Here is a 57,081-nt window from a genome sequence, read left to right on the forward strand (position 1 = left end):
CAGCGACTCCGGACACGAGGGCATGTCGGGCATGCCCGACAGCTCGTCCAGCACAGCCGCGAGTTCGTCCGAGGACGGCACAGCTCAGTTCAACGACGCCGACGTCGCCTTCGCGCAAGGCATGCTGCCGCACCACCAGCAGGCCGTGGAGATGGCGCAGTTGACCACCGACCGAGCGGGCGATCCTCGGGTGGCGGATCTTGCCGCGCGCATCGAGGCGGCCCAGGGCCCGGAGATCGAGACCCTCACGGGCTGGCTGGAGGAATGGGGCGCCGAGGCGCCCAGCTCCGGCGGGATGGACCACGCCAGCATGGGGCACGGCGACATGGGCGGGATGATGTCGGGCGAGGACATGGAGTCCCTGGTGAACGCCACCGGCGCCGACTTTGACCGGATGTTCCTGGAGATGATGGTGGAGCACCACACCGGCGCGGTGCAGATGGCCGAGACCGAGCTCACGGACGGCGAGAACACCGACGCCCTCGCGATGGCCGGGGACATCCGCGACACGCAGAACGCCGAGATCGCCGAGATGCAGCAGCTACTGGCCGAGCTCGGCGGCTGAGCACCGGAACCCGGCGGCGGCGCGACCTCACCGTCGCTCCGCCGCCGGGTGGCCGCCGCTCACCCCGCACCGCCCGGAGGATCTGCATGTCCCCGACCCGTTCCACCCGGCCCGCGGCCCGCGCCCGGGCCGTCGCCGCGTTCAGCACCGTGGCCGCGGTGGTGGCCGCGGTGCTGGCCGGCTGCTCCAGCGCCACCCCGGCGCCGGCCGCCGGCGCGTCCACGCCGGGCGCGCCGCTGCTCGAGCTCACCCACGTGCACGGAGCTGCCTACGACCCCGGCAGTGGCGCCCTGCTGCTGGCCACCCACCACGGCCTGCTCGAGGTCGCCGACGGGGACCTCACCGAGGTGGGCCCGGTGATCGACCTGATGGGCTTCACCGTCGCCGGCCCCGGCCGCTACCTCGCCTCGGGTCACCCCGGCCTGCACGTCGACTTGCCCCAGCCGGTCGGGCTGATCGAGACCACCGACGGCGGACAGACCTGGACGCCGGTGTCCCGGCAGGGGCAGTCGGACTTCCACGCCTTGACCTTCAGTGACGCCGGCGTCCTCGGCTACGACGGCACGCTGCTCGCCAGTCCCGACGGGCGAGCCTGGACGCCGCTGGCCATCCCCAGTGAGCCGCACACTCTGGCCGCCCCTCCCGACGGCGCCCTGGCGCTGGCCACCACCGCGGCCGGGCTGCTGCGCTCGACCGACGGCGGCGTCACCTGGACGCCGGCTGGCGACGCGCCGCTGCTGCAGACCGTCACCTGGGCCACCGCGACCACGGCGGTCGGTGTCGACCCGGCCGGCGTCGTGTGGACCTCCGCCGACGCCGGCGCCAGCTGGCAGCCGGGTGCCGATCTGGACTCCCCACCGCAGGCGGTCGCCGCCGCCCCGGATAGTGCGCGGATCGCCGTGGTGACCGCCGAGGCGGTCCTGGAGTCGGTCGACGGCGGACGTTCGTTCACCGACGTCCTGGCCGGCTGACCTGAGCAGCGCTCACCGTCCCGCCGCGGCCTTGTCGCAGTCGCGCGACTGGGCCGCGGCCGGCGGTCAGCCGAGGGAGCCGAGCAGTTCCCGGCAGGCGGTCTCGCACCGGCGGCACGCCTCGGCGCAGATCCGGCAGTGCTCGTGCATGGAGGCGTGCGACTCGCACTCGTCGCCGCAGGCCTTGCACGCCGCGGCGCACGCCTCGAGCACCGCGCGGGTGAGGTTGGCGTCGTAGCCGGTGTGCCGGGACAGCACCCGCCCGGTGGTGTCGCAGACGTCGGCACAGTCGAGGTTGGTGCGAATGCACTTGGTCAGCTCAGCGACCATGTCCTCGCTCAGGCACGCATCGGCACAGGCAGTGCAGGCCTGAGCGCACTCGAAGCACGCCTCCAGGCAGGCGATCAGCTTGTCCCGGTCTACTCCGCCGAGGTCCTTCGGGTAGGTGTCGAGCATCTGCGCGGCGACAGTCATGAGTCCTCCTCGGGCCGACGGCGCGGCGGCCGGTCACCGCCGACGAACTCCGCCGACAACGTCCGCATACCCGTACGGATGTACCTGACACCGCGTCGAGGGGTAGGAAGGCGTCATGAGCGAGTCGGGCCACGACCATCCGGTCGACCCGGCCCGGGTGGCCGCAGCACGGGCGCGGCTGCCCTCGGCGGCCGACGCGGAGCGGACGACTTCGCTGCTGGGCCTGCTCGCCGACCCGGTGCGCGCCCGGCTGCTGTACGCCCTCGACGTCGCCGAGGAGCTGTGCGTCGGGGACCTGGCGATGGCGCTGCAGGTCAGCGAGGACCAGGCCGGGTACGGCCTGCGGGTGCTACGCAGCGCAGGCCTGGTGTCCCGGCGCAAGGCCGGCCGCATCGCCTACTACCGACTGGCCGACGGATTCCCCGACCCGCTGCGCGAGCACTGCCTGCGGCGCCTCATCGAGCTCAGTCACACCCCGGCGGCCGACGACGACCTCTGAGCTCGCGGGTCAGCGCGTCGGGCGGAACCCGGTGAGGATGACGATGATCATGCGCTCGCGAGCGGCGTCGTCCGGCAGCCGACAGTGCGGCCAGGGCGTACTCGGCGAGTTCCTCGGCGGGTACGTCGCCGAGCAGCCGCCCGCTTCGGACACCGTCAGCCACCAGGTCGCCGACGAAGGCGCGCAGTCGGGGGCTCCCCTCAGAGCTGCGGTCGGATCCCCGGCTCTCGAGCCAGCGCGTCGGGCGCGAGCGACCCCTCGCCCCGGACCGCGGCCTCGGCCGGACCGTGCCGGCCGGCCGGGAGGACGGTCCTCCCGCGGGCGCCCTCGAGTTCGAGGGCCACCGCCGCGTAGAGGGCCAGCACCGCGAGGGCCAAGCCCACCCAGCCGGCCGTCGTCTTCCAGCTCGCAGACCCGGTGAGCTCGTAGGCGCCGGTGACCAGGAACCGGATGCCGGCCAGCGCCATGACGGCGGCCGGGACGAGCTTGGTCGCACCGGCGGACGCGGGGACGAACATCGAGATCCCCGCGACGATCAGGAGGACCCCGAGGCCCTTGCTGGCGGTGCCGGGCGGGGAGGTCACGGTGGTGAGGCCGACGACCGCCCACGTGCCGCTGAGGACCCCCATCCCCGTGGCGGCCACCGGGTCGCGCGCCAGGAAGCCGATGACCGCCGCGGTGAGCTGCAGCGGCACGGTCGCGACTAGCGCGGTGAGGGCGGCCACCCGGCCCTCGGTGGGCGGGATCCAGCCGAGCTGGACGGTCGCGAAGACGGTCGTGGCCAGTGCGAGGGCCAGGAAGCCGAGGGGCAGCGGTGTGGCCAGCGGTCGGAGGACGACGCGGGTCGCGGTCTGCGGAGTGGTCATCGTCAGCTCACCAGGGCCTGGGTCGCGGACTCCTTGAGCTTGGCGTTCGCCCAGCGCATCTGCCGCAGCGTGTCCGGATGACAGCGCTGGGCCAGTTCCAGCAGGTCCCGCTTCCGCGCGCCCTGGGCGGCCTGGGCGAGCAGCTCCCAGTCCAGTGACACCCCGGCCGCCTCGCGGTGGATGTGCCGGAGGTCAGCCAGCAACAGCAGGCCCGGCTCCGGCCGGCGCCCGAGCAGGTCCGACGTCGCCTGCTGGACCTTCTCCAGGATCCCGGGTTCCCCCTCCGGCTCGGGGTCGAGGTCCAGGCCGTAGTCGGCACCGATGCGGGCGAGCTCGGTGACGTGCCGCTGCGACCAGCCGGCGATGTCACGGGCGACGTAGAAGACCTCGTGGTCGGCCTTGTGCCGGTCCGAGACCGCCAGCAGGGCCCGCGCCAGGTGGTTCTCCGACCGGTGCAGCTCCTCGACCGCCAGGTGCAGCTTCACCGGGCACCTCCCGGCACCGGCTCCTCGAGCGCCTCGGCGGCGGCTCCGCCACGGGTCTCCGGTATGCCGGCGGACCCCACCGGCCGGGAGCCGGTCGTGGTGGGCGCCGGGGCGGGGCCGGTGGCCTCGGCGAGCCGGGTGACCGCGGCGGCGGCGGTCTTGAAGATCGGCTGCTTGGAGCAGGCGTCCCAGTCAGTGAGCGTCAGCTCGTTGGCCGCCCGGCCGCGGTCACCGGCGGGCTGGTGGCCGCCCGGCTCGTCCCAGTAGCCGTAGTGGAAGGGCAGGAACACCACCCCGGGCCGGATGCCGCTGATCCGCAGCCGGCCGCTGACCCGGCCACGAGGCGTGGCCACCTCGAGCAGGTCGCCCTCGGCCCATCCGCGGTCGCCGGCATCGGAGGCCGACATCTCCACCCACACCTCCGGCGCCGCGGCCTGCAACTGCGGCGCCCGGCCGGTCTTGGTGCGCGTGTGGAAGTGGTAGAGCGTGCGCCCGGTGATCAGCTGGAACGGGAACTCCTCGCTGGGCAGCTCGTGCGGCGGCAGGTACTCGGCGGCCTTCAGCACCGCCTTGCCGGTGGGGTTCAGCGCCCGGTACTCGGTGTCGTCCAGCGGCGCTCCGGTGACCAGGTCGCGGCCGTAGCTCTCGCAGTAGGACGGCTCGGCCCAGAACTGCCCGTCCACGTAGATGCGCTCGGTGCCCTCGGGGTGCTCGTCGTTGCACGGCCACTGGATCCCGCTGCCGCCGCGCAGCTTGTCGTAGGACAGGCCGGTGTAGTCGCACGGCCGCCCCCGCGAGCACTCCTTCCAGCCCTCGAAGGCGCCCTCGGGGTCGGTCCACTTGACCAGGGGGGCGCCGTCCTTGTCCTCCAATCCCAGCCGGTGGGCGAAGTCGACGAGGATGTCCAGGTCGGGACGCGCCTCGCCGGGCGGGTCGACGGCCTTCTCCGACAGGTGCACCGTGCGGTCGACGTTGGTGAACGTGCCGGTCTTCTCCCCCCACGTCGCCGCGGGCAGCACGACGTCGGCCAGCTGTGCCGTCTCGGACAGGAAGATGTCCTGCACGACCAGGAACAGCCCTTCCTGGCTCAGCAGCTCGCGCACCCGACGCAGCTCCGGCAGGGAGACCGCGGGGTTGGTGCAGGTGACGTAGAAGAACCGGATCGACCCCTCCTCGATGTAGCGCAACTGCTGCATGATGTGGGTCGGCGGCGAGTAGTGCGGGATGTCGAGCGGGTCGACGTTCCACACCCGGGCCAGGTCCTGGATGTGCTGGTCGTTGGACCAGTTGCGGAACGCGGGCAGGTCGCCGTCCGCGCCGGCCTCCCGGGTGTTCTGCGCGGTGGGCTGGCCGTTCATCTGCAGCAGGCCGCACCCGGGCCGGCCGAGCATGCCCCGCAACACGTGCACGTTGTTGACCTGGACGGCGGCCGCGGTGGCCTGGTGGGACTGATAGAAGCCCTGCAGGACGGTGGACACCAGGCGCTCGGCGGTGCCGATGAGCCGCGCGGCCTCGCGGATCTGCTCTACGGGGACGTCGCAGACCTCCGCGGCGACCTCGGGCGGGTAGTCGCCGACGCGCTTCGCCAGCTCCTCGAAGCCCACCGCGTGTGCCTCGACGTAGTCAGAGTCGACCCAGTCGTTGGCGACGATCTCGTGCAGCAGGGCGTTCATCAGCATCACGTTGGTGCCGGGCCTGGGCGCCAGGTGCACGGTCGCGGACCGGGCGACCGGCGTCTCCCGCGGGTCGACGCAGATGACCTTCGGCGGGTTCGGGCCGGCCAGCCGGTCCAGCACGCGGGTCCACAGCACCGTCTGCGTCTCGGCCATGTTGTGCCCGTACAGGCAGATCACGTCGGCCGAGTCGAGATCGGTGTAGGAGCCCGGCTGTCCGTCCGAGGCGAAGGTCTCCTTCAACGCGGCCGCGGCGGTGGCGGTGCACAGCCGGGTGTTGCCGTCGACGTGGTTGGTGCCGATGCCGCCGTGCGCGATCAGCCCCAGCGTGTAGTACTCCTCGAGGAACAGCTGCCCGGTCGTGTAGAACGCGATCGAGCTGGGCCCCTGCTCGTCGAGCAGCTCCCGGCAGCGGCCGGCGACGGCGTCCATCGCGGTGTCCCAGTCGCACTCGACCAGTGCGCCGTCCCGCCGGATCAGCGGGCGGGTGAGCCGGTCCGGGGAGTTGTTGGCCTGCCAGCCGAACAGGTCCTTCGGCCCCAGCCGGCCGTGGTTCACGCGGTCCACCGCCCGTCCGCGGACACCAACGATGCGGTCGTCCTTCACCGCGATGTCCAGGCCGTCGCCGTTGGAGTGCAGGATCGTCGCCGACTGCACCCAGCGGTCCACGTCGTCCTCGGTCAGCCCATCGGCCAGATAGGAGTCCACCCGCGTCGGCCAGGTCTCCCCCGGTCCGTACGGCGTCCGCGTCCCCCACGGCTCGGCGATCCGGTCGATCTTGGGCACGGCGGTCCTCCTGCCGGACGGGTTGGGTGCCCGCCGAGTCTCGCCGCCGGTCCGGCTTACCGCAGTCCGGAGTGGGCGTCCTCGGGCGCCGGTCGCCCCGCTGCGGGACGCTCGCAGCGTGCTGACCGAAGCCCCGGAGGGGTCCTCCCGGTGAGCTCCAGGAGACCCAGGCGACGCAGTGCGGTCCGTGCGATCACCGCGCGGCTGCGCGGGGCTCTCTGGCCGATCCCGGTTGTCGCGGTCGTGATCGCGGTCGGCGTCGGCATCGGGCTGCCGGCGGTGGACGGACTGCTCGAGAGCCGCGACTCAGGGCATCCCCTGACCTTCGTCTTCGGCGGCGGGCCGTCGGCGGCACGCGACCTGCTCGCCGCCATCGCCGGATCGCTCATCTCCGTGACCGGGCTGATCTTCTCGCTGACCGTCGTGGCCTTCCAGCTGGGCAGCAGCCAGTACTCACCCAGGCTGCTGCAGACCTTCGCCACCGACCGGGTCGTCCAGCTGACCCTGGCGCAACTGACGGCCACGTTCGTGTACGCGCTCACCGTGCTGCGAACCGTGCGCACCGAGAGCGCCACCGAAGGGGAGACCGCGTTCGTCCCGCGTCTGTCGATCACCGTGGCCTACGTGCTGACGCTCGGCAGCGTCCTGGCCGTGGTGCTCTTCCTCGGGCACCTGGCTCGCGCCCTCCGGGTCGAGACGATGCTCCGCGACGTCCACCAGGAGGCCGGGGCCACCCACAATCGGGAGCTGCCCGATGACCTCGAACACCCGGCGACGCCCGTCCGGCTGCCTCCTGGACCCGGGATCCCGGTCGCCTCCCCATCCAGCGGCTTCATCGTCGACGTGGACGAGGAACGCCTGGTGTCCGCTGCGGCGGGCTCCGACATCGTGGTCCTCCTGGCCGCCCGGATCGGGGACTCCGTGGTGGCCGGGACACCTCTCGCGCACGTCTGGGCCCGGGACGGCGTCCACCATCCCGACACAGCGGCGTTGCAGGAAGCCCTCGGCCGCTCGGTACGACTGGACTTCGAACGCTCCCCCGCTCGCGACATCGCCTACAGCCTGCGCAAGGTCGTCGACATCGCCGTCCGTGCGCTGTCGCCCGGCATCAACGACCCCACGACGGCCGTGCACGCCCTGTCCCATGCCTCGGCGCTGCTCGGTGACCTCATCTCCCGGCCGCTCGGACCCGACTGCCGTGCCGACGACGACGGGGTCGTGCGCCTGATCGTGCCGCAGTGGACCCCCGACGACCTGGTCGAGCTCGTCCTGGAGGAGCTCCTCCACTACGCCTCGGGTCAGCCGGCCGTCCTGCGCCGGATGGCCACCCTGCTGCGGGAGGTCGCGTGGCGTGCCCCGCGGGGCACCGTGGACCGCGCGCTGCACGACCGGCTCCGTTCCGTCGTCGACCTCGCCGCCGAGTCCACCCGGATCACGGCGTCGGAACGCCGCTCCTGGGAGGTGGCGCTCGAGTCGGCCGTCATCGGCGTGTGGCCCGCTGAACGTCCGGGTTGACCTGGACGCGGATGTGCTGCATGCCCAGCTGCAGCGGGTAGCCGCTCCGCATGCACAACGACATCCCGGTCGACGCGGACTGCCCCGAGCAGGAAGGGCTGGCCCGACGACTGGACAAGCCGATGGGCGTCCTCGGGCTCGTGTTCGTCCTCGTCGTCCTGGGCCAGTCGCTCGCCAGAGAGCCGTGGCTGGTCACCGTGCTGACCGTGGTGGGGTGGCTGTGCTGAAGCGTCTTCGTCGCTGAGTTCCTCCACCGCGCACTGCGCGCCCGTGACCGGCGTCGGTTCTGGGCCCGCAACTGGTGGCAGGTGCTGTTCCTCGCCCTGCCCTTCCTGCGATTCGCGCGAGCCCTGACCCTCCTCCGGGCCGCGAGGCTGGGCGGAGTCGTCTCCGCCGCCGTACGGGGATCGAGGTCGGCCGGCCGGCTGCTCTCCGGTCGTATCGGCTGGCTGGCCACCGTGACCGGAGTGGTGGTGCTCGCGGGCAGTCAGCTCCTGTACTTCGGTGGCGCCTACGAGGACTACGCGCCAGCCCTGCACGAGACCGCCCTCGCGACAGTGACGGGGCAGCCGCTGACCGCGCAGGGCGGACTCGCCCGCATCCTCGAGGTGGTCCTCGCCGTCTACTCGGTCGCGGTCTTCGCCACGCTCGCCGGGGCTCTGGGCGCCTACTTCCTCGACGACCGGCACCGGACCGGTGCCTCGCCGGAGGTGTTGGCCGCCACTGCATCCAACCGTCCAGCAGCGGGAACGGGCACGGCATGACGACGGACCTCGTACTCCTCGCCGGCGGGCTCCTGGGGCTCGGCGTCGCCGCCCTGTCCGAGCGCCTGCGGCGGCTGCCCGTCTCCGAGCCGCTGCTCGGCCTGCTCGCAGGCATCGTCCTGGGCCCGTCCGTCACCGGCCTGCTCGACGTGCGGCCCCTGACCGAGGACCACACCTGGCTGCACACCGCCACCCGGCTCCTGTTGGCCATCTCCGTGATGGCGGTGGCCCTGCGCTACCCACTGGGCGCGGTGCAGTCGCGGCTTCGTCCCGTGCTGATCCTCCTGGCCGTCGCCATGCCGCTCATGGCCCTCATCACCGCCGGCCTGTCGGCGTGGGTGCTCGGCGTGGGACTCGGCGCCGCGGCGCTGCTCGGCGCGGCGCTGTGCCCGACCGACCCGGTCCTCGCGTCCAGCGTCGTCACCGGAGGCCCGGCGGAGGAGGACCTGCCCGCCCGGGACCGGCAGGTCCTCTCGCTGGAGTCAGGCGCGAACGACGGCCTGGCGCTGCCCCTGGTGCTCGTCGCCGTCGCGATCGCCGGCCCTCTGACCGGCGCCGAGGCCGCGCTGGAGTCCCTCTGGCAGGTGGCCGGGGCGGTCGTCGTCGGGCTGGTCACCGGATGGCTCGGCGGGCGAGCGCTCAGGGCCGGCGAGGAACACGGCTCGACCGACCCCGGCCCCCTCGCCCTGTTCACCGCCGTCCTGGCCCTCACGGTGCTCGGGCTGTCCGGGCTGATCCACGTCGACGGCGTACTGGCGGTGTTCGTCTGCGGTCTGGCCTTCAACGGCGTGAGCACCGGCTCTGAACGGACCTCGGACGTGCCGATCGACGAGGCCGTCAACCGCTTCCTCGTCCTGCCGCTGTTCATCGGCGTCGGCGCTGCCCTGCCGTGGGCGGCCTGGGCCGACCTCGGCTGGCGTGGACTGCTCCTTACCGCGGCCGTGCTCCTACTCCGCCGGCTGCCCGTCCTCGTCGCGCTGCGCCGCCCGCTGCGGCTGGGCTGGCCGGACGCGCTCCACCTGGGCTGGTTCGGCCCGATCGGCGTCTCGGCGCTGTTCTACCTCGCGCTGGAGGCAAAGCGGCTCGGCGCCGACCCCACCGTGCTCGCCGCCGGCAGCCTCGTGGTGGTGGCCAGCGTCGTCGTCCACGGTGTGACCGCCGCGCCGGGCCGGGCCGCCTACCGGGCCGCCACCCGGCACGAGAGCCGCCCCGCCACGTCGGCCGCCCCCGGACGGTCCCACCGGCGGGGATGAGCCCCGACCTCATCGGGCGCGGGCGAGCTCCTGCCCGTGGTCCTCCGCGTACGCCGCGGCAATCGCCCTGGCCGGGCCACCGACGTGTAGGAAGTGCTCGTCCACCACGTGCAGGTAGTCCCCCACCGCGGTGTCCAGCAGCTCCCCGGCGTAGCGCGCGTCCACATGTGGCGTGCGCCGGGCGTGCTCGCTCAGGTGCAGCGCCACCCCCAGCATCGCCGGCAGGGAGGCCTCGGGATCCCCGTCCCGGAAGTAGTAGGTCTCGGCGTACTGGGTCAGGTCGACCCGCAGCTGCGCGAGCCCGACCGCCAGGTCCTCCAAGAGAGGCGCGGCCATCGCCGACTGGGGGTCGGCCACCAGCCCGAGGGTGTCGACCCGACGCAGCAACGACAGCCGCACCGCCAGCGCACGACGCCGGGTCAGCGCCGGGTACACCTGCAGCACCCACGAGACCGCGGCCGTGATCAGCCCGAAACCGACGAGCGCCTGCACCGGCACCGCGATCCGCAGCCAGTCCGCCGCCGGGACGATGTCACCGAAACCGAGCGTCGCCAGGGTGACCGTGGACAGGTAGACGGCGTCCAGGAACCCGGCCCGGGAGGCGGGGTCCAGGCTGCTGCCGAAGACGAACCCGCCCGGCAGGTGCGGCCAGTACACCAGCGCCCACCCCAGCAGGATCAGCAGCACCCAGGCCAGCACGACCACGACCATCGCCAGCGGCCCGACCAACGCTCCCAGCGCCCGGCGCCGATGCCCGACACGCCACACCGCCGCCATGAGCCGCCGGCTGAGCCCACCGCGGCCGGTGGGGTGCCAGATCGTGTGGAAGATGTCGCGCAGCGCCATGAACACCAGCACCGCGCCGACCGCGGTCACGACCCATCCCAGAACACCCGTCACCCGCCGAGCCTGCCAGGAGCCGGGAGCCAGGAGCGGCGCGGGTAGAGGGCCAGCATGTGGTTCGACTCCTGGTCTGACATCGTCCGGATCCTCGCCGTCGGGGCGGCGGCCTACCTCGCGCTCGTGGTCCTGCTCCGGGTGTCCGGCAAGCGGACGCTGGCCAAGCTGAACGCCTTCGACTGGGTGGTCAGCGTGGCCTTCGGCTCAACCCTGGCGACCATCCTGCTCAGCAGCGACGTCTCCTGGAGCGAGGGAGCTGTCGCCCTGGTCCTGCTCGCCGCCCTCCAGTTCGTCGTCGCGCGGACGACGACCTGGCTGCCGGGTGGCCGCAGCGTGGTCACCGCCCGTCCGACCCTCCTGCTGGAGGACGGCCGCCCCGTCCCCGAAGCGCTCGACCGGCAGCGGATCCCCATGAGCGAGCTGCGCCAGGCCATCCGCGCCACCGGCTCCGGCGACCTGTCCTCGGTGGCCGCCGTCGTCCTGGAGACCGACGGTTCCCTGAGCGTCATCTCCACCCAGCAGGCCGGGAACCGGTCGGCCCTCGAAGGCGTCACCGGAGCAACCGAGCGCAGGAGATGACCCAACGTGGGCGGCCGCCCCGGCAGGGGACACTCAACCGCCGCCCAGTCGGCGACGTCAGCGGTGCCCCACCGGGGCCGCCCGGAGCAAGACGGTTCATCTCCCCCTCGGCCGGGGGCACTGGACTCGGACGACTGACCATGCCCACGCTGGCCGGACGGTCGCCTACATGTACATCTCGCAGCAGCACAACCGGTGGCCGCGGACGTTGCCGCGCATCGCGGCGCGCCTCCGTCAGGTCCTCGACCTGCCCGAGCTCACCGTGAGCACGCGACGGGACTACCTGGCCATCTCCTGGATCGGTGGCCCGCCGGCCGAAGCGGTGTACGCCGAACTCCGGCAGCGGCTGAGGGGCGTCGTTGCCTACCGGGCGGTGCGGCTGTACCCGGTCGCCGTCTTCGGCGCCGCGCTGCTCACCGGCTGCCAGCTGCCCTTCCACGACCAGCACTTCCGGGCCACCTGGCAGATGCTGAGCCGTCGCGATCTGCGCGCCGAGCCGTTCGACGACCGTCTCACGGCCCAGGGAGCGGTGCTGGCCGGCATCGCCGGTGCGCCGCGCACCGCGGTGGTCGGCTGGGGACGGCGGCGGCGGGACTGGGACATGTGGGAGTCGCTGCAGCGGCTCGGCGACCCGAGCCTCCTCGAGACCATCTGCGCCCCCGCCGAGTCCTGACACCCGCCCCGCGTCGGAGAGGAAAGCGTCGCGGACGCGGGGGACACCAGCGATGCGCCCGCAGCCGGTCCCGACCCGCTCGCCTGCACCGCCTGCCGGATCCAGAACCGGCCATCCGAGCAGCCGATCGCCGTGCCGCCGCCCGACGAACCCTGGCTGACCTGAACGCAGAGAGCCCCCCGCCGCACCGGCGGGGGGCTCTCTGCCTACGCGAACGCCCTGGCGAGCGCCGCGGTCCGGCATTCGTGGGCAGGCGCCGTCAGCCCGCCGCCTCCTCCTCGACCCGCGACCAGCCCAGCAGCTGCGCCCGCTCCCCGAAGTAGACGACCTCGGCCACGTCGACGATGCCGGTCAGCGTGGTCGCCAACTCCACGCTGCTACCCACCGGCATCGTCCCCAGCGTGCTCCTGGTCGACGCGGTGACCCGGACGTCGCCGGCCGCGGTGGCGATACGCAGCCAGGAGTTGCGGTACGTGCCGCTGTAGCCGTCGCCGATCGCGGCGACCGTCCCCCGGACGCGCACCCGGGCGCGCTGGGTGGCGGCCGCGTGCAACCGCGCGCGAGACTTGATCATCGGCAGCTCTCGGGCGGACATGGACCTTCCTTCCAGATCCCGGGATGGCCCCGGCTGCCTGGCAAGGTGACGAGCCCTGCTGCGAGCGCAATCGGCTCCCCACGCTGCCGGGCCGGCCAGCTCATTGCAGTCACCACCGTCCGCGCCGACGGTGCGGGCAATGACCTCTACGCCCCCCGCCATGTGCATGCCCGTGCCAACCACCGACCCGGGCGAGCACCTCACCGTGGCCGATCAGTTCCTGACCCTGGTCGAACGGACCCGGACCGCTGTCCAGGGCGCGCTCGCTGCCGACGTCGCCGCACTCGCCCGCCGAGCCGAAACCGGGCTCGCCCAGCCCTCCGACGACGCCAACAGCGTCGACACAAGTGACGCCGCCGTCTCGCCGACCCAGCTGGAGCAGCTGGTCAGCGGCCTCCTCGGCGCCCGCAACGTCGCCTGGGCCCCGGTGAGGATCGTCGGCTGAGCCGAAGGAGATCTCCCATCCGCTGAACCTGCTGACCGACGAGTTCCCGTCCACCCGGGTTAGCGGCTGTCCCAGCACAGAGGCGATGCGAAGTCGATTGCGGCGTGAAGGACGGCGCGCACGGTGGTCCGCGGCCGGGGCTAGCCCGGGAGATCTCACGGAGGAACCAGTGAACCGCAGCACCGACCCGCTCATCACCGACCTGCTCGCCGGCAGGCTGCCCGACCGACCCTGTGACGCCATCGAGCTCCGGGTGAGCGCGCAGAGCGCGAAGGAGCTCAAGGACAACGTCGATGCCGCCAGCCCCAAGCTGGGCTTCCATCCGGCCGTCGCCTACCTCAAGACCCTCGACCTCGAGGCCCTCCTCCTGGACAAGTCGGCCACCGGGGAGCAGTTCCGCCGGCGCATCGGGCTGATCCCGATCCGGCGCGCCAACGCCCACCCGTACGCGCTAGAGCCGAACCGCCTGATGGGCTGGGCCCTGCCGCTCCCGGCGCACGCCACGGTCATCCTCATGCTGTTCGACAGCGCCGCCGACCCCACCGTGCACAACCCGGACGAGCCGCTGCCCGGCAACGCCGTCAGCGCGCTGCTGTCCCATGTGTGCCGCATCGACCAGATCCACCGGCTCTACGTCGCCGAATGGGACCGCTGGGTGCGGGCGCCGCACTTCGGCGCCGCCGTCCGGGCCGCCGCGCAGCTGGGCGGTGTCGACATCTTCGAGGGCGCTGAGCGCATCGACATCACCTCGACCGAGGGCACGATGTTCGCCGGCATGAAGGACGGGCACGCATCCGGCGAGCGCAACAACATCCGCAAGCGCACCACACGCGCCGTCCTCACCAAGCTGCTGGCGGACCGGATCGAGTGGCCCTACGCGAAGGTGCTGCTCTTCCCCGGGTACGACCTCGCCTACGACCGGCAGCGCGGGGACAACGGGAAGGTCCATCGCACTCGCTACCTGCAGTCGGCGACCGGGCAGCACGCCGACGGCTGGCAGGCCTGGGCCGAGGTCGTCGCCGACGGTGGCACCTTTCTCGCCGCCGGCCGGGAGCTCGCCGCCCACCAGGTGCCCGTCCGCGGCACCCGGCACGTCAACCCCGACGGCAGCGTCAAGACCTACGACCAGCTCACCGACGAGCAGCTCGAGCGGGCCTCCCGCACCCTCGCCGCGCACGTGCGGCTGCTGCGCACGCGCAAGTACGAGGTCAACAAGGGCGTGCCCATCCCCATCCGGCGCGACCAGGACTTCGAGGGCTTCGCCGTCGACCACGACGACCGCGGCCCCAAGCGGTACGGCGGGATCCACCGGATCGTCGACCTGCCGGGGCACTGCATCGACCTCACCGACGAGCAGTGGGACGCCTGGGAACGCCGCATCCACGGTCGCACGCCCCGCGACACCCGCACCGACGGGCCGCGCGCTCCGTTCGCCGACGTCCGCCAGCAGTGGTTCGTCACGGCCACCGGCGAGCGCCGCGAGGCCGGCGACCCGGACTGGACGCACAACCTGCGGATCGTCGCCAACGGCGACAGCTACGAGCTGTTCCGCCGCACCCGCGAGCAGGCCCACAACGACCGCGGCGAGCTGCGCGGGTGGATCAGCCGGGAGGGCGAGCACCTGTACTCGGCCCGCCGGTGCGACCTCGACGGCGCGTACGCCCGCGCCGGCATCGCCCGGGCCGTCGCGCACATCGGCGAGTTCGAGCCGGTCGTCGTCGACTCCCGGCCGCTGCCCGACCCGGTCGAGCAGGAGCGACTCCGCACCGAGCGGCTCGCCGAGCTGGAGGACCTCATCATCGCTGCCACCGACGACGTCGACGACGCCGAGCTGGTGCACGAGCGGGCGCGCACCACGACCTCGCCGCCGGCCCCGGCACCACCCTCAGCGAGGCACCCCCTCCCGCCGCGCCCGGTGCCCGGCCTCGGCCGCTGCTCACCATCGGAGAGGCCGCCTACCTGCAGGTCAGCACCTCCGCGCTGCGCGACTGGAGCAACGACGGCCTGGTCCCGTGCGAGCAGCGGCCGCGCCGGTACGACCGGCGCGTGCTCGACGGTCCTGACGTCCAGGCGCTGGTCCGGCGCTACCACGCCACCTACGGCCAGCGCACCGCCGACGACGACCGGCTCACGCTCCCCCAGGTCATCGAGCGCCTCGGCGTCCCGGAGCACTACGTGCGCGCGTTCCTCGTCGACACCGGCAGGCTGGCCGCCGGCCGCGGCGGCTCCCGCGGCAACACGCTGCTGTTCCAGGTGGCCGACGTCGACGCGGTTCCCGAGGAGTGGCGCGACCGGCACGCCGCCGACCTGATCGGCATCGGTGCCGCGGCGCAGCGCCTCGGGATGTCCGTCCCGCAGCTGCGCACTGCAGCGGCCGCCGGCCGCGTCCCGTCGCTACTCACCGACGGGGGCACGCGCCGCTTCCGCCCGATCGACCTCGCCCTGCTTCTGGCGGTCGCACGCGAGGCCGCCCACGCGACCGACGGGGACGCCGCGCGGCCATCCGAGGCGGCGTAGCCGCAGCTGCGGCCTCCCGCCGCTCCAGAAACGATGCCGGAGGCCGTCCCGAGTCACCTCGGGACGGCCTCCGCAGTGTTCAGCACGGCGTCAGAGGAAGTCGTGCAGCTCCTCGGGGACCGCCTCGAGCGCGGCACCGGTCACCAGGGTCAGCGCCTGCACCCAGGCCTCGAGAACGGCCCAGTCGTTGCCGTCGGCGCTCGCTCGCAGGGCCTCGGCGACCGAGCCGAGGACCTGGGCGGCCTCGCCCAGATCGTGCTTGCGGGACGGTCGGACGGTGGGTCTGTGGCGGCTCGCCCACACGGACGTGGCCGCCCGACCACACTGACGGTGCCGGACGCCGCTGTTGACCTGCAGGTTTCATGACCTCGACTTCTACGCTCTGTATCAACGTCAAGGGGCGGCGCTACGCGCCGCTCGCCGCCTCCGGCGGCACGAGGAGGCCGTGGCCCTGTCTGCCGTGAATCGGGCGGCCTACCGGGATCCGGAGCTGATGTCCCGGTCCGTGATGGCTACTCGGGGACGAGTGCACGGGCTGCGGGTGGCGGCACGGTGCGGCTGCGGCGCCGCCAGCGGCACCGTCCCCGCCGGCGGGTCGCCGGCCGGGCCCGTGGAGGCTCCCGTGTTCTTCATCCCCGTCGACACCCGCGGTGCGCATGTCATGGTCTGCGACGAGATCTGCCTCAGCGCCGTGCGCGACCACCTGCCCGTCGAGGAGACCCTGGCGCTCTTGACGACGCTGGTGTGCGCGACCTGCTACGCGTGTTCGCTGACCGTGGAGGGGACGCACTGCCCCTGCGCGAAGCTCGAGGTCAGCTGCTCGGCCCCGTCGTGGTTGCTCGGTCGGGAGGCCCCGGCCGCGCTGAACACGATCTACGAGGCCGTAGGCCCGACGGTGCTCACGGACACCGACTGGGACCAGCTGCTGGGCTGGGCGGAGCAGGTGTGGAGCGGTGGGCTGGTGGGCCTGATGTGGGTCCGTGAGCAGCAGCCGGAGACGGGCCGGTGAGCAGGGGGTTGTGACCGGGAAGCCGGCGCGGACGGTCCGCGCCGGTGGACGAGAGCCACCCCGCGGGACATGCGGGGGGCCGTCCCCTGCGCCGCGCGACCCCAGGGGGTCCCGTGTCACAACCCATCCACGCCACGACCGAGCCGGCCCGGCGCAGCGTCGACCCGGCACACCGCCGTCGGGACCTGCAACGGTTGCTCAGCTCATGGTGGACCGTCAGCGCGCGCCTGATCGCCGTCCAGGCGCACCGCGGTGCTGATGAAGCCGACGACCTGACAGATGCCATCCGGGCCATCGAGGAGGCGCTGGACTCGCGGCACCCGCTGATGTGGGAGGCCGTACAGACCGACCTGCTGCTGGCGATGCTCAACGCCGAGCACACCGGCGACAGGTCGACGTCATCATCCGGCTGCCTGGTCTGCCGCCGGCTGGCCGACGGCCTGCCGGACGGCGTCCGGCAGCTGATCGGCCTGGGGCACGCTCGATGACCGCCATCCCGGTGCAGCGGGGTCGTCGCATCGACCCCGTCACGGTGACCGACGACGCCGTGGAGATCTCGCACCTCCGAGTCACCCACCCCGAGACGGTCGCCATCGCCCGGCGCGAGCTCGCCGAGCACGGGTCGGCCGCGCTGGCCGACACCATCGCGGGCGCCGTCGTCGTCGGCATGGTGGCCACCGGGCTGCGGCGCGGCACCGGTGACACCACCGCCGCGATGCAGCGGGTCCTCGCCGGCTTCGACGAGGCGGTGCAGAACCGCGCCGCGGCCACCGTCGCCCAGCTCGACGGACTGCTCAGCCGGGTCGACACCACCGAGCAGGCCGCCCGCGAGGCGGTCGCGGCGACGCTGGCCCAGCTCCCCGCTCAGGTGGAGCGCGGGCTGAGCACGGCACTGGCCGGTGGCGCCGACGACGTCCGTGAGGCCGTCCGACAGGCCACCGTCACGGCACAGGCCGAGGCGGTCACCGCCCTCGAGCGGGTGGTGGCGCTGCACAGCGACCAGGTGCGCGCGGTGATCTCCACGGAGAACCCGAGCTCACCCATCGCTGCGCTCAAGAATGACCTGTCCGCTCAGGTGCAGGACGCCAGGCGTGAACTGACGGAGGGCATCGCCACGCTGCGCGCCCTGGTGCAGGCCCAGCAGGCCAGCCAGGCTGCAACGACCAGGACCTCCGCCGCCATCGGGAAGGACTGGGAGGACAGCACCGCGCTGGCCGTGGCCGGCTGGGCACAGGCGACGGGCGACCTGGTCGAACACGTCGGGACGCGGCCGGCTCCGGGCACCTCGCGTCGGATCGGCGACGTCCTGGTCAAGATCATGTCGGCCAGCCAGCCGGTGCTGATCATCGAGTGCAAGCACCGGCAGCGGCGGGCGAGCATGCGGGCCTTCCGCGAGGAGCTCGCCGAGGCCCGACGGGTCCGCGGCGCGCACGCGGCCCTGGCCGTCGTCCCGACCGCGGACGACGTGCCCGGGCCGGCCGACAGCGCATGGGCCCGGGTGGACACGTCCAGCTGGGTCGTGGCGGCCTCGGATCCCGGCGTCATGGCCCTGGTCCTCGGCGTCGTCCGAGAGCTCACCATCCTGGCCGCCGCACAGACCAGCGCGGACCCCGCCATCGACGTCGGCCGCGCCCGGACCGCCGTCGGGCACCTGCTCGACCTGCTGGCCCGCTTCGAGGACGTCAGCAAGCACGTGTCCACTGCGGAGAAGGCGCTGACCAACGTCCGGGCGACGGCCGACGGTCTGAAGGCAGCCCTGGCGGCCCAAATCCAGGACGCCCACCGCGCGCTCACCGACGGCGCGCAGCTGCAGTAGCACCACTGGGGGGAGGAGCACGACGCTCCTCCCCCCAGCTCATGTCCGTCAGTCGCCTGCGCAGCGGCCAGTCCAGCTCAGCTGAAGCGGAAGGTCGGGAAGTAGTCCCGCCGGTCGAAGTCGTACCCGGTTGTCGGCACCGGCACGGTGTTCCACTGGTGACCGAGCATGAGGGCCGCCGACGCCGGCGCGTTCATGAACAGGTGCACATGATCGGCGCGGCGGGCGGCGCAGCGCACCGCGTCCCGCGCGCTGCGCGCCCAGGCGGTCAGCCAGGCGTTGGACGGCACCGCCTTCCCCCCAGGGCCGGTGTCCGGCCCCAGGGTGAGCAGCGTCTTCACAGGCAGCTGCTGCTCCTTGACGTAGAGGTGGACGTCCTCGGTGGGGTCGTTGGACAAGGCGATCACGACCGCGAGGCCCTCGCCCTGGTCGATGGGCTCCTCGGCCAGGACGGCGGCGGTGATCCCGGGCGCCGGGTCGGCGTCGGTCGTCCAGATCTCCCCGCGCTGGTCGACGGCGAGGACCCACCTGCGGATGTCGGCGAGCTCGTAGCCGACCGCGAAGTGAGTGGACAGCCGCAGCGCGCCGGTGACCAGCACACGCCGGGTCCGGTACATCTCCAGCGAGGTGCGGGCCCGCTTGAGGTCGGCGGGGAAGGTGCTGGTCCACGCGGCCGGGTCAGCGGCCCGGTAGCGGCTCCGGTCGTCCTCGCCGGGGAACTGGTCGAGCCAGTCGATGGTCACGTGTGCCGTGTCCGGCGAGGTGGGACGGTCGATGGCGTGCACGGCGAGGATGACCTGCGCGAAGGAGGCCAGGAGGTTGTTCTCGTCGATGGCCTGGCGCAGCTGGTCGGGGGTCTGCGGGCCGCCGCCGGTCTTGACCAGCCCGCGGATGATCGCGATGCCGATCTCGACGGCCTCGTCGTCGTCGCGGAGTCCGGCGAGCTTCATCAGCGGCTTGGCGATCTCCCGGACGGACTCCTCGGCTCCTGCCTGTTCCCACCGCACGACGGTGAGGAACTCCAGCAGCTCGTCGACGTCGATGTCCAGGTGCGTCGCCCAGGCGTCCCGCGCCTTGCCGAGGTCGCTGCGCGAGGTCGCCTGGCGCACCTCGTCGACGCGGATGTGGCAGTCGAAGTTGTTGCGTGCCGGGCCGATCAGGGCGTGGCCGTTGTCGAAGGCGCGGTTGGTCAGCAGCGTCAGCTCGAACGGGCGTCCGCGCTCGGTCAGCTCCTTCCACGTGCGGTGGAAGTGCTGCAGGGGGCTCTGCCCCTTCTCGGTCGCCGGCGTGGTGAGCCACTTCTCGTCGATGGCGACGTCGCCGGCGTTGGAGCTCTTCACCTGGAAGTACCGGTCCGGGTGGGCGTCCGTGCGGCGGACGGCGACGTCGTCGAACTGGCCGGCGCCGGCGTCTTCGATGCTGACCGACGCGATGCCGGCGTCGTTGAGCGCGCGGCAGGCCTCCACCCAGGCCACCGCGTACTGGTAGTCGTCGCCGCGGACGGCGGCGCCGCGGGCGGGTGGCTTCACGCGCCGACTTCCTGGGGCGTGCCGGCCGGGCGGGTCAGCAGGCTGGTCAACGGGCTTCCTCCGGATGGGTCAGGGCCTCGGCGGCCTCCGCCTCGAGGCTGGCGGTGGTGTCGTCGGTGACGGTGGGGCTGGCGGAGAACAGCTGGACCGGGCTGACGGCGGGAACCGGCCACGGCTCCCGGACGGCGGTCAGCCCGTGGACCGCAACCGATCGGTCCGCGCGGTAGGCGAGGACGATCAGCGCGACCGGCGCGGTGGTCAGCCGGGCGGTGGCGGTCAGGGCCCGGATGTCGATGCGGCTCGGCGGGCAGTCGGCCGGATGGGTGTGCCACTCGCCGACGTAGCCGATCCCCGGCGTCTCGTTGATGCCGGCGGCGGCCATCTGGGCCTGGGCGCGCCGGCGGTGCCGGCGGTAGGTGTGTCGGCTGCTGCGGGGATCGGGCACCGTGAGCGCCCGGGTGACCACGACCAGATCCGGGGTGCGGAAGCCCAGCAGGATGCCGCCGGTCTCCTGCGGGAGGGCGGCCAGCCCGTCGGTGGTCGCTGCATCCAGCGCGGTGCCGGTGATGAGGATGCCGACGGGCGTCATCGCTGTACCGCCTCGGGGTGGAGCCGCCGTTCCTCGCCGGCGGGCACAGACTCCGGGTTCAACAGCAGGGCCACGGTGTGCCGGGCGACGATGGCGGCGGCCTCCCAGGCGGCTGCCGGCGGGGTGGTGCTCACCGGGCTGCCGCAGCCGGCCTCGTACACGGTGGGCGCCGGAGGGGGCAGATGCGGGGCCGGGAGGGTGATCTGCCCGTCGGGTTCGGGCGTGCGGTCGACGCGGACGGCGTAGCCGTCGGCGAGGACGTACACCGACAGCAGGTGCCCGGCTCCGGCGCGGGCGGCCGCGGTCAGCAGCGCGGTCGCGGTGGAGTCGGCGGTGGCATCGACGACGGCGTCGAAGGCGGCCAGCACCTCGATGGCGCGCAGCGGCGTGTCCACCTCGTCGACGGTGAACGTGACCTGGCCCAAGTGCGGGCGGGTGGCGTGCAGTGCCTCGGCGACCGCAGCGGCCTTCGGCCGGCCGACCGCGGCGTCCCCGAGCAGATGCCGGGTGGTGTTGCCAGGCAGCACCCGGTCCGCGTCGATGAGGTGCAGGTGCCCGACGCCCCCGCGGTGCAGCAGGTCAGCGACGACCGAGCCGATCGCGCCGACGCCGACGATGGCGACCTTCCGGGTCCCGAGCTGCTCGGCGCCGAGCCCGGCGCGGATCTGGCGGGTCGCCAGGTCGTCGGGGGCGGCGCGCATCGCCCGCAGCTGCACCTCGCCGTCGGGGTGGGCACTCAGCTCGAGGGCCAGCGCCGCGGGCAGGCCGCGTCGGGTGTAGGTCATCAGCACCCGGGTCAGGCCGTCCTGCTGAGCCAGGGTCAACCGCTGGGCGCGGTCGGCGCCGACGGCGGCGCGCAGGTCGTCCCAGTGCCGGATCGGGCCGGCGAGTTCCCCGGCGGCCAGGATGAGGACGGCGTCACCGCCCCACCGGTGGCGGCGCCGCCGGGAGCCGCTGCGGACCTGGCTGGCCGGGCGGCCCAGGCGCAGCACACCGTGGCGCTTGCCCTGCAGCCGCAGGACCTCCCCGTCCCGGTCGTGCAGGGGGCCGTAGAGGACCACCCGCTGGTCGACCGCCGGGTACAGGTACCGCTCGAGGTCCAGCGCCGGGGCGTCGTCCGGCCAGCCGGCCGCGTCAGCGGCCAGCCAGGCCCGGGCCTGCTCCAGCAGCACCGCCCCGTCAGCCCAGCGCAGCCGGGCGTGATCGGCCTCGTCGAACAGGCACATCGCCAGGTCCAGGTCGCGGTGCCAGCCGCGGCCGGGCTCGTAGTAGTCCTCACCGAACGTCCGACCGGTGACCATCTCGGCCCAGGCCTGCGAGCCGGGGTGGACCTTCGGCGGCGCGAACGGGAACGCGTCGGGGACCGCGATGCCGACGGCGGTCATGCGCACCGACCCGTCCTCGCCGCCGACCGGGCGGAAGGTCAGGACGCCGCACCAGCCCTCACCGGAGTCCACGGCGTCGTCGCAGCGCCGGAACCCCTCTCGGGCCAGCGCGTCGGCCATCTCCTCTCGGGCCTCGGCCGCGGCCAGGTGCAGCGACTCGCCTGCAGCGGCGCGGCGGTCGATCTGTGCGACGCCGTCCTGGTCGGGCTGGCTCACCCGAAGCGGCGGGTGGCCGGCACCAGCGGGTCCCCGGCGGTGACCGACGCGAACCGCTTTGCGGTGCCGTCGGCGTTGCAGGTCGCGGGCATCGGGAAGACGAAGTCGGTGTCGCCGACGTCGTCGACGGCCTTGCCGAGCAGGTCGCAGAAGGTCTTGGCGGCGGCGCACTTGTCGGTGCTGCGCAGCGCCTGCTCGGCCTGCGTGGCAGCGTCGAGGAACGCTGTGGCCAGAGCCGTCTTGTCCTCGTCGGACCCGCGGACTACGACCTTCTCACCGGGCAGGGTGGGGTCGTCGAGGCCCCAGCCGAGGACGAAGGCGTTGTAGAGGACGTTGCCGGTCTGGCGGAGGGCGGTGGCGTAGAAGTCGGCGCGGGTCGGGCCGGTGACCAGGCCGGTGTTGAAGGCGTGCAGCGCGGCGATCTCGACGGTCAGCCCGCCGGGCTTGCGGTTCTTCAGCAGGCTGCGGCGGGTCTGCCTGAGCAGCTTCACCGTCGGCACGTAGTACCCGTCGAAGTGGTCGGCGTCGTTCAGCTCGTTGGTCAGCTCGGTCAGCCGGTCGGGGTTGGTCGCCTGCCAGCCCTGCTGGTGGTCCTTCTCCTCGCGCTTGGGCAGCTGCCAGGCCTTGACGTCGTAGGGCGACGTCCACGGCCGGGCGGGCACGGCATCGACGTACAGGCCGTCGTACTCGGGGAAGCCCACCTGCAGGCTGCGGGCCTGCCGGTGCACCCGCACGTCGCCGTCGACGGTGGGGAACGCCTTGCGCAGCACGCGCTCGAACTGCGCGAGGACGGTGCCGGGGAGCACGTCGCCGCCCAGGTCGGTCAGCCGGCTGAAGACGTCGACGTCCTTCATCCGCCGGATGCTGACGTGGCGCTTGTAGCTGCCGATCAGGATGGGGTCGAAGCCCCAGTCGGCGATCGTCGGGTCGGCCGCGAGCGCGGCGCTGACCTCGGCGTGGGCCTTCGGCGCGTTGTCCTTGTCGGCCGTGGTCGGCTCGATGTTGCTCAAGGCGGCTTCGAACTGCGTGGTGAGCTCGGGCATGTCACTCCTGTGTTCCGGCCACCGGGGGCAGAGGTGGCTCTCTGCTTCCAGTTGACCACGCAGGGGTGACAGGAACGGGAGTCTCACGACCCCGGAGCCGTCACACAGGCGTCACACCGACCGTGCCGCGCGGTTCCGTCGGGTGCTGAGGTCACCGCAGCGGGCGGTCACCCGAGCAACGGGATCCGGCGTCCCCGCAGCGTCCTATCATGGTCATGACCTGCGAGAACGCCGGTCGCCGCCCTACCGCAGGAGACTCCGTGCGATCACCATGCGCTGGATCTGGTTGGTGCCCTCGTAGATCTGGGTGATCTTGGCGTCGCGCATCATGCGCTCGACCGGGAAGTCCTGCGTGTAGCCGGCGCCGCCGAAGAGCTGGACGGCGTCGGTGGTGACCTGCATGGCGACGTCCGAGGCGAAGGCCTTGGCCGAGGCCGAGACCCGGGTGACGTCGGGGCGGCCCTGCTCACCGGCGGCCGCGGCGACGTAGACGAGGTGCCGCGCCGCCTCGATCCTCATCTCCATGTCGGCGAGCATGAACTGCACGCCCTGGAACTCGCTGATCGCCCTGCCGAACTGGCGGCGCTCCCTGACGTAGGCCACCGAGGCGTCGAGCGCGCCCTGGGCGATGCCGACGGCCTGCGCGCCGATGGTCGGCCGGGTGAAGTCCAGCGTCCGCAGCGCGGTCTTGAAGCCGGTGCCGGGCTCGCCGATGATCCGGTCGGCCGGGATGGTGCAGTCGGTGAGGTAGAGCTCGCAGGTGGGCGACCCCTTGATGCCCATCTTGCGCTCCTTGGGGCCGACGGCGAAGCCGGGGTCGTCCCGGTGGACGGCGAAGGCGGAGATGCCGTTGGCGCCCTTCTCCGGATCGGTGACGGCCATGACCGTGTACCACTCGGAGACGCCGGAGTTGGTGATCCAGGCCTTGGTGCCGTTGAGCACCCAGCTGTCGCCGTCGAGCCGGGCGCGGGTCCTCATCGCGGCGGCGTCGGAGCCGGCCTCCCGCTCGGAGAGCCCGTAGCTGATCATCGCGTCGCCGGCGGCGATCGGCCGCAGCACCCGCTGCTTGAGGTCCTCGGACGCCGAGAGGATCACCGGCATCGAGCCGAGCTTGTTGACCGCGGGGATCAGCGAGGCGCTCGCGTCGACCCGGGCGACCTCCTCGATGACGATGCAGGTCGCGATCGCGTCCGCGCCCTCTCCCCCGTAGGCCTCGGGGATGTGGGTGGCGTGGAAGCCGGCGGCGGTGAGGGCCTTCTGCGCCTCGATCGGGTAGCGCGAGTCGGCGTCGACCTCGGCGGCGTACGGGGCGATCTCCTGCTCGGCGATGTCGCGGACCGCCTCGCGGATCGCCTCGTGCTCCTCGGTCAGGGTGTAGAGCCCCGCAGCGTTGTTACCCACGAGTACAGATCGTAGGACGCCCCGTCGTCAGGAGGAAGCAAGCCGCTCCTGCAGCGTGGCGTCCCGGGCGACGACGGACTCGGCCAGGTCGCTCTGGAACCGCTCGACGGCGGCCCGCAGGTCCGGGTCGGAGGCGGCGAGGATCCGCACGGCGAGCAGCCCGGCGTTGCGGCCGCCGCCGATGGAGACCGTCGCGACCGGCACGCCGGCGGGCATCTGCACGATCGACAGCAGGCTGTCCAGCCCGTCGAGGCGGTCCAGCGGCCGGGGGACGCCGATGACCGGCAGCGGCGTGGCCGCCGCGACCATCCCGGGCAGGTGCGCCGCTCCCCCGGCGCCGGCGATGACCACCCGCAGACCGCGGCCGGCGGCGCTCTCGGCGTACTCGAGCATCCGGCGCGGGGTGCGGTGCGCGGAGACGACGTGCGCCTCGTACGGGACGCCGAACTCGGTCAGCGCCGCCGCGGCGGGCTCCATCACCGGCCAGTCGGAGTCGCTGCCCATGACGATGCCGACGATCGGGTCCACGCGGGCTCCTCGCTGCTCGGTCGGGTCGGTGCGCTCTCGGGTCGGTGCGCTCTCGGGTCAGTGCTCGGTCGGGAAGGCGAACGCCGGGTCGACCTCGCCGTCGGCCAGGTAGCGGGCTGCAGCGGTGGCCCGGGCGCGCACCTCGCCGAGGTCGGTGCCCAGCGCCGTCACGTGGCCGAGCTTGCGTCCGGGGCGCTGCCCCTTGCCGTACCAGTGCAGCTTGACGTCGGGCCAGTGCGCCATGAGGTGGTGCACCCGCTCGTCGAGGCCGGGGCCGGTCCAGCCCTCCTCCGCGGCGCGCCCACCGAGCACGTTGGCCATCACCACGACCGGTGCGGCCATCGCCGTGGCACCCAGCGGGTAGTCGAGGACGGCACGCAGGTGCTGCTCGAACTGGCTGGTCCGCGAGCCCTCGATCGTCCAGTGCCCGGAGTTGTGCGGCCGCATGGCGAGCTCGTTGACCAGGACGCCGTCCGCCGTCTCGAACAGCTCGACGGCGAGCACCCCCACGACACCGACCCGGTCGGCCACCCGCACCGCGAGCTCCTGCGCGGCGGTCGCGGTGTCCTCGTCCAGCCCGGGCGCCGGGGCGAGCACCTCGGTGTTGATGCCGTCGCGCTGCACGGTCTCGACCACGGGCCAGACGGCGACCTGACCGAAGGGCGAGCGGGCGACCAGCGCGGACAGCTCCCTGACCATCGGGACCCGCTGCTCGGCCAGCAGGACGTCGTACCGGGCGAGGAGCTCCCGGGCGTCGTCCGGACCGTCGACGACGAACACCCCGCGCCCGTCGTAGCCGCCGCGCGGCGCCTTGAGGACCACCGGCCAGCCGTGCCGGTCGCCGAAGGCCGCGACCTCGTCGACGGAGCGGACCTCGGCCCAGGCCGGCTGCGGCTCGCCCGCAGCAGCTAGCGCGCGGCGCAGGACCAGCTTGTCCTGCGCGTGCACCAGCGCGTCGGGGCCGGGCGCGACCCGGTGACCGGCCGCCTCCAGCGCGCGCAGGTGCTCGGTGGGGACGTGCTCGTGGTCGAAGGTGACGACGGTGGCGCCCTCGGCGAGCGCGAGCAGGGCGTCGAGGTCCCGGTGGTCGCCGAGGCGGACGTCGGCGGCCACGAGGGCGGCCGACTCGTCCGGGCCGGTGGAGAGGACCCGCAGCGACTGGCCGAGCGCGACGGCCGCCTGGTGCGTCATCCGGGCCAGCTGGCCACCGCCGACCATGGCGACGACGGGCAGTCCGGTGCGCGGGTCGACGGAGGGGGCCACGGGTCCCCAGCCTAGGGCGTGTCCCCGGGGCACCCGCCGGGCTCAGCCCAGCGCGGCCAGCGAGCGGCCGATGCGGCCGCCCACGTCGGCGGCCACGGCCGGTGTCAGGTGGACGCCGTCCGGCGACGCGCCCGGGGGGAACGCGCCGCCGGCGTCGACCTCCGTCCACGGGTCGAGGTAGGTCCAGCCGCTGCGGCCGGCCAGGTCCGCGAGCGCGGCGTTGAAGCCGTTGCGCGCCGCGGGGAGGGGGTCGTAGGGCGCGATGGCGACCACCACCACGGTCGGCGCGCCGGCCGTCGCGACGACGCCCTCGATGTCGGCGGCCGACTCCTCCCACGGCAGCCCCTGGGCCAGGTCGTTGGTGCCGGCCATCACGACGAGCACGTCGGCGGTCCAGTCGGTGGCCTCGACCCCGGCCAGCATGTCCGCCGTCGTGGCCCCTGGCACGGCCCAGCCGGCCACGAGCTCCACGCCGCTCTCCTGCTCGGCGGCCGGCAGCCAGGAGGCATCCCCCTGGACCCGGTCCCCCACGAGCGGTTGCGACGGGTCGGTGGCGCCCGCGGTGATGGAGTCGCCGACCGCGACGAAGGTGCGCGGCGCGGCCGTGTCCGCCGTCGCGGGTGCCGGGCTGCCGGGCACCGCGGAGGTCGCGGTCCGGGGCGGCGCGTCGTCCGCCGCCGGGCCGCAGCCGGCGACGGAGGCCAGCACGACGGCGGCCACCGCCGTCCGCACGGGAGCCCGTCGAGGGAGGAGTCGAGCCACGGCACGAGTCTGGGCCACCAGGTCGTGATGTCCGAGGAGGCTGCTCGACGGCGCCGTCAGGCGCTGAGCGACCGCTGCGCCGGCACGGGGACGGCCGGCTCCTTCGGTGGGACGTCGGCGCTGCGCCCGGCCAGCAGGGCCGCCGTGGCCGGCGTCAGGGGCCGGCCACCCCGGACGGCGGGGATCGGCGTCCGTGCCGGCGCCACCTGCGCCGCAGCTGCGGCCGGCCCGCGCGCCGGGAGGAGCCGGCGGAGCCCCGTGCGAGCCGGCTCTTCGACGAACCGGTGGGCCAGGTGTGCGAGGACGAACGTGGAGAGGAGCAGCGGGGCGAGCAGCAGGGCCCACAGCGAGGTGCCGGCAGCGATCTTCGGCCACCACCCCATGAGGGTCCAGAACACCTCGAACACCGGGATGTGCACCAGGTAGAGGCCGAAGGAGATCCGGCCGCCGTGCACCACGGGCTCCCGGGACAGCAGGGCGCTCAGGCCGGTGCGGGAGAGGGCGAGCGCGCCGACGAGCAGCGGGAAGAAGAGGACGACGATCCCGCCGAACGCGGAGTGGTCGTCGTCGATCCCCCGCCAGTCGCCCCACCACAGGCCGATGGCGATGGCGCCGACGCCGGCCAGGGCCCAGGTGGCTGCGAGCTTCTCCACACGCGGCGTCCGGCGCACCCGCCGGACGACCAGGCAGGTCAGGGCGCCGGCCAGGAACGCCGCGCCGATGCGCAGCAGCCAGGACCAGGCGATCACCGGCCCGCCCTGGACGTAGGTGGTGTAGCTCAGCGGCACCATCAGCAGGACGGCGGTGGCGCCGAGCACCACCAGCGGCGCGTTGCGGACGCGCCAGAGCAGCAGCGCGACCAGCGGAAAGGCGACGTAGGCCAGCCACTCGGCGCTGATCGACCAGGCCGAGCCCATCCACGACTCGCCACCCGAGACGGGGTGCCACCACAGCTGGACCATCGTGAACTGGAGGAGGAAGTTCCCGGCGTCGAGCACCGGCTGCTGGACCTGGTAGGCGACGACGCCGTCGGTCACCCGGGTGGCCTTGAACAGCAGCCAGCCGCCGTAGACGACGGTGACCAGTGCGTACACCGGCCAGATCCGGCACACCCGGGCCCACAGGAACGTCCCCGCCTCGCGCACGCAGGGCTTGCTGCCGACGCGCTCGAGGTAGGTCAGCGTGATCACGAAGCCGCTGAGGACGAAGAACAGGTCCACGCCGGTGGCGCCGGCGCGGATGACCGGCCGGAGCGGCTCCCAGTAGCCGTCGTAGCCCAGGCCGGGGGTGAACTGGAAGTGGTAGACGACCACCCAGACGGCCGCGACCGCTCGCAGCCCGGTCAGCGCCCGGATCTCCCCCGAGCCGACCGACTGCTCACCGCCTGCTCGGATGGTCTGAGCTGCTCTGGACACGCGGATCTCCTCGCTGCGGTGGTCGATCACAGGGCGCTCATGTCCCGTGACAGAACGGTAGTGATCGACGCGGCCGTGTTGAGTCGACGACACGACAGAGATCCCGGGCCCGTACGGCCACTTCTGACGAAGTCGGCGTGGCCGGCCCGGCCGCTGGGCGCGCCACCTCGTGGGGAGGTCTGCCCGGCTGCCACGCCGGGGGCGCGGCCCGGCCGCGGCTCCCCGCAGGTCGGCCGGTGCCCGAACGCGTACCCTGGCGCCTCGTGACTGCCGTTACCGCACGTGTGCAGCGCCGCAGCCGCTCCCCCTGGGCCGTCGTCCGTCACCTGGGTGCGTTCGGCGTCGTCGGGGGGATCGGCTTCGTGATCGAGGTCGGGCTCTTCCAGCTGCTCTACGGGCACCTGGGCAGCGGCGCGGTCGCCGCGAAGGCGGTGGCGACGGTCGTGGCGATGACCGTCGCCTTCTTCGGCCACAGGCACTGGTCGTTCGCCCACCGGGCCCGCACCGGGTTCAAGCGCGAGTACCCCATGTTCCTCGCGATCAACGGCCTGACGCTGCTGCTGGGCCTGGCGATCGTCGCCTTCGCCCGTTACGGCCTCGATCTGACCAGCGCGTGGGCGCTGCAGGGCGCCAACCTGATCTCCATCGCCGTGGGCACCGTCGTGCGCTACCTGATGTACCGGCAGTGGGTGTTCCCGGCCGCCGAGCGCTCCGCCTGATCCCCGCGCGATCCCGCTGACGCGCCCGTCGGGACCAGCGTCCGGGCATCAGCCACGCACGCCGGCGGCCTGCCCCTCCCCGACAGCGAGGCGGGCGCTCTCGGGCAGGTTCGGCGCCACCGCGGTCCGCGGCTGCAGCGGCGCGGCCGGGGACCAGGAACGACCGGAGGCGACGTGCCGCGGCGTCAGCAGTCGTGAGGTCGCGGGACCCTCGCCGGTCACCACCGGCTGCGACGGCTCGGCCGCCGGGGCCGTCTCGACGACGCGCCGACCGCCCCAGAGGCGGACCAGCCGACGCCGGACCGGTTCCTCGACACCGTGGTGGAGCCCGGCCGCGAGCACGAAGCAGAGGGCGACGAGGACGGGGGTGACGAGCGCACCGCCGGGCGACAGGGCGCCCGCACCGTCGGGGTCGCGGTTGATCACGGCCATGCCGATGTCCCGCACGACCCAGTGGACGAGGTACAGGCAGTAGGAGACCCGGCCGCCGTAGACCATGGCGTCCCGCGACAGGAACCGTGCCGGTCCGCCGTCGCCCAGCGCGAGGCCGGCGATGAGCATCGGCCAGACGGCGACCGCGACGGCCGCGTACTTGCCGAACTCCGGGCCCGTTGCGAGGTCCTGACCGGTGCGCCAGTTGGCCCAGAGCAGGACGACGCCCGTGGTCACCAGAGCAGCGGTGGTGAGCCGCCGGCCCCACCGTTCCGCCCCCTCGGCGCCCTCCAGCCGAGCGACGGCGCAGGAGGCGAGGATGCCGGCGACGAAGCTGCAGGCGATGCGCAGCACCCAGTTCATCTCGATGTCGTCGGTACCGTGCAGGAACGACGTCAGCGCGAGCGGGGACATCGCCGCCGTCGCGAGGACCAGCGCCAGCGCGGGGTGGACGCGCAGCATCGGGCGCAGCGCGAGCGCGAGCAGCGGGAACGCGAGGTAGGCGAGCCACTCGGCGCTGATCGACCAGCCTGGCGGGACGTAGCTGACGTCGACGAGCGAGGACTCGCCCCACATCTGTGTCATCGTCACCTGGCGCAGCAGGACCGAGATGTCCAGCGGCGGGTGCGGGCTGACGACGTGCGGGTCCAGCCCCAACCGCGGAGAGACCACCAGCCACGCGCAGGCGACCACCGTCACCGCCATCCACGCCGGCCACACCCGGGCGAAGCGGTTGGCCACGAACCGGCCCGCACCCGCCGTCGACCAGCGGCGGCCGCACTCGTCGAGGTAGCTGCGGGCGATGACGAAGCCGCTGAGCACGAAGAACAGCTCGACGCCGATCCACCCGGCGCTGACGACCGCGTGCACGACCGGCAGCTGGTCGACGTAGGGCATGAGCTCGCCCTCGAAGTGGAAGAGGACCACCCACGCCGCGGCGACGATCCGCAGCCCCGTGAGGGCCCGGATCTCGGACCGCGACCGCTGCACGGTGGGCGTGGAAGGGCGGCGGGTCGGGGATGCGCTCGACTCGGCGGACATCGACGTCTCCCGGGGGCTGCGGGCGGGGAGCGCTCCGTGGGACGGACCGTTCCTGCGGACTCCCCGGACGCTAGTCACCCTCCGCACACACTTCTTCACTCGAAAGCCACTGAATCTCGGCGGCGCTGAGGCAGGACCTGACAGTGGCCGGACACTCCCGTCACACCAGTCCCGGTGGCCCCGCCCGCCTCGGCCCGGGGCACCCCGGTCAGCCGGCCAGGCGGGACCCGTGCCGGCCGGCGACGACCTCCAGCCGGGTGGGGATGCGGATGCGCAGCTCCTCGAGGTGGCTGATGACGCCGACCGTCCGGCCACCCCGCCGCAGTTCGTCGAGCACGTTCATGACCGCGTCGAGGGCCAGCGCGTCGAGCGTGCCGAACCCCTCGTCGACGAACAACGTGTCCATCTGGATACCGCCGGCCTCGGCGGTGACGACGTCGGCGAGGCCGAGGGCCAGCGCCAGCGACGCCATGAAGCTCTCCCCGCCGGAGAGGGTCTTCGTGGGCCGCCGGGTACCGGTGTACTCGTCGAAGACGTCCAGGCCCAGCCCTCCCCGGGCGCCGTGCCGGGCCTGCGCGTCGCTGTGCAGGAACGTGTACCGGCCCCCGGACATCTCCTGCAGCCGCCGGCTGGCGACCTCGGCGACCTGCTCGAGGCGGGCGGCCAGCACGAAGGACTGCAGCCGCATCCGCAGCGTGTTGGCGCCGCGGCCGTTGACCAGGTCGGCCAGGCCGGCGACCCGCCCCGCCCAGGCCCGGCGCTCGGCGTGCTCCACCTCGGCGGAGACCACCTCGCCGGCCAGCGTGTCGAGCGCGCCGGCGCAGCGCCTCGCCTGCTCGAGCGCGGCGACCGCCTCCTCCCGGCGGGCGGTCAGCTGCGCACAGCGCTGCTGCAGCGCGGCGATGTCGGGCCGCGGGGGCAGGTCGGTGAGGTCGGGGTCGGCGAGGGTGGCGGCGACGACCGACCGGGCCTCGTCGTGCTCCCGGAGCCGCCGCTCCAGGCGGGTCAGCTCCCCCGCGTCGAGCAGGGCGCCCGCGGCGTCGAGCAGGTCGGCGAACCCGGCGGCCGTGGCACGCTCCCCCGCGGTCTCCCGGGCGGTGGCGGCGGCCGTGCGGGCGCGCAGCTCCTCGGCCTCGGCGGCCAGCACCGCCTCGCAGCGCTCCGCGGCCCCGGTCAGCCGGCGGACCCGCGCCGGCAGGTCGGCGTCCTCCCCGCGGGCCGCGTCGAGCCGCGCGGTCAGCTCGGTCAACACCTCGGCGCGGCCTTCCCGCTCAGCGGTGCGCCGCTGCAGCTCCTCGCGGTCGGCGGCGAGCTGCGCCGCCGCGGCGTCGCGGCCGGCCTCCCGGGCGGCCAGTGCCCGGCGGGTGGCCTCGGCGCCCTCGGCGAGGGCAGCCACCTCGTCCCGCTCGGCACGGGCCTGCTCGGCGCGTGCGGCCAGCTCGGCCGCCGGCAGCTCCCCGGCCCGCTCGCGGAGGACGGCGAGCTCGCGTTCCCGCTCCTCGACGGTCCGGCGGGCGGCGGCGGTGCGCTCCTCGGCCGCGTCGACGACCACCCGCGCCCGCTCCTCGTCGTCGGCGGAGACGCGCGCGCCGGCGTGCGTGGCCGGCCGCGGGTGCTCGGTGGCGCCGCACACGGGGCAGTCGGCGCCAGGTGCCAGGCCCGCCGCGAGCTCGGCGGCCATCCCGTCCAGGCGAGCCGCGCGCACCTCGACGAGGGTCTCGCGGGCGTCGACCCACGCGGTGCGCGCGGCCTCCGCGGTCTCCCGGGCGGCGGCCAGTCCGGCGGCGACCCGCTCGGCGTGGGTGGCGGCGTCCAGGGCCGTGCGGGCCGCATCGGCGGCGGCGGCCAGGCCCGGCAGCCGGGCGGCAGCGGCCGCGGCGGCGTCGAGCCGGCGCTGCGCCTCGGCGACGCGGGCGGGCCAGGCCGCCGCGCTGCGCGCGCCCTCCTCGCAGCGGGCGGTGAGCGCCTCGACGTCCCGGTCCAGCCGGCTGAGTTCGCGGGCCGAGGCGGCGGCCCGCTCGGCCTCGGGCACCAGTGCGCCGGCCGCCGCGGCCCGGTCACGCAGCTCGCGGGCCAGCAGCGTGTCGGCGTCCCTGCCGTCGGCGACGCCCGCCCAGGCGGCTCGCGCCGACTCCAGGGCGGCGGACGCGGACTCGGCGGCCGGCGCGGTCCGACGGACGGTCTCCAGCACGTCGCGCAGCGCCTCGGCCCGGCGTCCGGCGTCGGCCCGGACCCGGAGCGGGCCCAGCTGCTCCTCCTCGGCGGTGAGCCGGGCCAGCTCCTGGCGGGCACGGTCGCGCCGGGCGTGCCGGTCGGCGAGCGCGCGGGCCGCGGCCAGCTCACCGTCCAGGCGGGAGCTCTCCGCGGCCGCCGCCCCGGCCGCCGCAGTCGCGGTGGTGAGGTCGCCGGCGGCCCGGGCGCGCACGCCGGCGACCCACGCGTCCACCGAGGCGCCGGGCTGGGCACCGACCAGCTCGGGCGCCAGCTCCTCGGGCACGTCGACGTCGGCGATCTGCGCGACCCGGTGCAGCAGGGTGCTGATCCTGTGCCGGTCGGCGCGCAGCGACTCCTCCGCGGCACGCCGCTCGCCGGCCAGCCAGTCCTCCGCGCCGGCGAAGCGGCCCACGTCGAAGAGGGTGCGCAGCAGCTTGGCGCGGTCCTCCGGCTCGGCGCGCAGGAAGCGGGCGAAGTCGCCCTGCGGCAGCAGCACCACCTGGCAGAACTGCTCGGCGGACAGGCCCAGCCGCACCCGCAGGTACTCCGAGCCCTCGTCGATGCGCGTGCTCACCGGCTGCCACGTGGCGTCGTCCCACCGTTGCACGGTGAGCCTGGCCTGCTCGGTCGTCTCGCCGGTGCCGCGCTTCTTCGGGCGGGTCTGCTCGGGCCGGCGGACGACGAGCAACCGCTCGCCGGCGAGGGTCAGCTCGCAGGAGACCTCGGTGCGCGTGGCGGCGTCGGCGTGGTCGCTGCGCAGCCGCTTCTCGTCGCCGCGCGCGCCCGGGACGGTGCCGTAGAGCGCGTAGACCACGGCGTCGAGCAGCGTCGTCTTGCCCGCACCCGTGGGACCCCACAGCAGGAAGAGCCCGTCGCGGGCGACGGCGTCGACGTCGACGGTCTCGGTGCCGGCGAAGGGCCCGAACGCGGTGAGCGACAGGGAGTGCAGCCTCACCGGGCGAGCTCCTCGCGGGCCGCGGCGCCCAGGGCCCGGACCAGCAGCTCGCGCTCGGCGTCGCTCAACCCGACGCCGTTGCGGACGTGGGTGACGAACTCGCCGGCCACCTCGAGGTCGCTGCGCCCGCGCAGCCGCTCCTGGTAGCTGCGCCCGTCTCCCCCGCCGGCGCCGCCGGTCCACTCCAGGTGCACGCAGTGCGGGAAACGCGCCTGCAGCTGCCGCATCGGGTCCGCGGGGCGGACGTCGTCGGTCAGCCGGGCGGAGACGAAGTGCTCCTCGACGCCCGCGTGGGCCGGGTCGGCGAGCAGCTCGTCGAGGGTGCCCGTGAGCACGGTCAGCCGGCGCGGGGTGGGCAGCGTCAGCGCGCGCACGCCGGCCAGCCCGGTGGCGTCGAGGTCGACCAGCCACACCTGCTTCTCCTGCCCGGCCTCGCCGAAGGAGTACGCCAGCGGGGAGCCGCTGTAGCGCAGTCGCCCGGTGATCGTCTGCGGCCGGTGCAGGTGTCCCAACGCGACGTAGTCGACCCCGTCGAACACCGGCGCGGGCACCAGGTCGACGCCACCGACGCAGATGTCACGCTCGCTGTCGCTGGGCACCCCGCCGCCGACGAAGGCGTGCGCCAGCACGACCGACCGGGCGCCGGGGCGCAGGAACAGGTCGCGGCGCACCCGCTCCATCGCCTCGGTCAGCACCGCCTCGTGCGAGCGGGCGCCCGGGAGGCCGAGCTCGTGCCGGGCGATCTCCGGCTCCAGGTAGGGCAGCCCGTAGACGGCGACCTCGCCGTGCTCGTCACGCAGCAGGACCGGCTCGTCGAGCCCGGCGGTGGCGGCACGCACGTGCAGACCGGCCGTCGACAGCAGGGTCGAGAAGGTGCCGAGGCGGCGTGCGGAGTCGTGGTTGCCCGGCGTCAGGACGACGACCGCCCCGGCGCGCAGCAGCCGGCCGACCACCCGGTCGAGCACGCCCGTCGCGTCGGCGGAGGGCACCGCGCGGTCGTAGACGTCACCGGCGACCACCACGACGTCGACCGACTCGGCGACGACGACGTCGGCCAGCCCGGAGAGCACCTCCTCCTGCTCGCGCAACAGGTCGGCACCGTGCAGTGAGCGGCCGATGTGCCAGTCCGAGGTGTGCAGCAGCCGCATGGGCGCAGAAGGTAGGTCGGGGTACCGACAGGAACGGCCCGCCACGCCGTGACGGGCCGGTCACACCCGGCTCAGAAGCGGGTGGTGCGCTGCTGGGCGGTCCGGCCGGCGGGGGGCGGGCCGACGCCGTCCCGGCCGGCGTCGTCCCAGCCGGCGTCGTCCCAGCCGGCGTCGTCCCAGCCGGCGTCGTCCCAGCCCGCGTCCCACCCGTCGCGCGGCGGCGGCACCCCGGCAGCGCCGCGCCGGTCGGCGTCCTCCTCCATCAGCGCGACGAGCAGCTGCTGGACGCCGTCGCTGTCGGGGAGCCGCCCGAGCACGGTGGTGCCGCCGTCGCCGAGGGACTCGATGGTGAGCGTGCCCGAGCGGACCAGCCGCTGGCCCAGCGTCTGGCGGTAGGAGACGTCGGCGATCCGGGACAGCGCGATGTCGCGGCCCCGCCGGGCGAGGACGCCCTCGCGCAGCAGCACGCGGTGGGTGGTGACGACGTAGTGCGTGGTGCGCCAGCGCAGCACCGGCCGGAGGACGGCGACGACGAGGACCACCAGCGCCAGCCCGGCGAGCACCGCCCGCACGGTGCCCTGCGAGGGGCCGTCGGGCACCAGCGCCGCACCGAAGGAGGTGCCGCCCACCACGAGCAGCAGGACGAGCACCGGTCGGGCGAGGGTCAGCCAGTGCGGGTGCAGGTGCCGGACGATCTCTTCGTCCTCGGCGAGCAGCTTGTCCGGGTAGGCCACCCGGACAGGATCACCCGGCCGGTCGCCGCCCGGCCGCCCCCGACGGGACACGCGCGCGTGTCCGCACCACCGGCACCACGGGTCGCACCCCGCCGTCCACCGTGGCCGGTGCGCCGGGCACGGCCGGACGGCGCGGGCCGTCGACCGCGGGGAGGGTGCGCAACGTCGCCCCCGCCGCCTCGTGACGGGGTACCGGCACCGGGGCGGGCCGGCGGCGCGGGCCGGCCAGGCTCCGCAGCCGGCGGCGCGACGGCTCCTCGACGGAACGGTGGAGCAGGTGGGCCAGGGGCAGGGTCAGCAGCAGGACGTGCGGCATGAGGAAGCTGGCCACCGTGCCGTTCGGGTGGAGCAGCGGATACCAGTCCATCAGGGTGTAGAAGACCTCGAACACCGGGATGTGCACGAGGTAGAGGGCGAAGGAGATCCGCCCGCCCAGCACCATCGGCCCGGTGCTGAGGGCCCGGCTGATGCGGCCACCGGAGAGCGCCAGCGCCCCGACCAGGACGGGGAAGGCCAGGCCCCCGACGGCGGCGTGGCCGGGACCGCCCCGGGCGATCCCCCACCACGCGCAGAGGAGGACCTCGACCGTCGAGAGGACGACCAGCCACGTGGCGACCCGGTCGGTGTGCTCGGTGCGGGGGATGCGGCGCACGGCGAGGCAGGTGAAGGCGCCGGCGAGGAAGCCCCCGCCGATGCGGAGCGCCCAGGAGAACGGGAAGTGGGCGCCGCCCTGGGTGAGCGCGAACCAGGCCAGCGGGACCATGCAGCCGACGGCGAGGGTGCCGGTCACGAGCGGGGACGCGCCGCGGAGCCGCCACAGCAGCAGCCCGACGAGCGGGAAGCACAGGTAGGCCAGCCACTCGGCGCTGATCGACCACGCCGGGCCGGACCAGGACGCGCCGGCGTGGCCCGGCCGGTGCCACAGCTGGACCATCAGCATCTGCTCGAGCCAGTGCAGCGGGTCCACGACCGGCTGCACCTCCTGGTAGGCGAGGTTGCCGTCGGTCACCCGGGTGGCCTTGTACAGCAGCCAGCAGCCGAAGAGCGTGGTGATGACGGCGTGCAGGGGCCAGATGCGGCAGAACCGCGCCCACCAGAACCGCGCGACGGCCCCCACGGCCGGGCGCCGGCCCAGCTCGTCGAGGTAGGTCAGCGTGATGACGAAGCCGCTGAGCACGAAGAAGAGGTCGACGCCGAGCGTGCCGCTACGGACGAGCGGACGCACCGGCTCCCAGTACCGCGACCAGGAGTCCCCGGGTGCTGCGCTGAAGTGGTAGCAGACCACCCACGCGGCCGCGACGATCCGCAGGCCCGTCAGCGACCGGATCTCGCCGGTCGGCGGGGTGGGCGCCACCTCGCCGGTGACCGTGGGGGTGCGCATGGTCGCGTAGGGTAATGACTACGGGCTCCCGCCCCGGGATGACGCGGCCGTGGCGGACCCACCCGTCACGCGCGACCGCGCAGGTGCCGCACGTCCCCACTGGCCAGCTCCACCACGCCCTGCGCCGTCCGCACGACGAGCCGGCCGTCCCAGTCGACCGACTCGGCGACCCCCTCGAGCGTGGAGCCGTCGGGCAGCGTGACGACGACGTCGGACCCGACCGTCGAGCACCACGCGAGGTAGTCGCGCGCCAGGCCGCTGGCGACCGGGTCGCCGAGGGCCTGCCCCCAGGCGAGGTAACGGCGCTCGAACGTGCGCAGGAACTGCAGCAGCACCGCCGCGCGGTCGACCGGCCGGCCGGCCGCCAGCGCCAGGGAGGTGCCGGTCCCGGGGAGTTCGTCGGCTCGGGTGGAGACGTTGAGGCCCACGCCCACGACCACCGCGCCGCCGCCGACCTCGGCCAGGATGCCGGCCAGCTTCGCGCCACCGGCGGCGAGCAGGTCGTTGGGCCACTTCAGCGAGGCGCGCACCCCGGGCACCTCGCCCACCGCCTCGGCCAGGGCGACGCCGGTGAGCAGCGGCAGCCACGCGCGGCGCGCGCTCGGGACGTCGGGACGCAGCAGGAAGGAGACGGTGATCCCCGCGCCGGGCGGGGAGGTCCAGACCCGGTCGAGCCGGCCCCGGCCGGTGACCTGGTGCTCGGCCACGAGGACCGTCCCCTCGGGGGCGTCGTCGCCCGCGGCCGCGAGGAGGGCGGCGTTCGTCGAGCCGATCTCGGGTACCACCTCCAGCGAGCGCCACAGGGCACTCCCGCCGGTCAGCGCGGTCGCCAGCGCGGGGCCGTCGAGCGGAGCCCGGGAGGGGCCGGAGGAGGTGGACGGCGGCGACTCGGGCACTCTTCTACGCTACGGAACCCGTGAGCGAGGGAGCTCACTCCCGGGCACGGCAGCGCGCGGACGCGGCCGACGAGCCCCACCGAGGAGAGATGGTGAGCGAGCTTGCGAGCTCACGGATGGGCACAGCAGCGCGGCGCGAACGCGCCGACGAGCGCAGCGAGGAGAGCACGTGAGCGCGGCTGAACTGGAGAGCGTCGGGGACCCCGTCCCCGGCGACGTCGACATCCACACCACCGCCGGCAAGCTGGCGGACTTCGACCGTCGCGTGCAGGAGGCCACCCACGCGGGGTCCGCGCGCGCCGTGGAGAAGCAGCACGCCGCAGGGAAGATGACCGCCCGCGAGCGGATCGAGGCGCTGCTGGACCCCGGGTCGTTCACCGAACTGGACGAGTTCGCCCGACACCGCTCCACCAACTTCGGCATGGAGTCCAAGCGGCCCTTCGGGGACGGCGTCGTCACCGGGTACGGCACCGTCGACGGCCGGCCGGTGTGCGTCTTCTCCCAGGACGTCACCGTCTTCGGCGGCAGCCTCGGCGAGGTCTACGGCGAGAAGATCGTGAAGGTCCTCGACCTGGCCATGCGCAACGGCTGCCCGATCATCGGGATCAACGAGGGCGGCGGCGCACGGATCCAGGAGGGCGTGGTGGCCCTCGGCCTCTACGCCGAGATCTTCCGGCGCAACGTGCACGCCTCCGGCGTCATCCCGCAGATCTCGCTGGTGATGGGCGCCGCCGCCGGCGGGCACGTCTACTCCCCCGCGCTCACCGACTTCGTCGTGATGGTCGACCAGACCAGCCAGATGTTCATCACCGGCCCCGACGTCGTGAAGACCGTGACGGGCGAGGACGTCACCCTCGAGGAGCTCGGCGGCGCCCGCACGCACAACACCAAGTCCGGCGTCGCGCACTACCTCGCCGAGGACGAGGCGGACGCGCTGGACTACGTCAAGGCGCTGCTGTCCTACCTGCCGAGCAACAACCTCGACCCGCTGCCGGCCCTCGAGGTCGCCCCGGCCGACACCACGCACGACGGCGTGACCGACGAGGACCGCGAGCTCGACACCTTCGTCCCCGACTCGGCCAACACCCCCTACGACATGCACACGGTCATCGAGCACGTGCTCGACGAGGGCGAGTTCCTCGAGGTGCAGCCGCTGTTCGCGCCGAACATCGTCGTCGGCTTCGGCCGGGTCGAGGGGCGGCCGGTCGGTGTCGTGGCCAACCAGCCCACCCAGCTCGCCGGCACGCTGGACATCGACGCCAGCGAGAAGGCGGCGCGGTTCGTGCGCACCTGCGACGCCTTCAACGTCCCGGTGCTGACCTTCGTCGACGTCCCCGGCTTCCTACCGGGCACCTCCCAGGAGTGGGAGGGGATCATCCGCCGCGGCGCGAAGCTGATCTACGCCTACGCCGAGGCGACCGTCCCGAAGATCACCGTGATCACCCGCAAGGCCTACGGCGGCGCCTACGACGTCATGGGCTCCAAGCACCTCGGCGCCGACCTCAACCTCGCGTGGCCGACCTCGCAGATCGCCGTCATGGGCGCGCAGGGCGCGGTCAACATCCTCTACCGGCGGGAGCTGGCCGACGCGGACGACGCCGACGCGCGCCGCGCCGAGCTGATCACCGAGTACGAGGACGCGCTGCTGTCCCCGTACATCGCGGCCGATCGTGGGTACGTCGACCAGGTGATCCGACCGTCGGAGACCCGCATCGAGGTCACCAAGGGGCTGCGCCTGCTGGCCAACAAGCGCCAGACGCTGCCGCCGAAGAAGCACGGGAACATCCCGCTGTGACGACGACACCCCTGCTCCGGGTCGTCAGGGGCGAACCCTCCGCCGAGGAGCTCGCCGCTCTCACCGTCGTCGTCGCCGCCCTGTCGCAGCGGCGCACCCGTCGCAGGCCGACCCCGGTCGGCAGCTGGGCGTCGTTCGGGGACTCCCACCGGCGTCCGCTGCGCCCCGGCCCCGGTGGCTGGCGCGCCTCCGGGAGGTACTGATGAGCGTGGACCGCAGGCTCGTGCTCGCCTCGGCGTCCCCCGCCCGGCTGGCCCTGATGCGCCAGGCCGGGCTGACGCCCGAGGTCGTCGTGAGCCACCTCGACGAGTCGACGGTGCGGGCGGCGCGGGTCGGCGAGCAGGTCGCCCTGCTGGCCGCCGCCAAGGCCAAGGCCGTCGCCGAGCAGGAGACCGACGCGCTGGTCGTCGGCGCGGACTCGCTGCTGGAGTTCCGCGGGAGACCGATGGGCAAGCCCGCTGACGAGCACGACGCCCGCGACCGCTGGCAGCGGATGAGCGGCAGGAGCGGTGTGCTGCACACCGGTCAGGCGCTGTTCGACGTCCAGGACGGCCAGGTGGTCAGCCGGGACGTCGCGGTGGTCTCCACCGTCGTGCACTTCGCCAGCCCGACGCCGAAGGAGCTCGAGGCCTACTTCGCGACCGGCGAGCCGCTGGCCGTGGCGGGCGCCTTCACCCTCGACGGGCTCGGCGCGCCGTTCGTCCGGCGGGTGGACGGCGACCCGGCGGCGGTGGTCGGCCTCTCGCTGGCCACGCTGCGCACCCAGCTCGCCAAGCGCGGGGTGGCGATCACCGACCTCTGGCGGCGCTGAGCCCGGGCTCGCCCGCCTCACCCGCAGTCGAAGCAGTACGAACCGAGGGAGAACACCGGTGCAGAAGGTCCTGATCGCCAACCGCAGCGAGATCGCGGTGCGCGTCGCGCGCGCCTGCAAGGACGCCGGCCTGACCAGCGTGGCCGTCTACGCCGAGCCCGACCGCGACGCGCTGCACGTGCGCGCGGCCGACGAGGCCTTCGCCCTCGGGGGGACGACGCCCGGCGACTCCTACCTGGTGATCGACAAGATCCTGGACGCCGCAAAGCGGTCCGGTGCGGACGCGATCCACCCCGGGTACGGCTTCCTCTCGGAGAACGCCGACTTCGCCCAGGCGGTGATCGACGCCGGGCTGATCTGGATCGGTCCCTCCCCCGGGGCGATCCTCGCCCTCGGCGACAAGGTGCAGGCCCGGCACATCGCCATGAAGGCCGGCGCGCCGCTGGTTCCCGGCACCAAGGACCCGGTCGCGGGCGCCGACGAGGTCGTGGCCTTCGCCGAGGAGCACGGGCTCCCGGTGGCCATCAAGGCGGCCTTCGGCGGCGGCGGGCGCGGGCTGAAGGTGGCCCGCACCGCGGAGGAGATCCCCGAGCTGTTCGACTCCGCCGTCCGCGAGGCCGTGTCGGCCTTCGGCCGCGGCGAGTGCTTCGTCGAGCGCTTCCTCGACAAGCCGCGGCACGTCGAGGCCCAGGTGCTGGCCGACACCCACGGCAACGTGGTCGTCGTCGGCACCCGCGACTGCTCGCTGCAGCGGCGCAACCAGAAGCTCGTCGAGGAGGCCCCCGCGCCGTTCCTGACCGACGAGCAGCGGGCGCGCATCCACGAGTCGGCCAAGGCCATCTGCAGGGAGGCCGGCTACCACGGCGCCGGCACCGTGGAGTACCTCGTCGGCATCGACGGCTCGATCTCCTTCCTCGAGGTCAACACCCGGCTGCAGGTCGAGCACCCGGTCTCGGAGGAGACCAGCGGCATCGACCTGGTCCGCCAGCAGTTCCGCATCGCCGATGGCCTGCCGCTGGAGATCACCGAGGACCCGACCCCGCGCGGGCACAGCATCGAGTTCCGGATCAACGCCGAGGACGCCGGGCGCAACTTCATGCCGGCCCCCGGTCCGGTGACCCGGCTGGAGATCCCGCAGGGCCCGGGGGTGCGCTGGGACTCCGGCGTCGAGACCGGCGGCGAGGTGGCCGGCGCGTTCGACTCGATGCTGGCGAAGCTCGTCGTCACGGGGGCCACCCGCGAGGAGGCCCTGCAGCGGGCCCGCCGCGCCCTGGACGAGCTGGTGGTCGAGGGCATGCCGACGGTCATCCCGTTCCACCGGGCGGTGGTGCGCGACGAGGCGTTCGCCGGCGAGCCGTTCACCGTGCACACCCGCTGGATCGAGACCGAGTGGGACAACCAGGTCCCGCCGTACTCGGCCGCCCCCGCCGAGCAGGACGAGGACGAGCCGCGGCAGACCGTCGTCGTCGAGGTCGGCGGACGCCGGCTCGAGGTGTCGCTGCCCGCGGGCCTGGCCGCCGGTGGCGGGGGTGTCCCGGCGGCGGCCGGCGGGGCCAAGCCGCGCAAGCGCGGCGGCGGGCACGGCGGGTCGGCGGCGTCCGGCGACTCGTTGACCAGCCCGATGCAGGGCACCATCGTCAAGGTCGGCGTCTCCGACGGGGACACCGTGGCCGAGGGCGACCTGGTCGTCGTCCTCGAGGCCATGAAGATGGAGCAGCCGATCACCGCGCACAAGGCCGGCACGATCGGCGGCCTGTCCGCCGAGGTGGGCGCCACGGTGACCAGCGGCGCGGTCATCTGCACGATCTCCGACGCGGGGTAGTCCCGCACACGACGAGGGCCCGCCACCGGTTCCCGGAGGCGGGCCCTCGTCGTCCGGCTCAGCCGGTGGTCCGGATCCGGCCGTCGGGACGCTCGGTGAGCGTGCCCCTCTGGAAGCGGACCTGCCAGCCGGTGCGGTCGGGGAGCGCGGTGTGGTCGGTGACCGGGAACCCGAGGCGCCCGGTCGGTCCCCCGGTGCCCAGCCAGTGGGTGAGGATCCTGCCCCGCACGACGTGCGCGCCGGTGCTGGACGACCAGTAGATCGCTCCCCTCTGCAGCCGCACCAGCGCACCCCTGCCGCCCGCGGTCCCGCCGTCGTCGGCGACCGGGAAGCCCAGCACCCGCGGACCGCCGGCGGCGACGTAGCGCTGCAGGAGCGCCCCGCGCACCACCTTCGCCCCCGTCGACGCCGACCAGTAGATCGATCCGCCCGCGAAGTCCGTCCTCGCCCCGCCGGGCACCGCCACGTCGTCACCGACCGGGTACCCGAGCGCGCCGGCCTGCGCGCCCAGGGACCGCCAGCGCGCCAGGATCGCGCCGCGCACCACGTGCGCCCCCGTGCGCTGCGACCAGTGGATGACCCCACCGGTGTAGTTCCGGCGGCAGCCACCGTCGCGCAGCCCACAGACGTGAGCCGACGTCGGCCGGCCCAGCACGGCGGCACCACCCACCCGGGCGTAGGCCGCGTCGATCGGGTGTGCGGTCCGTGTGGAGACGACCTGGACGCGGGCGGAATCGGGCCCGGCCGCGAGGACGGACACCGCGAACCGCTCGTTCCCGACGACCACCGGAACGGATCCCGGCAGGGCGACACGCACGTCGCGGTCCCGGCCGGCCGCTCGGGAGGGAGTTCCGTCGAGCAGCAGGGAGGTGTCACTCCCGTCCGTCGCCAGCCGCACCTGCACACCGCTCTGCAGGCCGACCGAGTTGTCCGGCGTCCGGAGCCAGCCGTCCCGGCCGGTCGGCGTCCGGTACTCCAGCCAGTAGCGGTCCCCGTCCGCGTCGACCAGCCGCAGCGCCCGGGTCCCGGTGCGGGCGCCGACCCGCGACAGGACGTGCTGCACCGGGGCGGCCCCGGCCCGCACCGTGGGCGCCGACCCGGCGGGCAGCACGCCCAGCCGCGCCGCGTGCGGTGCGTTGAGCGAGCCGACCGGACCCCAGGAGACGCCCATGACGTCGTACAGGTCGTCGTAGGGGCGCACCGCGCACGTGCCCCGGTCCAGCGCGCCGTCGCACAGCAGCTGGGAGGCGTGGCCCAGGCCCAGGTTGTGCCCGAGTTCGTGCGCGACGACCGAGAGCTCGGGTGCCTGCACGTAGGACATGCCCCCCGAGCCGATCCCCGTCCCGATCGTGCCCAGGCCGTACCCGCAGCCCGGGGAGCCGGCCGGCACGTACACGAGCAGGTGACGGCCGGGGGCCGGCCGCCACCCGGCGCGGGCGGCGGCCTCCGACCAGAGGGCGAACGGGTCCGCACAGGTGCGAGAGGACGGTCTGGTCCAGCCGAAGGTGGGCCCCACGCCGAGCCGGACGGCGCCGCCGGTCTGCTCGGCCCAGAAGGAGGCGACCGGCCCGTTGACCACGCCGACCAGCTGGGCGAGCGTCGTGCCGTCCCGGACGGCGCCGGCGGGCTGCAGCATGACCACGGTGACCAGGTGGTTGACCGCGCCGGCGGCCGGTGCCGTGGTCGCGGCCGGTGCCCCGACCACCTCGGCGTCGAGGACCTCCTGGGCGGGAGCGAGGTCAGCGGCTGCGACCTCGTCCTCGACGGCCCTCCCGAGGGTGACCTCGACGGTGGAGCCGGTGTCGATGTCCTCGACGTCCTCCGTGGGCACCCGCACCGCTCCGCCCGAGTCGGTCCGGATCCAGCTGACCAGGCTGTCGGCGGAGTCCTCCTCGGTCGCGAGGGCTGCCGTCGGCGAGGGGTCGACGTAGCCCTGGACCAGTTCGCCGACGACGGTGACCCCCGCGGCCGGGGCGTCCGGCACGGTGGGGTCCGCGGGGACGGCCGGGGCAGGGACGGGCGGGTCCTCGGCGGCGGCGGGCGGTGCGACCAGCACCGGGAGGACGGCGGCGGCCGCGACGGCGAGGACCAGCAGCCGAGGGGAACGCACAGGGGGCACGGACGGTCTCCAAGCGAGAGGGGCCGGTCCCTCATCGGCAGGTCGGTCCGGGAAGTGGAGGCGGGAGCTCAGTCCCGGCCGCGCGCCCCACGCTTCCGGGTGACCGTCCAGCCGGCGAGCACCAGGACCCCCACGCCCGCGGCCGTCGCGGCCGGCGGGGTCCAGTCGGCGCGGGTGGCCGTCCGGACCGCGGCCGGCACCGGCTCGGTCAGCAGCACGCCGGTGGCGACCGGCGCGGCAGGGGCCTCAGCGGCGGCGGCGACGGGGACCTCCGGCGCGGCGGGCGCAGCCGGGACAGCGGTCGCGGCGGTCGCGGCGGCCACCGGCGCGGCGGCCAGGACCTGCGGCTCCGGGTCGCCCTCGGGCAGCGGGGTCACCGGGACGGCAGCGCGGACGGCGGGGACGACGGTGAGCGTCGCCCCGGCCGCGGTGACGGCGTCCACGGTGACGGCGAACGCCCCACCGGCGACGGGCACCGGCACGCCGATGGGCAGCGCGGCCTGCAGGTCGTCGTCCCACCCGGCGGCCGGCGAGGGGGTGCCGTCGAGCAGCAGCGCGGTGTCGGGCATCCGGCCGGTGCGGTGCAGCAGGACGCCGGAGTCGAGGCCGAACCTGTTGCCGGTCGCGCCGAGCCAGGCATCACGGCCGACCGCGGCGCGCAGCTCCAGCCAGTAGGTGCCGCCCGTGGCGTCGGTGAGCCGCACCGCGCGGGTGCCGGCGCGCGCCCCCAGCGGGGCGAGGGTGACCGTCGTGGCCGGCGCGGCGGCCTCGACCGGCAGCTGCGCCGTGGCGGGCAGCACGCCCAGCTGCGCGGCCTGCGGCGCGTTGAGCGACCCGACCGCGCTCCACGAGGCGCCCATGACGTCGTAGTAGTCGCGGTAGGGGACGGTGCGGCAGGCGCCGGTCTCCATCGCGCCGTCGCACTGGTGCCCCGAGGAGTGCCCGAGGCCGAAGTTGTGGCCGAGCTCGTGGGCGATGACCGAGGGCAGCACCTCCCGGACGTAGACCCGACCGCCCGCGCCGATGCCGGTGCCGACCTGGCCGAGCGCGTAGGAGCAGCCGGGCAGGTCCCACGGCTCGCTGCTGACGTGGACGACGAGGTGGCGCCCAGGGCCGGGCACGAAGCCGATGCGGTCGGCGACCTCGTCCCACAGGGCCGTCGGGTCGGCACAGCCGGCGGTGGTCTGCACCCAGTCGTGCGCCTCGGTCACGCCCAGCCGGACGGCGCCGTCGGTCTCCCCCGCCCAGAACTCCGCGACCGGCCCGTCGACAGCGGCGACGAGCTGGCTCAGCGTCGCGCCGTCCCGCCGGCCCCCGGCCGGGACGGCCATCGCCACGGTGACCTGGTTGGTCAGCCCGGCCACCCGCGCGGCACGCGCCTCCGGGGCCTCCTGCAGCAGCTGGGTGCCCAGCACGTCGCGGGCGGGCTCGTAGCCCGTCCGGCCGGCGGGGTCGGAGACGTGCGCGCCCACCGTGACCTCGACGGTGGAGCCGACCTCCAGGCCGGCCACCGCCTCGGTGGGCACGCGGACGGCGTCGCCCGTGGAGCTCTCGACCCAGGTCAGGGGCGCGTGGGCGGCGGCGTGCCCGGCCCCGGCCGGGGAGCCGGCCAGCCCGGCCTCGGGCCAGGCCTGCACGATCTCGCCGACGACGGTGTCCGGCGCCGCGGCCTCCTCGGCCCGGGCCGCCGTCGCCGGCAGCGTCAGGGAGAGGGCCAGCGCGGTCGCCGCACCGGCCAGCGCGCGGAACGGGCGGCGGCGGGGGGCTGGGGCGTTCCGATGAGGGCGCATCCCCCCTGTCCTCGGCAGCCCGCGCGCGCGTCGGCACCGGACGTCGGGGATCCAGTCGAACTCCCCGTCACACCCGACCCAAGCCTCCCCCGCGCCCCCGGCGTCCCGTCACATGCGTCCCAGCCGCCCCCGTGGACCCACCGTCCCCGGCCCCTGCAGGTGGAAGGGCCCCTCCTCCCCACCGCTCGCAGGCTCGCGGCGGTGCCCGGGCGGAGCCGAAAGGCCCGGAGGAGGGGTTCCCTCTCAGGCGAGGGCGTCGGCGCGCATCAGCCGCCGGCCCGCCTCGGTGATCGACCCGGACAGCGACGGGTAGATCGCGAAGGTCTGCGCCAGGTCGCTCACCGTCAGCCCCTTGGTGACCGCCAGCGCGATCGGCAGGATCAGCTCCGACGCCCCCGGTGCGACGACGACCCCGCCGACGACCACGCCGGTCGCCTGCCGGGCGAACAGCTTCACGAACCCGTCGCGCAGGTCGGCCATCTTGGCCCGCGCGTTGGTGGCCAGCGGCAGCCGCACGACCTCGATGTCGGCGCCCTCGGGCAGCGTCTTCTCCTGCACGCCGACCGTGGCGATCTCCGGGTGGGTGAACACGTTCGCCGAGACGGTCTTCAGCCGGATCGGGGTGACGGCCTCGCCGAGCGCGTGCCACATGGCGATCCGGCCCTGCATCGCCGCGACCGACGCCAACTGGAAGACCCCGGTGACGTCACCGGCGGCGTAGACGCCCGGGACGCTCGTGCGCGACACGCGGTCGACGACGACGTGCCCGGCCGGTGCGAGCTCGACCCCGCACCGCTCCAGGTTGAGCCCGGCGGTGTTCGGCACGGTGCCGACGGTCATCAGCGCGTGCGAGCCCTCGACGGTGCGGCCGTCGGTGAGTTCGACGACCACCCCCTTCTCGGTGCGCCGGACCGCCGCGGCCCGGCCGCGCTCGAGCCGGCCGCCGCGGGACTGGAAGACCTCCTCGAGCACCTCGGCGGCGTCGGAGTCCTCGCCGGGCAGCACCCGGTCGCGCGAGGACACCAGCGTCACCGGGACGCCGGCCTCCAGGTAGCCGGAGGCGAACTCCGCACCGGTCACGCCGGAGCCGACGACGACCAGGTGCTCGGGCATCTCCTCGATGTCGTAGACGTCGCGCCAGTCGAGGATCCGCTCGTGGTCGGGCTCGGCGCCGGGCAGCACCCGGGGATCGGCGCCGGTCGCGACCAGGACGACGTCGCACTCCAGCGTCTCGGTCACCGCGCCGTCGCGGTCCACCACCTCCACCCGGTGCTCCACCAGCCCGCGGACCTCGTCGGAGAGCCGGCCCTGCCCGGCGACGACCCGCACGCCCTCGGCGACCAGCCGGGCCCGGATGTCGGCGGACTGCGCCACGGCCAGGCCCTTGACCCGCTGGTTGACCGCGGGCAGGTCGATGCCGACGGCGGCGAGCTCGGAGCCCTGCACGCCGAGCGCGGCGGAGTCGCGCACGTTGGTCATCACGCCCGCCGACGCGATGAAGGTCTTCGAGGGGACGCAGTCGGTGAGCACGCTGGCCCCACCGACGCCGTCGCGCTCCACCACGGTGACCTCCGCACCGAGGGATGCGGCGACCAGCGCGGCCTCGTAGCCGGCGGGACCGCCGCCGATGATGACGATGCGGGTCATGGGAGTCCTTCTCGGTGCGGTGGGGACACGTGCCGCACACCATTCTCCCCGTTCCGGGTGACGACGTGGCCCATCTCCCACCGAGGGGCGTGCCACACCGCCGTAGGCTGCCCCGTGATGGGCCTCTACGCCGCCTACGGGTCGAACATGGACCCCGCACAGATGCTCCGGCGCTGTCCCTCCTCCCCGCACACCGGCACCGGCTGGATCAAGGGCTGGCGGCTGACCTTCGGGGCCGAGGAGTACGGCTGGGAGGGTGCGCTGGCCACCCTCGTCCCGGACGACACCACGCCGGGTGAGTCGCTGTCCCCCGGTGTCTTCGTCGCCCTCTACGACCTCACCGACGCCGACGAGGAGGCGCTCGACGCCTGGGAAGGCGCCGACCAGGGCCTCTACCGCAAGCTGCACCTGCGGGTGCACACGCTGACCGGCGACCAGGTGGCGTGGGTCTACGTGCTCGACGCCTTCGAGGGCGGGCTGCCCTCGGCGCGGTACCTGGGCGCGCTCGCGGACGCCGCCGAGGCCGCCGGCGCCCCGGACGACTACCTCGCCGAGCTGCGCGCCCGGGAGTGCCGCTCCACCGGCGTCTGACCCGCGCCGCCGCACAGAGGTCAAACGTCTGCCACCTCTGCGCCACACAGGGCGTGTCGTCTCGGTAGAGGGTGGGCGCCTGTTCTCATGACACCGTGAGCGCGCAGGAGCAAACACCTGTCCCCACTGATGATCAGCTGGTCGCAAACGTACTGCGCGTTGAGAGATTACATTGGCGTCAGGCGACCACGCTGATCCTCATAAGCGCTTCCACATACACCGGAGCATGTCTCATAGTCGGCATGTATCAACTCTCGCGAGATGACGATCACTCAGGCGCGCAGCCTCCACCGTTTGCAGTCACCTTGGAGACCGGAGAGGCGGCGGACATCCTGGCTGGGCTTGCAGCCGTCGTTGTAGCGCTGAGCCTTGTCAACAGACCAGGCCGACTCAACAACATTGACGGCGGTCGTCTTTACGCACGTTACCGCCTTTGGGGCCAGCTCAGTCTCATCTCGGCAATGCTCTCGGTCCTTGTGGGACTAGCTGCACTGATCGGCGCTTTTGCAGCGGACAGATTCGATCTACTCGGCCGCATTCCCGTGTTTGCCATGGCGTGCGTTATTGCAGCCTTAGCCGCTAGTGCAGCTCCCGACGTGCACAGTGCCGGGGACATTGAGGCGCAGATCAGGTCAAGGCGCCGAGCCATAGAGGCAAAAAGGTACGCCAACATGCTCGAGCGGATACCGATGCCGCCCAAGACGCCCGCCACCCCGCGACTTCTCGCTGGCCTGATTGCGAGCGCCCTAGTCGTATTTTCTTTAGTGGCATTGCTTATACTGATAGGGGGAGCCTACGCGGGTTCGACTCAAGGTCGCACCGTAGCACTCTTAGCTTCGGTGTCGCTTGGCACTATAGGTGTTGCGGCAGGAACGTTTCTGGTGCAGGGGATCCTCGTCGGACTAGTCGACCGGTCGGCCTTCTTGGCATCATTTATGGCGTTCTTCCTACTGGCATGGGCACTGCTAGGCGCTCTCCTAATCGCCTTCCTACTCTTGGAGGAGTCCGAGTCGCTGACGGCACGAGCAGCGCAGATCACCCTGGCGGCACTTGCATTCTATGCGGGCCCTCTGCTGTGCCTCTTGGACCTGAGGTACCGGCGGGAATCGACGCTGTGGTTCCTTCGCCCTGGCATTGTCGTGAGGCGTGGCATCGAGCGTCATATCACTTCAGCTCTCGATCGCCTCGCAACTGTCGACAAGGCTCAGATAAAGGACGAAAGTCCAGCCGTTGCCAGGATCCGCAGAATCTATCTCCAGTACCGCTTCGTGACCGGGGACGAGGATTCGACCGCGGCCAGCGAATAGAGCTCCGTACAAGCACAATTATCACTCTTTGGATTCTGACGACTCAAGCAGCTTCTGCGCGGTCTGCGCCAAGTGCGCTCACCAGGCGCGTGGCGGCGAACGAGCCCGAGGGGCCTACGAAATCACCGTCCGAGCCCGGGCAGTCGAGCTGGAGCGCCCTCGGTGAGGTGCACGGTGTCCGACGGCTGCACTTCGCCTTTCCGGATCGGCTGGTCGGCCACTTGGACGACGACCGGGATGTCTCGGACGCGATAGCGTTCAAGGCAGCGTCCACCAGGCCGCTCGGCGCGAGCCGCACCGATCGATCATGACGCTCTCCTGGGCATCCTCGTCAAATTGCCAGGACGATAACCAGCCGGTACGACGACCCACTGGGTAATCCATCGGCTGTGGATCGTCGTCGGGAACGAATCCGGGGAGGTACAGCGACATCCCGGTGTCGTCGAACCATGGCGAGATCTGTACCTACTCCGCAACGCGATCGCGCACAGGCGCCTGCCGGACGTCGACGACGGGCCTGTATGGCGGACGACCTCGATGTGCCCATCCTCGCTGCGCCGAGCGCGCTTAACATGCTGGCGCTAGACGCTCACATTTCAGGAGTCGTGGAGGAAGGTCTCCAGCAGCTGCTGCGCGGCCAGCGCCGGGGTGAGCTCGCCGGCCAGGACCGCCTTCTCCAGCTCCGGCGCGGCCGCCCGGACGCCGGGGTGCGCACGCAGCCGGTGCTCCAGGCCGTCGCGGACCAGCTGCCGGGTCCAGCGCACCTGCTGGCTGCGGCGCTGCTCCTCGAACGCGCCGGAGGCCCTCCGCCGGTCCTGGTGCTCGACCAGCTTGGCCCACACCTCGTCGAGCCCCTCACCGGTCAGCCCGGCGCAGGTCAGCACCGGCACCTGCCAGTCCTCCCCGTGGCCGCGCAGCATGCGGATCGCCCCGGCCAGCTCGCGGGCGGCCTTGCGGGCGTCGGGGGCACCGGGCCCGTCCGCCTTGTTCACCGCGATGACGTCGGCGATCTCGAGGATGCCGCGCTTGATGCCCTGCAGCTGGTCGCCGGTGCGGGCCAGCGTCAGGAACAGGAACGAGTCGACCATCTCGGCGACGGTAATCTCCGACTGCCCGACCCCGACGGTCTCCACCAGGACGACGTCGTACCCGGCCGCCTCGACGACGACCATCGACTCCCGGGTGGCCTGCGCGACCCCGCCGAGCGTGCCCGAGGTCGGCGACGGCCGGATGAACGCCTGCGGGTCGACCGACAGCCGCGCCATCCGGGTCTTGTCGCCGAGGATCGACCCGCCGGACCGTGCGGACGACGGGTCGACGGCGAGCACCGCCACCCTCGACCCGGCCGCGGTGAGCGTCACGCCTAGCTGGTCGATGAACGTCGACTTCCCCACCCCGGGGACGCCGCTGATGCCGACCCGCCGCGCCGCCCCGGCGTGCGGCAGCAGCTCGACCAGCAGCTCCTGCGCGCGCTCCCGGTGGTCGCTGCGGTGCGACTCCACCAGCGTGATCGCCCGCGCCACGGCCCGCCGGTCCCCCGCGAGTACGCCCTCGACGAGCGCCGGGACGTCGACCGGACGGCCCATCAGTGCCCGAGACGGGACGACAGCGTCCGCAGCAGCCCCTGCGCCGCCTCGGCGACCACCGTGCCGGGCAGGAACACCTCGGCGGCGCCCATCTCCTTGAGCGTCGGCACGTCGTCGGGCGGGATGACCCCGCCGACGACGATCATGACGTCCTCGGCCCCGAGGTCGGCGAGCGCCTGCTTGAGCGCCGGCACCAGCGTCAGGTGGCCGGCGGCCAGCGACGAGACGCCGACGACGTGCACGTCGGCCTCGACCGCCTGCCGGGCGACCTCCTCGGGGGTCTGGAACAGCGGGCCCACGTCGACGTCGAAGCCGAGGTCGGCGAAGGCGGTCGCGATGACCTTCTGCCCGCGGTCGTGGCCGTCCTGGCCCATCTTGGCGACCAGGATGCGGGGACGGCGTCCCTCGGCCTCCTCGAACGCCTCGGCCAGCCGGCGCGTCTCCTCCATCGGGCCGGACTCCCCTGCCTCGTCGCGGTACACACCGGAGATGGTGCGCACCTGGCCCGCGTGCCGCCCGTAGACCTCCTCCAGCGCGTCGGAGATCTCCCCGACGGTGGCCTTGGCGCGCGCGGCGTCGACGGCGAGCTTGAGCAGGTTCGCGTCCAGCTCGCGACCGCGCCGCCCCTCGGCAGCGGCCCGCGCCGCGTCGGTGAGCCGGCGCAGCGCCTCCTGCACGGCCGAGGAGTCCCGGGAGGCGCGCAGCTCCTCCAGCTTGGCCTTCTGCTGGGCGAGCACGTCGGCGTTGTCGACCCGCAGCACCTCGATCGCCTCGTCGGCGTCGACCCGGTACTTGTTGATGCCGATCACCGGCTGCCGGCCCGAGTCGATGCGCGCCTGGGTGCGGGCGGCGGCCTCCTCGATGCGCAGCTTGGGGATGCCGTCGTCGATGGCCTGCGCCATGCCGCCGTGCTCGGCGACCTCCTCGATGTGCGCCCAGGCGCGGCGGGCCAGGTCGTAGGTCAGCTTCTCCACGTACGCCGAGCCGCCCCACGGGTCGATGACCCGCGTCGTCCCGGACTCCTGCTGCAGCAGCAGCTGGGTGTTGCGGGCGATCCGCGCGGAGAAGTCGGTGGGCAGGGCCAGCGCCTCGTCGAGGGCGTTGGTGTGCAGCGACTGGGTGTGCCCCTGGGTGGCGGCCATCGCCTCCAGGCAGGTGCGGACGACGTTGTTGTAGACGTCCTGCGCCGTCAGCGACCAGCCCGAGGTCTGCGAGTGGGTGCGCAGCGACAGCGACTTGTCCTTCTGCGCACCGGCCTCCTTGACCAGCCGCGCCCACAGCAGCCGACCGGCGCGCAGCTTCGCGACCTCCATGAAGAAGTTCATGCCGATCGCCCAGAAGAAGCTCAGCCGCGGCGCGAACGCGTCGACGTCCAGCCCGGCGTCCTTGCCCGCCTTCAGGTACTCGACGCCGTCGGCCAGCGTGTAGGCCAGCTCCAGGTCGGCCGTCGCCCCGGCCTCCTGGATGTGGTAGCCGGAGATGGAGATCGAGTTGAACCGCGGCATCTGCTGCGAGGTGAACGCGAAGATGTCGCTGATGATCTGCATCGACGGCTTGGGCGGGTAGATGTAGGTGTTGCGGACCATGAACTCCTTGAGGATGTCGTTCTGGATGGTCCCGGTCAGCTGACCGTGCTCCACCCCCTGCTCCTCGGCGGCGACGATGTAGAGCGCCAGCACCGGCAGGACGGCGCCGTTCATGGTCATCGAGACGCTCATCCGGTCCAGCGGGATGCCGTCGAACAGCTGCCGCATGTCCAGGATGGAGTCGACCGCCACCCCGGCCATGCCGACGTCGCCCACCACCCGCGGGTGGTCGGAGTCGTAGCCCCGGTGGGTGGGCAGGTCGAAGGCGATCGACAGGCCCTTCTGCCCGGCGGCGAGGTTGCGCCGGTAGAACGCGTTGGAATCCGCGGCGGTGGAGAAGCCCGCGTACTGGCGGACCGTCCACGGCTGGGTCGTGTACATCGTCGGGTAGGGCCCGCGCAGGTACGGCGGCAGCCCCGGGTAGGTCTGCAGGAAGTCCAGGCCGTCGAGGTCGGCGGGCGTGTACAGCGGCGGGACGGCGATGCCCTCCGGCGTCTCCCAGGCCGCCTCCTCCACGCCACGGCCGGTGGTCTCCTTGAACCGCTTGGCCCAGTCGTCGGCCGAGGTGGCCGCCGCGGGACGGCCCAGCTCGACGCTGCTGAAGTCGGGGATGACACTCATGCCGGCACTCCCAGCTGCTCGTGGACGGTGCGCAGGACGTCGAGCGCGTCGCATCCGGCGTACAGGTACCCGTCGACGCCGTCCACACGCAGGGACGGCTTGCCGGCGAGCCACACGTGCGTGGCGCCGGCCGCGCGCAGGTCGGCGGCCAGCTGCGCGGCCGACTCGGCGTAGTCCTTGTCGGTCCCGCAGATGCAGGCGACCGCCGTCCCGGCGTCGGCGAGGCCGGAGGCCCCGTCGCCGGACGGCGTCGCGACTCCCCCTGCCTGGAACAGGTTGCCGGCGAAGGTGGCCCGCGCGGTGTGCCGGGCGATCGGGCCGATCGTGGCGAGGTAGACCTGCGGTGGCGGATCGGCCGCCTCGGCGCGGTCGCGCAGCTCCTCGAACGCCTGCGCCGCACGCACCCGGGGCAGCCCACCGGTCGGGCGCAGGTCCGCGGCGGGTTGGCGAGGCGGTAGCTTCTCGGCCAGGTTGGGGAACTCGCTGACGCCGGTGATCGCCTCGGTGCGGTGCGCCAGCCGCTCGGCGCGGGCGTCCCACGCGGCGGCGATCCGGTCGCGCACCAGGCCCGAGCCCAGCGCGGCGACCAACCCGCCGCCCCGCTCGATCTCGGTGAACCAGGCCCAGGCCGCGTCGGCCAGGGAGTCGGTGAGCGACTCGACGTACCAGGAGCCGCCGGCCGGGTCGAGCACGCGGGCCAGGTGCCCCTCCTCGACCAGCAGGGCCTGGGTGTTGCGGGCGATCCGGCGGGAGAAGGCGTCGGGCAGGCCGAGCGCGGCGTCGAAGGGCTGCACCGTGACGACGTCGGCGCCGCCCACGCCCGCGGCGAAGCAGGCCACCGTCGTCCGCAGCATGTTGACCCACGGGTCGCGCCTGGTCGTCATCACCGAGGAGGTGACGGCGTGCTGCCGCTGGGCGCGGACGTCGGGCGAGGCGCCGCTGACCTCGCCGACCCGGTCCCACAGCCGGCGGGCGGCGCGCAGCCCGGCGATCGTCGTGAACTGGTCGGCGCTGGCGGCGTAGCGGAACTCCAGCTGGGCGAACGCCTCGTCCACGGACAGGCCGCCCCCCGGCCCGCCGTCGGTCAGCGCCCGCAGGTAGGCCACACCGGCGGCCAGCGAGCAGCCGAGCTCCTCGACGGCCGAGGCCCCGGCGTCGGAGAAGACCGTGGCGTCGACGACGACGGTGCGCCAGCCGGCGGGCGCCCGCCGGGCGACGTCGGCCAGCCCGGTGAGGTCCTGCTCCTCGCCGGAGGCGGCGTGGACGCCGAGCGGGTCCAGGCCCAGCGAGCCGCCGGGCGCGAGGTCGGTGCGGCCGGCGACGTGCGCGAGGAGGGCCTCGGCGGCCGGTGGCCCGCCGGAGACCGACACCGGCGCCAGGTCGAGGTAGACGTCGGTCAGGACGTCGCCGAGCGCGTCGACCGGGACCGCGCCCTCGCCGAGCTCCAGCCACAGCGAGGTGACGCCGTTCTCCAGGTCGGCGGCGATCGCCTCCCGCGTCAGCGCGACGTCGGGGTGGGCGTGCCGCTGGCGGATGTCCCAGCCACCGGGCACGTCGCCGCCGGCCGCGCCCGGGCGGGAGCCGCGGACGAAGGGAGCCAGACCCGGGACGCCGACGGCGGCCGGCAGGTCGCCGGCGTCGTCGGCGGTGTAGAGCGGGGCGACGCTGACACCGGTGCCCACCGGCACCCGCAACGCGTCCTCGACCGGCTCGGGCAGGTCCTCGCGCCCGGCCTTGCGGAGCACCGCGGCGACCAGCTCGCGCCAGGCCTCCCGGGTCGCGGCCGGGAAACCGGCGGCGAGCCTGAGGTCGTCGGGGACCTCGTGCTCGGCCGGCACCTCGGCGTCGGCCGGTGCCGGGGTCTGCTGATCGGTGGAACGCATCGTCGAGCTCCCTCCAGTGGACCAGCGTCAGTGTCTACCGTCGCCCGCCCGGCTTGGTACGTCCAGGGTGCGGCGGAGATCCGGGTGGTGGGCCGCCGGCGTCGGCGGCCAGCGCGTGCAGGGCGGTCCGGGCCAGCAGCCGCACGCCGACGCCGATCGCCCGCTCGTCGATGTCGAACGTGCCCCGGTGCAGGTCCAGCGGCGCGCCGCCACCGTGCGTGCCCAGCCGGGCCAGCGCGATCGGCACGACGTCGGCGAACCACCCGAAGTCCTCGCCGCCCATGCTCTGCGGGGACACCCGCAGCCCCTCGCTGCCCACCGTCTCCAGCGCCGCCGAGCGCAGCAGCGCCACCGCCCGCGGGTCGTTGACCACCGGCGGCACCCCGCGGACGTAGTCGACCTCCACGTCGGCGCCGGTGGTGGCGGCGACCCGCTCCACCAGCGAGCGCAGCAGCCCCTCGGCGTCCTGCCAGGCGTCGCGGTCCAGCACCCGCACCGTGCCGCTCAGGTGGCCGCGCTGCGGGATGGCGTTGGCCGCCACCCCAGCCTTGACCGCGCCCCACACCAGCGACATCCCGGCGCGCGGGTCGACCTGCCGGGACAGCAGCGACGGCAGGTCGGTGATCAGCCGGCCGAGGGCGTCGACGAGGTCGACGGTCAGCTGGGGGCGGGCGGTGTGCCCGCCGGGGCCGGTGAGGGTGACGTCCATCCGGTCGCAGGCGGCGGTGATCGCGCCGGTGCGCAGGCCGACGCTGCCGGCCGGCAGGGAGGGGTCGCAGTGCAGCGCGAACGCCCGCGAGGCACCCTCCAGCACGCCGGCGGCGACCACCCCGGTGGCCCCGCCGGGGACCGTCTCCTCGGCCGGCTGGAAGACGCAGCGCACGGTGCCGGACAGGTCGTCCAGCGAGTTCAGCGCCAGCACGGCGCCGAGCAGGACGGTGGTGTGCACGTCGTGCCCGCAGGCGTGGCAGGCGTTCTCGCGGGTGGAGGCGTAGGGGACGTCCTTGAGGTCGGCCAGCGGAAGCGCGTCGATGTCGGCGCGCAGCACCACGGTCGGCCCGGGCCCGCCCGCCCCCTCGCCCACCTCGACGACCAGCCCGGTGCCGCTGGGCAGCCGCTTGGGGTCCAGGTCCGCGTTGCGCAGCCGCTGCTCGAGGAAGGACGTCGTCTCGAACTCGGCGTAGGACAGCTCGGGGTGGGCGTGCAGGTGACGGCGCACCGCGACCAGCTGCGGCTGCCTCTCGGCGACCCACTCGTCGACCGCCGTCCCCAGCTCCTCCGGGAACGAGGTCATGCGGCGGTGCCCCTCATGCGGCGGTGCCCCTCATGCGGCGGTGCCCCTCATGCTGCAGTGCCCCTCATGCCGCGGTGCCCCTCATGCCGAATGGCCTCCGGTGCACCGGGCCGGGCCGGGGACCGGCCCGGGCGGGAGACCGGCGGGCCCGCTGGCGGGCAGGCCGTCCCGCAGCTCGGCCAGCAGGCTGTCG

At 73.9% G+C, this 57,081-nt stretch carries 52 protein-coding genes (2 of these 52 running past the window's edge); 22 read left to right on the forward strand and 30 right to left on the reverse strand.

Features of this window, described 5'->3' with window-relative positions:
- Both ACWIX3_RS00245 and ACWIX3_RS00250 read left to right on the forward strand, forming a co-directional pair.
- Nucleotides 1–565, forward strand: partial view of a DUF305 domain-containing protein gene (locus tag ACWIX3_RS00245; protein ID WP_448610098.1) — the 3' portion only. It extends 77 nt beyond the left edge of the window; the window shows 565 of its 642 coding nt (coding positions 78–642); the start codon falls outside the window, past its left edge; the stop codon is at nt 563–565.
- An 86-nt stretch (nt 566–651) separates the two neighbouring features.
- Nucleotides 652–1,536, forward strand: a complete 885-nt coding sequence (locus ACWIX3_RS00250) for a F510_1955 family glycosylhydrolase (protein WP_448610099.1) — start codon at nt 652–654, stop codon at nt 1,534–1,536.
- Nucleotides 1,537–1,602: 66 nt separating this feature from the next.
- Here the strand turns inward: ACWIX3_RS00250 and ACWIX3_RS00255 are convergent, their stop codons facing one another.
- Nucleotides 1,603–2,010 (reverse strand): four-helix bundle copper-binding protein, encoded by a 408-nt coding sequence (locus ACWIX3_RS00255; protein ID WP_448610100.1) that lies wholly within the window; start codon nt 2,008–2,010, stop codon nt 1,603–1,605.
- A 115-nt stretch (nt 2,011–2,125) separates the two neighbouring features.
- On the opposite strand from ACWIX3_RS00255, the gene ACWIX3_RS00260 reads away from it, so the two are divergent.
- The gene (locus ACWIX3_RS00260; protein WP_448610101.1) at nt 2,126–2,509 is read left to right on the forward strand and encodes an ArsR/SmtB family transcription factor; all 384 of its coding nucleotides are present in this window, start codon (nt 2,126–2,128) and stop codon (nt 2,507–2,509) included.
- Between the two features lie 200 nt (nt 2,510–2,709).
- Here ACWIX3_RS00260 and ACWIX3_RS00265 read toward each other — a convergent pair whose 3' ends face one another.
- Genes ACWIX3_RS00265 through ACWIX3_RS00275 form a run of 3 tightly spaced genes read right to left on the reverse strand, consistent with a single transcriptional unit; the run spans nt 2,710 to nt 6,319 of the window.
- Nucleotides 2,710–3,375 (reverse strand): hypothetical protein, encoded by a 666-nt coding sequence (locus ACWIX3_RS00265; protein ID WP_448610102.1) that lies wholly within the window; start codon nt 3,373–3,375, stop codon nt 2,710–2,712.
- A gap of 2 nt (nt 3,376–3,377) precedes the next feature.
- On the reverse strand, nt 3,378–3,860 hold the full coding sequence (locus ACWIX3_RS00270; protein ID WP_448610103.1) for a hypothetical protein: 483 nt from the start codon (nt 3,858–3,860) through the stop codon (nt 3,378–3,380).
- Nucleotides 3,857–6,319 (reverse strand): molybdopterin oxidoreductase family protein, encoded by a 2,463-nt coding sequence (locus tag ACWIX3_RS00275; protein WP_448610104.1) that lies wholly within the window; start codon nt 6,317–6,319, stop codon nt 3,857–3,859. Before ACWIX3_RS00275 ends, ACWIX3_RS00270 begins: the two co-directional genes overlap by 4 nt.
- A gap of 150 nt (nt 6,320–6,469) precedes the next feature.
- On the opposite strand from ACWIX3_RS00275, the gene ACWIX3_RS00280 reads away from it, so the two are divergent.
- From ACWIX3_RS00280 to ACWIX3_RS00295, 4 genes are all read left to right on the forward strand, one after another.
- Nucleotides 6,470–7,834, forward strand: coding sequence for a DUF2254 domain-containing protein (locus ACWIX3_RS00280; RefSeq protein WP_448610105.1), 1,365 nt, complete (start codon nt 6,470–6,472; stop codon nt 7,832–7,834).
- A gap of 50 nt (nt 7,835–7,884) precedes the next feature.
- Nucleotides 7,885–8,061, forward strand: a complete 177-nt coding sequence (locus tag ACWIX3_RS00285; protein WP_448610106.1) for a hypothetical protein — start codon at nt 7,885–7,887, stop codon at nt 8,059–8,061.
- An 81-nt stretch (nt 8,062–8,142) separates the two neighbouring features.
- Entirely contained in the window at nt 8,143–8,598 is a 456-nt protein-coding gene (locus ACWIX3_RS00290; RefSeq protein WP_448610107.1) for a hypothetical protein, read from the forward strand.
- Complete coding sequence (locus ACWIX3_RS00295; RefSeq protein WP_448610108.1) at nt 8,595–9,851, forward strand: cation:proton antiporter domain-containing protein; 1,257 nt, start codon at nt 8,595–8,597, stop codon at nt 9,849–9,851. The genes ACWIX3_RS00290 and ACWIX3_RS00295 overlap by 4 nt, the downstream gene beginning before the upstream one ends.
- A 9-nt stretch (nt 9,852–9,860) precedes the next feature.
- On the opposite strand, the gene ACWIX3_RS00300 is transcribed toward ACWIX3_RS00295, so the two are convergent.
- Entirely contained in the window at nt 9,861–10,727 is an 867-nt protein-coding gene (locus ACWIX3_RS00300; protein WP_448610109.1) for a potassium channel family protein, read from the reverse strand.
- A 78-nt stretch (nt 10,728–10,805) separates the two neighbouring features.
- Here ACWIX3_RS00300 and ACWIX3_RS00305 point away from each other — a divergent pair, with 78 nt between their 5' ends.
- Both ACWIX3_RS00305 and ACWIX3_RS00310 read left to right on the forward strand, forming a co-directional pair.
- Nucleotides 10,806–11,330, forward strand: coding sequence for a DUF421 domain-containing protein (locus tag ACWIX3_RS00305; protein ID WP_448610110.1), 525 nt, complete (start codon nt 10,806–10,808; stop codon nt 11,328–11,330).
- Nucleotides 11,331–11,499: 169 nt separating this feature from the next.
- Entirely contained in the window at nt 11,500–12,003 is a 504-nt protein-coding gene (locus ACWIX3_RS00310; RefSeq protein ID WP_448610111.1) for a hypothetical protein, read from the forward strand.
- A gap of 259 nt (nt 12,004–12,262) precedes the next feature.
- On the opposite strand, the gene ACWIX3_RS00315 is transcribed toward ACWIX3_RS00310, so the two are convergent.
- On the reverse strand, nt 12,263–12,598 hold the full coding sequence (locus tag ACWIX3_RS00315; protein WP_448610112.1) for a hypothetical protein: 336 nt from the start codon (nt 12,596–12,598) through the stop codon (nt 12,263–12,265).
- Nucleotides 12,599–12,770: 172 nt separating this feature from the next.
- Here ACWIX3_RS00315 and ACWIX3_RS00320 point away from each other — a divergent pair, with 172 nt between their 5' ends.
- From ACWIX3_RS00320 to ACWIX3_RS00330, 3 genes are all read left to right on the forward strand, one after another.
- The gene (locus tag ACWIX3_RS00320; protein WP_448610113.1) at nt 12,771–13,043 is read left to right on the forward strand and encodes a hypothetical protein; all 273 of its coding nucleotides are present in this window, start codon (nt 12,771–12,773) and stop codon (nt 13,041–13,043) included.
- Between the two features lie 169 nt (nt 13,044–13,212).
- Nucleotides 13,213–15,354: a hypothetical protein gene (locus ACWIX3_RS00325; RefSeq protein WP_448610114.1), complete on the forward strand. Its 2,142-nt coding sequence runs from the start codon at nt 13,213–13,215 to the stop codon at nt 15,352–15,354.
- Nucleotides 15,297–15,560, forward strand: coding sequence for a hypothetical protein (locus tag ACWIX3_RS00330; protein ID WP_448610115.1), 264 nt, complete (start codon nt 15,297–15,299; stop codon nt 15,558–15,560). The genes ACWIX3_RS00325 and ACWIX3_RS00330 overlap by 58 nt, the downstream gene beginning before the upstream one ends.
- A 90-nt stretch (nt 15,561–15,650) precedes the next feature.
- Here the strand turns inward: ACWIX3_RS00330 and ACWIX3_RS00335 are convergent, their stop codons facing one another.
- Nucleotides 15,651–15,863, reverse strand: coding sequence for a hypothetical protein (locus ACWIX3_RS00335; protein ID WP_448610116.1), 213 nt, complete (start codon nt 15,861–15,863; stop codon nt 15,651–15,653).
- Nucleotides 15,864–16,182: 319 nt separating this feature from the next.
- Between ACWIX3_RS00335 and ACWIX3_RS00340 the strand changes: the two genes are divergently transcribed.
- From ACWIX3_RS00340 to ACWIX3_RS00350, 3 genes are all read left to right on the forward strand, one after another.
- Nucleotides 16,183–16,569, forward strand: coding sequence for a hypothetical protein (locus ACWIX3_RS00340; RefSeq protein ID WP_448610117.1), 387 nt, complete (start codon nt 16,183–16,185; stop codon nt 16,567–16,569).
- Nucleotides 16,570–16,682: 113 nt separating this feature from the next.
- Nucleotides 16,683–17,057 carry a hypothetical protein gene (locus tag ACWIX3_RS00345; protein ID WP_448610118.1) on the forward strand — a complete coding sequence of 125 codons (375 nt, stop codon included), beginning with the start codon at nt 16,683–16,685 and terminating at the stop codon, nt 17,055–17,057.
- A complete protein-coding gene (locus ACWIX3_RS00350) occupies nt 17,054–18,385 on the forward strand; it encodes a hypothetical protein (protein WP_448610119.1) in 1,332 nt (443 codons plus the stop codon). The genes ACWIX3_RS00345 and ACWIX3_RS00350 overlap by 4 nt, the downstream gene beginning before the upstream one ends.
- 77 nt (nt 18,386–18,462) lie before the next feature.
- Here ACWIX3_RS00350 and ACWIX3_RS00355 read toward each other — a convergent pair whose 3' ends face one another.
- The 9 genes from ACWIX3_RS00355 to ACWIX3_RS00395 all read right to left on the reverse strand — a co-directional run bounded on the left by ACWIX3_RS00355 (nt 18,463) and on the right by ACWIX3_RS00395 (nt 28,516).
- Nucleotides 18,463–19,914 carry an SAVED domain-containing protein gene (locus tag ACWIX3_RS00355; protein WP_448610120.1) on the reverse strand — a complete coding sequence of 484 codons (1,452 nt, stop codon included), beginning with the start codon at nt 19,912–19,914 and terminating at the stop codon, nt 18,463–18,465.
- 46 nt (nt 19,915–19,960) lie between these two features.
- Nucleotides 19,961–20,503, reverse strand: a complete 543-nt coding sequence (locus ACWIX3_RS00360) for a Mov34/MPN/PAD-1 family protein (protein WP_448610121.1) — start codon at nt 20,501–20,503, stop codon at nt 19,961–19,963.
- The gene (locus tag ACWIX3_RS00365) at nt 20,500–22,104 is read right to left on the reverse strand and encodes a ThiF family adenylyltransferase (protein WP_448610122.1); all 1,605 of its coding nucleotides are present in this window, start codon (nt 22,102–22,104) and stop codon (nt 20,500–20,502) included. Before ACWIX3_RS00365 ends, ACWIX3_RS00360 begins: the two co-directional genes overlap by 4 nt.
- Nucleotides 22,101–23,147: an SMODS domain-containing nucleotidyltransferase gene (locus ACWIX3_RS00370; protein ID WP_448610123.1), complete on the reverse strand. Its 1,047-nt coding sequence runs from the start codon at nt 23,145–23,147 to the stop codon at nt 22,101–22,103. Before ACWIX3_RS00370 ends, ACWIX3_RS00365 begins: the two co-directional genes overlap by 4 nt.
- A 243-nt stretch (nt 23,148–23,390) precedes the next feature.
- Nucleotides 23,391–24,548 carry an acyl-CoA dehydrogenase family protein gene (locus ACWIX3_RS00375; RefSeq protein WP_448610124.1) on the reverse strand — a complete coding sequence of 386 codons (1,158 nt, stop codon included), beginning with the start codon at nt 24,546–24,548 and terminating at the stop codon, nt 23,391–23,393.
- A 27-nt stretch (nt 24,549–24,575) separates the two neighbouring features.
- Nucleotides 24,576–25,076: a 5-(carboxyamino)imidazole ribonucleotide mutase gene (gene purE, locus ACWIX3_RS00380; protein ID WP_448610125.1), complete on the reverse strand. Its 501-nt coding sequence runs from the start codon at nt 25,074–25,076 to the stop codon at nt 24,576–24,578.
- A gap of 57 nt (nt 25,077–25,133) precedes the next feature.
- The gene (locus tag ACWIX3_RS00385; protein WP_448610126.1) at nt 25,134–26,339 is read right to left on the reverse strand and encodes a 5-(carboxyamino)imidazole ribonucleotide synthase; all 1,206 of its coding nucleotides are present in this window, start codon (nt 26,337–26,339) and stop codon (nt 25,134–25,136) included.
- Nucleotides 26,340–26,381: 42 nt separating this feature from the next.
- Nucleotides 26,382–27,101, reverse strand: a complete 720-nt coding sequence (locus ACWIX3_RS00390) for an SGNH/GDSL hydrolase family protein (protein ID WP_448610127.1) — start codon at nt 27,099–27,101, stop codon at nt 26,382–26,384.
- A 56-nt stretch (nt 27,102–27,157) separates the two neighbouring features.
- Entirely contained in the window at nt 27,158–28,516 is a 1,359-nt protein-coding gene (locus ACWIX3_RS00395; protein WP_448610128.1) for an acyltransferase family protein, read from the reverse strand.
- Nucleotides 28,517–28,779: 263 nt separating this feature from the next.
- Here ACWIX3_RS00395 and ACWIX3_RS00400 point away from each other — a divergent pair, with 263 nt between their 5' ends.
- Nucleotides 28,780–29,235, forward strand: coding sequence for a GtrA family protein (locus ACWIX3_RS00400; RefSeq protein ID WP_448610129.1), 456 nt, complete (start codon nt 28,780–28,782; stop codon nt 29,233–29,235).
- Nucleotides 29,236–29,283: 48 nt separating this feature from the next.
- Here ACWIX3_RS00400 and ACWIX3_RS00405 read toward each other — a convergent pair whose 3' ends face one another.
- From ACWIX3_RS00405 to ACWIX3_RS00430, 6 genes are all read right to left on the reverse strand, one after another.
- Entirely contained in the window at nt 29,284–30,708 is a 1,425-nt protein-coding gene (locus ACWIX3_RS00405) for an acyltransferase family protein (RefSeq protein ID WP_448610130.1), read from the reverse strand.
- 208 nt (nt 30,709–30,916) lie between these two features.
- The gene (locus ACWIX3_RS00410; RefSeq protein WP_448610131.1) at nt 30,917–33,877 is read right to left on the reverse strand and encodes an AAA family ATPase; all 2,961 of its coding nucleotides are present in this window, start codon (nt 33,875–33,877) and stop codon (nt 30,917–30,919) included.
- Nucleotides 33,874–35,025 (reverse strand): exonuclease SbcCD subunit D, encoded by a 1,152-nt coding sequence (locus ACWIX3_RS00415; RefSeq protein WP_448610132.1) that lies wholly within the window; start codon nt 35,023–35,025, stop codon nt 33,874–33,876. The genes ACWIX3_RS00410 and ACWIX3_RS00415 overlap by 4 nt, the downstream gene beginning before the upstream one ends.
- A 71-nt stretch (nt 35,026–35,096) precedes the next feature.
- The gene (locus ACWIX3_RS00420; RefSeq protein WP_448610133.1) at nt 35,097–35,759 is read right to left on the reverse strand and encodes a PH domain-containing protein; all 663 of its coding nucleotides are present in this window, start codon (nt 35,757–35,759) and stop codon (nt 35,097–35,099) included.
- A 10-nt stretch (nt 35,760–35,769) separates the two neighbouring features.
- Nucleotides 35,770–37,140 (reverse strand): acyltransferase family protein, encoded by a 1,371-nt coding sequence (locus ACWIX3_RS00425; RefSeq protein ID WP_448610134.1) that lies wholly within the window; start codon nt 37,138–37,140, stop codon nt 35,770–35,772.
- A 65-nt stretch (nt 37,141–37,205) separates the two neighbouring features.
- The gene (locus tag ACWIX3_RS00430) at nt 37,206–38,036 is read right to left on the reverse strand and encodes a biotin--[acetyl-CoA-carboxylase] ligase (RefSeq protein ID WP_448610135.1); all 831 of its coding nucleotides are present in this window, start codon (nt 38,034–38,036) and stop codon (nt 37,206–37,208) included.
- A 169-nt stretch (nt 38,037–38,205) separates the two neighbouring features.
- On the opposite strand from ACWIX3_RS00430, the gene ACWIX3_RS00435 reads away from it, so the two are divergent.
- Genes ACWIX3_RS00435 through ACWIX3_RS00450 form a run of 4 tightly spaced genes read left to right on the forward strand, consistent with a single transcriptional unit; the run spans nt 38,206 to nt 42,464 of the window.
- Complete coding sequence (locus tag ACWIX3_RS00435; RefSeq protein WP_448610136.1) at nt 38,206–39,831, forward strand: acyl-CoA carboxylase subunit beta; 1,626 nt, start codon at nt 38,206–38,208, stop codon at nt 39,829–39,831.
- Complete coding sequence (locus tag ACWIX3_RS00440) at nt 39,828–40,034, forward strand: acyl-CoA carboxylase subunit epsilon (RefSeq protein ID WP_448610137.1); 207 nt, start codon at nt 39,828–39,830, stop codon at nt 40,032–40,034. The genes ACWIX3_RS00435 and ACWIX3_RS00440 overlap by 4 nt, the downstream gene beginning before the upstream one ends.
- Complete coding sequence (locus tag ACWIX3_RS00445; RefSeq protein ID WP_448610138.1) at nt 40,034–40,642, forward strand: Maf family protein; 609 nt, start codon at nt 40,034–40,036, stop codon at nt 40,640–40,642. Before ACWIX3_RS00440 ends, ACWIX3_RS00445 begins: the two co-directional genes overlap by 1 nt.
- A gap of 58 nt (nt 40,643–40,700) precedes the next feature.
- Entirely contained in the window at nt 40,701–42,464 is a 1,764-nt protein-coding gene (locus tag ACWIX3_RS00450; RefSeq protein WP_448610139.1) for an acetyl/propionyl/methylcrotonyl-CoA carboxylase subunit alpha, read from the forward strand.
- Between the two features lie 58 nt (nt 42,465–42,522).
- On the opposite strand, the gene ACWIX3_RS00455 is transcribed toward ACWIX3_RS00450, so the two are convergent.
- From ACWIX3_RS00455 to ACWIX3_RS00465, 3 genes are all read right to left on the reverse strand, one after another.
- Nucleotides 42,523–44,583 (reverse strand): hypothetical protein, encoded by a 2,061-nt coding sequence (locus ACWIX3_RS00455; RefSeq protein ID WP_448610140.1) that lies wholly within the window; start codon nt 44,581–44,583, stop codon nt 42,523–42,525.
- A 68-nt stretch (nt 44,584–44,651) separates the two neighbouring features.
- Complete coding sequence (locus ACWIX3_RS00460; RefSeq protein ID WP_448610141.1) at nt 44,652–46,373, reverse strand: reprolysin-like metallopeptidase; 1,722 nt, start codon at nt 46,371–46,373, stop codon at nt 44,652–44,654.
- Nucleotides 46,374–46,616: 243 nt separating this feature from the next.
- Nucleotides 46,617–48,020 carry an NAD(P)H-quinone dehydrogenase gene (locus tag ACWIX3_RS00465; RefSeq protein WP_448610142.1) on the reverse strand — a complete coding sequence of 468 codons (1,404 nt, stop codon included), beginning with the start codon at nt 48,018–48,020 and terminating at the stop codon, nt 46,617–46,619.
- 117 nt (nt 48,021–48,137) lie between these two features.
- On the opposite strand from ACWIX3_RS00465, the gene ACWIX3_RS00470 reads away from it, so the two are divergent.
- Nucleotides 48,138–48,611, forward strand: coding sequence for a gamma-glutamylcyclotransferase family protein (locus ACWIX3_RS00470; RefSeq protein ID WP_448610143.1), 474 nt, complete (start codon nt 48,138–48,140; stop codon nt 48,609–48,611).
- Nucleotides 48,612–48,706: 95 nt separating this feature from the next.
- Complete coding sequence (locus tag ACWIX3_RS00475) at nt 48,707–49,918, forward strand: hypothetical protein (protein WP_448610144.1); 1,212 nt, start codon at nt 48,707–48,709, stop codon at nt 49,916–49,918.
- Between the two features lie 596 nt (nt 49,919–50,514).
- Here the strand turns inward: ACWIX3_RS00475 and meaB are convergent.
- The 5 genes from meaB to ACWIX3_RS00500 form a co-directional block, all read right to left on the reverse strand.
- The gene (gene meaB, locus ACWIX3_RS00480; RefSeq protein ID WP_448610145.1) at nt 50,515–51,504 is read right to left on the reverse strand and encodes a methylmalonyl Co-A mutase-associated GTPase MeaB; all 990 of its coding nucleotides are present in this window, start codon (nt 51,502–51,504) and stop codon (nt 50,515–50,517) included.
- A complete protein-coding gene (gene scpA, locus ACWIX3_RS00485) occupies nt 51,504–53,711 on the reverse strand; it encodes a methylmalonyl-CoA mutase (RefSeq protein WP_448610146.1) in 2,208 nt (735 codons plus the stop codon). Before scpA ends, meaB begins: the two co-directional genes overlap by 1 nt.
- The gene (locus ACWIX3_RS00490) at nt 53,708–55,594 is read right to left on the reverse strand and encodes a methylmalonyl-CoA mutase family protein (protein WP_448610147.1); all 1,887 of its coding nucleotides are present in this window, start codon (nt 55,592–55,594) and stop codon (nt 53,708–53,710) included. Before ACWIX3_RS00490 ends, scpA begins: the two co-directional genes overlap by 4 nt.
- Nucleotides 55,595–55,628: 34 nt before the next feature.
- Nucleotides 55,629–56,888 (reverse strand): amidohydrolase, encoded by a 1,260-nt coding sequence (locus tag ACWIX3_RS00495; RefSeq protein WP_448610148.1) that lies wholly within the window; start codon nt 56,886–56,888, stop codon nt 55,629–55,631.
- Between the two features lie 81 nt (nt 56,889–56,969).
- Nucleotides 56,970–57,081, reverse strand: partial view of a glutamate--cysteine ligase gene (locus ACWIX3_RS00500; RefSeq protein WP_448610149.1) — the final stretch only. It continues 1,094 nt past the right edge of the window; 112 of the gene's 1,206 nt are visible here — the last part of the coding sequence; its start codon lies off the right edge, out of view; it ends in the stop codon at nt 56,970–56,972.

The sequence above is a fragment of the Geodermatophilus sp. URMC 60 genome (assembly GCF_053502585.1).

Bases quoted from the DNA above. Each gene is read 5' to 3' on its own strand.
- ACWIX3_RS00250 (WP_448610099.1), top strand. From the start codon at position 652: ATGTCCCCGACCCGTTCCACCCGGCCCGCGGCCCGCGCCCGGGCCGTC.
- ACWIX3_RS00255 (WP_448610100.1), bottom strand. From the start codon at position 2,010: ATGACTGTCGCCGCGCAGATGCTCGACACCTACCCGAAGGACCTCGGC.
- ACWIX3_RS00260 (WP_448610101.1), top strand. From the start codon at position 2,126: ATGAGCGAGTCGGGCCACGACCATCCGGTCGACCCGGCCCGGGTGGCC.
- ACWIX3_RS00265 (WP_448610102.1), bottom strand. From the start codon at position 3,375: ATGACCACTCCGCAGACCGCGACCCGCGTCGTCCTCCGACCGCTGGCC.
- ACWIX3_RS00285 (WP_448610106.1), top strand. From the start codon at position 7,885: ATGCACAACGACATCCCGGTCGACGCGGACTGCCCCGAGCAGGAAGGG.
- ACWIX3_RS00295 (WP_448610108.1), top strand. From the start codon at position 8,595: ATGACGACGGACCTCGTACTCCTCGCCGGCGGGCTCCTGGGGCTCGGC.
- ACWIX3_RS00305 (WP_448610110.1), top strand. From the start codon at position 10,806: ATGTGGTTCGACTCCTGGTCTGACATCGTCCGGATCCTCGCCGTCGGG.
- ACWIX3_RS00310 (WP_448610111.1), top strand. From the start codon at position 11,500: ATGTACATCTCGCAGCAGCACAACCGGTGGCCGCGGACGTTGCCGCGC.
- ACWIX3_RS00315 (WP_448610112.1), bottom strand. From the start codon at position 12,598: ATGTCCGCCCGAGAGCTGCCGATGATCAAGTCTCGCGCGCGGTTGCAC.
- ACWIX3_RS00350 (WP_448610119.1), top strand. From the start codon at position 17,054: ATGACCGCCATCCCGGTGCAGCGGGGTCGTCGCATCGACCCCGTCACG.
- ACWIX3_RS00360 (WP_448610121.1), bottom strand. From the start codon at position 20,503: ATGACGCCCGTCGGCATCCTCATCACCGGCACCGCGCTGGATGCAGCG.
- ACWIX3_RS00370 (WP_448610123.1), bottom strand. From the start codon at position 23,147: ATGCCCGAGCTCACCACGCAGTTCGAAGCCGCCTTGAGCAACATCGAG.
- ACWIX3_RS00405 (WP_448610130.1), bottom strand. From the start codon at position 30,708: ATGTCCGCCGAGTCGAGCGCATCCCCGACCCGCCGCCCTTCCACGCCC.
- ACWIX3_RS00415 (WP_448610132.1), bottom strand. From the start codon at position 35,025: ATGCGGCTGCTGCACACCTCGGACTGGCACATCGGCCGCTCACTGCAC.
- ACWIX3_RS00425 (WP_448610134.1), bottom strand. From the start codon at position 37,140: ATGCGCACCCCCACGGTCACCGGCGAGGTGGCGCCCACCCCGCCGACC.
- ACWIX3_RS00445 (WP_448610138.1), top strand. From the start codon at position 40,034: ATGAGCGTGGACCGCAGGCTCGTGCTCGCCTCGGCGTCCCCCGCCCGG.
- ACWIX3_RS00460 (WP_448610141.1), bottom strand. From the start codon at position 46,373: ATGCGCCCTCATCGGAACGCCCCAGCCCCCCGCCGCCGCCCGTTCCGC.
- ACWIX3_RS00465 (WP_448610142.1), bottom strand. From the start codon at position 48,020: ATGACCCGCATCGTCATCATCGGCGGCGGTCCCGCCGGCTACGAGGCC.
- ACWIX3_RS00470 (WP_448610143.1), top strand. From the start codon at position 48,138: ATGGGCCTCTACGCCGCCTACGGGTCGAACATGGACCCCGCACAGATG.
- meaB (WP_448610145.1), bottom strand. From the start codon at position 51,504: ATGGGCCGTCCGGTCGACGTCCCGGCGCTCGTCGAGGGCGTACTCGCG.
- scpA (WP_448610146.1), bottom strand. From the start codon at position 53,711: ATGAGTGTCATCCCCGACTTCAGCAGCGTCGAGCTGGGCCGTCCCGCG.
- ACWIX3_RS00490 (WP_448610147.1), bottom strand. From the start codon at position 55,594: ATGCGTTCCACCGATCAGCAGACCCCGGCACCGGCCGACGCCGAGGTG.
- ACWIX3_RS00495 (WP_448610148.1), bottom strand. From the start codon at position 56,888: ATGACCTCGTTCCCGGAGGAGCTGGGGACGGCGGTCGACGAGTGGGTC.